The organism is Paenibacillus sp. RU5M, assembly GCF_900221055.1.
Lineage (GTDB): Bacteria > Bacillota > Bacilli > Paenibacillales > Paenibacillaceae > Paenibacillus > Paenibacillus marchantiae.
Window position 1 is genome coordinate 346,029 of record NZ_OBQM01000005.1, and the last position, 57,671, is coordinate 403,699.

At 48.4% G+C, this 57,671-nt stretch carries 54 protein-coding genes (2 of these 54 cut by a window edge); 20 read left to right on the top strand and 34 right to left on the bottom strand.

All coding sequences use genetic code 11. The features are described 5' to 3' along the window. The 4 genes from CRO25_RS17645 to CRO25_RS17660 all read left to right on the top strand — a co-directional run. Positions 1 to 11: the 3' portion of an amino acid ABC transporter ATP-binding protein gene (locus tag CRO25_RS17645; protein ID WP_079695864.1), read on the top strand. Its footprint begins 742 nt before the window's first position; 11 of the gene's 753 nt are visible here — the last part of the coding sequence; its start codon lies off the left edge, out of view; its stop codon occupies positions 9 to 11. 32 nt (positions 12 to 43) lie between these two features. Then, positions 44 to 877, top strand: coding sequence for an ABC transporter substrate-binding protein (locus tag CRO25_RS17650; protein WP_063566271.1), 834 nt, complete (start codon positions 44 to 46; stop codon positions 875 to 877). 103 nt (positions 878 to 980) lie between these two features. Then, complete coding sequence (locus tag CRO25_RS17655; RefSeq protein WP_064642730.1) at positions 981 to 1,703, top strand: amino acid ABC transporter permease; 723 nt, start codon at positions 981 to 983, stop codon at positions 1,701 to 1,703. A gap of 53 nt (positions 1,704 to 1,756) precedes the next feature. After that, positions 1,757 to 2,407: an amino acid ABC transporter permease gene (locus CRO25_RS17660; RefSeq protein WP_079695865.1), complete on the top strand. Its 651-nt coding sequence runs from the start codon at positions 1,757 to 1,759 to the stop codon at positions 2,405 to 2,407. Between the two features lie 113 nt (positions 2,408 to 2,520). Here CRO25_RS17660 and CRO25_RS17665 read toward each other — a convergent pair whose 3' ends face one another. From CRO25_RS17665 to CRO25_RS17720, 12 genes are all read right to left on the bottom strand, one after another. Further along, positions 2,521 to 3,864 (bottom strand): FAD-dependent oxidoreductase, encoded by a 1,344-nt coding sequence (locus tag CRO25_RS17665; protein ID WP_079695866.1) that lies wholly within the window; start codon positions 3,862 to 3,864, stop codon positions 2,521 to 2,523. Positions 3,865 to 3,912: 48 nt separating this feature from the next. After that, positions 3,913 to 4,767 (bottom strand): carbohydrate ABC transporter permease, encoded by an 855-nt coding sequence (locus CRO25_RS17670; RefSeq protein WP_079695867.1) that lies wholly within the window; start codon positions 4,765 to 4,767, stop codon positions 3,913 to 3,915. Beyond that, positions 4,751 to 5,665, bottom strand: a complete 915-nt coding sequence (locus tag CRO25_RS17675; protein WP_079695868.1) for a carbohydrate ABC transporter permease — start codon at positions 5,663 to 5,665, stop codon at positions 4,751 to 4,753. Before CRO25_RS17675 ends, CRO25_RS17670 begins: the two co-directional genes overlap by 17 nt. Before the next feature lie 34 nt (positions 5,666 to 5,699). Continuing rightward, positions 5,700 to 6,401, bottom strand: a complete 702-nt coding sequence (locus tag CRO25_RS17680) for a hypothetical protein (RefSeq protein ID WP_097115789.1) — start codon at positions 6,399 to 6,401, stop codon at positions 5,700 to 5,702. 30 nt (positions 6,402 to 6,431) lie between these two features. Beyond that, positions 6,432 to 7,727, bottom strand: coding sequence for a sugar ABC transporter substrate-binding protein (locus tag CRO25_RS17685; protein WP_079695870.1), 1,296 nt, complete (start codon positions 7,725 to 7,727; stop codon positions 6,432 to 6,434). Between the two features lie 103 nt (positions 7,728 to 7,830). Further along, positions 7,831 to 8,598 carry a response regulator gene (locus CRO25_RS17690; RefSeq protein WP_063566278.1) on the bottom strand — a complete coding sequence of 256 codons (768 nt, stop codon included), beginning with the start codon at positions 8,596 to 8,598 and terminating at the stop codon, positions 7,831 to 7,833. A 5-nt stretch (positions 8,599 to 8,603) separates the two neighbouring features. After that, positions 8,604 to 10,427 carry a sensor histidine kinase gene (locus CRO25_RS17695; protein ID WP_079695871.1) on the bottom strand — a complete coding sequence of 608 codons (1,824 nt, stop codon included), beginning with the start codon at positions 10,425 to 10,427 and terminating at the stop codon, positions 8,604 to 8,606. A 227-nt stretch (positions 10,428 to 10,654) separates the two neighbouring features. Then, a complete protein-coding gene (locus tag CRO25_RS17700; protein ID WP_064642743.1) occupies positions 10,655 to 10,843 on the bottom strand; it encodes an aspartyl-phosphate phosphatase Spo0E family protein in 189 nt (62 codons plus the stop codon). A 247-nt stretch (positions 10,844 to 11,090) separates the two neighbouring features. Then, entirely contained in the window at positions 11,091 to 11,600 is a 510-nt protein-coding gene (locus CRO25_RS17705; RefSeq protein ID WP_079695873.1) for a DUF1453 family protein, read from the bottom strand. 137 nt (positions 11,601 to 11,737) lie between these two features. After that, positions 11,738 to 11,899 carry an aspartyl-phosphate phosphatase Spo0E family protein gene (locus CRO25_RS17710; protein ID WP_101749462.1) on the bottom strand — a complete coding sequence of 54 codons (162 nt, stop codon included), beginning with the start codon at positions 11,897 to 11,899 and terminating at the stop codon, positions 11,738 to 11,740. Positions 11,900 to 12,030: 131 nt separating this feature from the next. Then, the gene (locus CRO25_RS17715; protein ID WP_079695875.1) at positions 12,031 to 13,416 is read right to left on the bottom strand and encodes a hypothetical protein; all 1,386 of its coding nucleotides are present in this window, start codon (positions 13,414 to 13,416) and stop codon (positions 12,031 to 12,033) included. A 272-nt stretch (positions 13,417 to 13,688) separates the two neighbouring features. Continuing rightward, on the bottom strand, positions 13,689 to 15,083 hold the full coding sequence (locus tag CRO25_RS17720) for a hypothetical protein (RefSeq protein WP_079695876.1): 1,395 nt from the start codon (positions 15,081 to 15,083) through the stop codon (positions 13,689 to 13,691). Positions 15,084 to 15,351: 268 nt separating this feature from the next. Here CRO25_RS17720 and CRO25_RS17725 point away from each other — a divergent pair, with 268 nt between their 5' ends. After that, entirely contained in the window at positions 15,352 to 16,476 is a 1,125-nt protein-coding gene (locus CRO25_RS17725; protein WP_079695877.1) for an LLM class flavin-dependent oxidoreductase, read from the top strand. Positions 16,477 to 16,574: 98 nt separating this feature from the next. Here the strand turns inward: CRO25_RS17725 and CRO25_RS17730 are convergent, their stop codons facing one another. Next, positions 16,575 to 17,156, bottom strand: a complete 582-nt coding sequence (locus CRO25_RS17730) for a TetR/AcrR family transcriptional regulator (protein WP_079695878.1) — start codon at positions 17,154 to 17,156, stop codon at positions 16,575 to 16,577. A gap of 264 nt (positions 17,157 to 17,420) precedes the next feature. Between CRO25_RS17730 and CRO25_RS17735 the strand changes: the two genes are divergently transcribed. After that, positions 17,421 to 18,620, top strand: a complete 1,200-nt coding sequence (locus tag CRO25_RS17735; protein WP_372828885.1) for an MFS transporter — start codon at positions 17,421 to 17,423, stop codon at positions 18,618 to 18,620. A 75-nt stretch (positions 18,621 to 18,695) separates the two neighbouring features. Here the strand turns inward: CRO25_RS17735 and CRO25_RS17740 are convergent, their stop codons facing one another. Next, entirely contained in the window at positions 18,696 to 19,748 is a 1,053-nt protein-coding gene (locus tag CRO25_RS17740; RefSeq protein ID WP_079695880.1) for an alkene reductase, read from the bottom strand. A 184-nt stretch (positions 19,749 to 19,932) separates the two neighbouring features. On the opposite strand from CRO25_RS17740, the gene CRO25_RS17745 reads away from it, so the two are divergent. After that, a complete protein-coding gene (locus CRO25_RS17745) occupies positions 19,933 to 20,796 on the top strand; it encodes a LysR family transcriptional regulator (protein WP_072734972.1) in 864 nt (287 codons plus the stop codon). 207 nt (positions 20,797 to 21,003) lie between these two features. Here CRO25_RS17745 and CRO25_RS17750 read toward each other — a convergent pair whose 3' ends face one another. The 3 genes from CRO25_RS17750 to CRO25_RS17760 all read right to left on the bottom strand — a co-directional run bounded on the left by CRO25_RS17750 (position 21,004) and on the right by CRO25_RS17760 (position 24,590). Beyond that, positions 21,004 to 22,110: a Glu/Leu/Phe/Val dehydrogenase gene (locus CRO25_RS17750; RefSeq protein WP_079695881.1), complete on the bottom strand. Its 1,107-nt coding sequence runs from the start codon at positions 22,108 to 22,110 to the stop codon at positions 21,004 to 21,006. A gap of 196 nt (positions 22,111 to 22,306) precedes the next feature. Beyond that, positions 22,307 to 22,936, bottom strand: coding sequence for a sporulation-specific diadenylate cyclase CdaS (gene cdaS / locus CRO25_RS17755; RefSeq protein ID WP_063566290.1), 630 nt, complete (start codon positions 22,934 to 22,936; stop codon positions 22,307 to 22,309). Between the two features lie 145 nt (positions 22,937 to 23,081). Beyond that, entirely contained in the window at positions 23,082 to 24,590 is a 1,509-nt protein-coding gene (locus CRO25_RS17760) for a DUF6359 domain-containing protein (RefSeq protein WP_372828887.1), read from the bottom strand. A gap of 223 nt (positions 24,591 to 24,813) precedes the next feature. Between CRO25_RS17760 and CRO25_RS17765 the strand changes: the two genes are divergently transcribed. From CRO25_RS17765 to CRO25_RS17770, 3 genes are all read left to right on the top strand, one after another. Continuing rightward, a complete protein-coding gene (locus tag CRO25_RS17765) occupies positions 24,814 to 25,104 on the top strand; it encodes a hypothetical protein (protein WP_079695882.1) in 291 nt (96 codons plus the stop codon). A 153-nt stretch (positions 25,105 to 25,257) separates the two neighbouring features. Beyond that, positions 25,258 to 25,413, top strand: a complete 156-nt coding sequence (locus CRO25_RS33440; RefSeq protein WP_162842450.1) for a hypothetical protein — start codon at positions 25,258 to 25,260, stop codon at positions 25,411 to 25,413. A gap of 278 nt (positions 25,414 to 25,691) precedes the next feature. Continuing rightward, entirely contained in the window at positions 25,692 to 26,222 is a 531-nt protein-coding gene (locus CRO25_RS17770; RefSeq protein WP_079695883.1) for a GNAT family N-acetyltransferase, read from the top strand. 131 nt (positions 26,223 to 26,353) lie between these two features. On the opposite strand, the gene CRO25_RS17775 is transcribed toward CRO25_RS17770, so the two are convergent. Continuing rightward, on the bottom strand, positions 26,354 to 27,424 hold the full coding sequence (locus tag CRO25_RS17775; RefSeq protein WP_079695884.1) for a serine hydrolase: 1,071 nt from the start codon (positions 27,422 to 27,424) through the stop codon (positions 26,354 to 26,356). A 283-nt stretch (positions 27,425 to 27,707) separates the two neighbouring features. Beyond that, the gene (locus tag CRO25_RS17780) at positions 27,708 to 28,484 is read right to left on the bottom strand and encodes a Crp/Fnr family transcriptional regulator (RefSeq protein WP_256863673.1); all 777 of its coding nucleotides are present in this window, start codon (positions 28,482 to 28,484) and stop codon (positions 27,708 to 27,710) included. Positions 28,485 to 28,867: 383 nt separating this feature from the next. Here CRO25_RS17780 and CRO25_RS17785 point away from each other — a divergent pair, with 383 nt between their 5' ends. From CRO25_RS17785 to CRO25_RS17810, 6 genes are all read left to right on the top strand, one after another. Further along, complete coding sequence (locus tag CRO25_RS17785; RefSeq protein ID WP_079695885.1) at positions 28,868 to 29,299, top strand: GAF domain-containing protein; 432 nt, start codon at positions 28,868 to 28,870, stop codon at positions 29,297 to 29,299. Between the two features lie 160 nt (positions 29,300 to 29,459). Continuing rightward, positions 29,460 to 30,110: a response regulator transcription factor gene (locus CRO25_RS17790; RefSeq protein WP_053780067.1), complete on the top strand. Its 651-nt coding sequence runs from the start codon at positions 29,460 to 29,462 to the stop codon at positions 30,108 to 30,110. Further along, positions 30,103 to 31,215, top strand: coding sequence for a PAS domain S-box protein (locus tag CRO25_RS17795; protein ID WP_079695886.1), 1,113 nt, complete (start codon positions 30,103 to 30,105; stop codon positions 31,213 to 31,215). The genes CRO25_RS17790 and CRO25_RS17795 overlap by 8 nt, the downstream gene beginning before the upstream one ends. A gap of 282 nt (positions 31,216 to 31,497) precedes the next feature. Next, on the top strand, positions 31,498 to 31,992 hold the full coding sequence (locus CRO25_RS17800) for an Lrp/AsnC family transcriptional regulator (protein WP_079695887.1): 495 nt from the start codon (positions 31,498 to 31,500) through the stop codon (positions 31,990 to 31,992). Between the two features lie 12 nt (positions 31,993 to 32,004). Further along, positions 32,005 to 32,592 carry a chromate transporter gene (locus CRO25_RS17805; protein ID WP_079695888.1) on the top strand — a complete coding sequence of 196 codons (588 nt, stop codon included), beginning with the start codon at positions 32,005 to 32,007 and terminating at the stop codon, positions 32,590 to 32,592. A gap of 3 nt (positions 32,593 to 32,595) precedes the next feature. Next, complete coding sequence (locus CRO25_RS17810) at positions 32,596 to 33,141, top strand: chromate transporter (protein ID WP_053780063.1); 546 nt, start codon at positions 32,596 to 32,598, stop codon at positions 33,139 to 33,141. A 203-nt stretch (positions 33,142 to 33,344) separates the two neighbouring features. Here the strand turns inward: CRO25_RS17810 and CRO25_RS17815 are convergent, their stop codons facing one another. Then, entirely contained in the window at positions 33,345 to 35,717 is a 2,373-nt protein-coding gene (locus CRO25_RS17815; RefSeq protein WP_079695889.1) for an Ig-like domain-containing protein, read from the bottom strand. 210 nt (positions 35,718 to 35,927) lie between these two features. On the opposite strand from CRO25_RS17815, the gene CRO25_RS17820 reads away from it, so the two are divergent. Further along, positions 35,928 to 36,548: a class I SAM-dependent methyltransferase gene (locus CRO25_RS17820; protein WP_079695890.1), complete on the top strand. Its 621-nt coding sequence runs from the start codon at positions 35,928 to 35,930 to the stop codon at positions 36,546 to 36,548. A 155-nt stretch (positions 36,549 to 36,703) separates the two neighbouring features. Here CRO25_RS17820 and CRO25_RS17825 read toward each other — a convergent pair whose 3' ends face one another. From CRO25_RS17825 to CRO25_RS17855, 7 genes are all read right to left on the bottom strand, one after another. Next, positions 36,704 to 37,840 (bottom strand): glycoside hydrolase family 88 protein, encoded by a 1,137-nt coding sequence (locus tag CRO25_RS17825; protein ID WP_079695891.1) that lies wholly within the window; start codon positions 37,838 to 37,840, stop codon positions 36,704 to 36,706. Positions 37,841 to 37,859: 19 nt separating this feature from the next. Continuing rightward, positions 37,860 to 39,803 carry a glycosyl hydrolase gene (locus CRO25_RS17830; protein WP_079695892.1) on the bottom strand — a complete coding sequence of 648 codons (1,944 nt, stop codon included), beginning with the start codon at positions 39,801 to 39,803 and terminating at the stop codon, positions 37,860 to 37,862. 19 nt (positions 39,804 to 39,822) lie between these two features. Continuing rightward, the gene (locus CRO25_RS17835) at positions 39,823 to 41,841 is read right to left on the bottom strand and encodes a heparinase II/III family protein (RefSeq protein WP_079695893.1); all 2,019 of its coding nucleotides are present in this window, start codon (positions 41,839 to 41,841) and stop codon (positions 39,823 to 39,825) included. A 212-nt stretch (positions 41,842 to 42,053) separates the two neighbouring features. Further along, positions 42,054 to 42,710 (bottom strand): SGNH/GDSL hydrolase family protein, encoded by a 657-nt coding sequence (locus tag CRO25_RS17840; protein WP_076290760.1) that lies wholly within the window; start codon positions 42,708 to 42,710, stop codon positions 42,054 to 42,056. A gap of 142 nt (positions 42,711 to 42,852) precedes the next feature. Then, positions 42,853 to 43,185 carry an AzlD domain-containing protein gene (locus tag CRO25_RS17845; protein ID WP_079695894.1) on the bottom strand — a complete coding sequence of 111 codons (333 nt, stop codon included), beginning with the start codon at positions 43,183 to 43,185 and terminating at the stop codon, positions 42,853 to 42,855. Continuing rightward, the gene (locus CRO25_RS17850) at positions 43,176 to 43,850 is read right to left on the bottom strand and encodes an AzlC family ABC transporter permease (protein ID WP_076290761.1); all 675 of its coding nucleotides are present in this window, start codon (positions 43,848 to 43,850) and stop codon (positions 43,176 to 43,178) included. The genes CRO25_RS17845 and CRO25_RS17850 overlap by 10 nt, the downstream gene beginning before the upstream one ends. A gap of 284 nt (positions 43,851 to 44,134) precedes the next feature. After that, positions 44,135 to 46,108, bottom strand: a complete 1,974-nt coding sequence (locus tag CRO25_RS17855; RefSeq protein WP_079695895.1) for a methyl-accepting chemotaxis protein — start codon at positions 46,106 to 46,108, stop codon at positions 44,135 to 44,137. 308 nt (positions 46,109 to 46,416) lie between these two features. Between CRO25_RS17855 and CRO25_RS17860 the strand changes: the two genes are divergently transcribed. Then, entirely contained in the window at positions 46,417 to 47,772 is a 1,356-nt protein-coding gene (locus CRO25_RS17860) for a serine hydrolase (RefSeq protein WP_179132206.1), read from the top strand. Positions 47,773 to 47,891: 119 nt separating this feature from the next. Here the strand turns inward: CRO25_RS17860 and nagZ are convergent, their stop codons facing one another. The 7 genes from nagZ to CRO25_RS17895 form a co-directional block, all read right to left on the bottom strand. After that, the gene (gene nagZ, locus CRO25_RS17865) at positions 47,892 to 49,583 is read right to left on the bottom strand and encodes a beta-N-acetylhexosaminidase (RefSeq protein WP_079695897.1); all 1,692 of its coding nucleotides are present in this window, start codon (positions 49,581 to 49,583) and stop codon (positions 47,892 to 47,894) included. Between the two features lie 69 nt (positions 49,584 to 49,652). Continuing rightward, positions 49,653 to 50,927, bottom strand: coding sequence for a DUF1343 domain-containing protein (locus CRO25_RS17870; RefSeq protein ID WP_256863674.1), 1,275 nt, complete (start codon positions 50,925 to 50,927; stop codon positions 49,653 to 49,655). Continuing rightward, on the bottom strand, positions 50,927 to 51,637 hold the full coding sequence (locus tag CRO25_RS17875; RefSeq protein WP_079695898.1) for a hypothetical protein: 711 nt from the start codon (positions 51,635 to 51,637) through the stop codon (positions 50,927 to 50,929). The genes CRO25_RS17870 and CRO25_RS17875 overlap by 1 nt, the downstream gene beginning before the upstream one ends. Before the next feature lie 30 nt (positions 51,638 to 51,667). Beyond that, positions 51,668 to 52,777 (bottom strand): ABC transporter ATP-binding protein, encoded by a 1,110-nt coding sequence (locus CRO25_RS17880; RefSeq protein WP_079695899.1) that lies wholly within the window; start codon positions 52,775 to 52,777, stop codon positions 51,668 to 51,670. Between the two features lie 271 nt (positions 52,778 to 53,048). After that, the gene (locus CRO25_RS17885; RefSeq protein WP_062322342.1) at positions 53,049 to 53,882 is read right to left on the bottom strand and encodes a carbohydrate ABC transporter permease; all 834 of its coding nucleotides are present in this window, start codon (positions 53,880 to 53,882) and stop codon (positions 53,049 to 53,051) included. Positions 53,883 to 53,946: 64 nt separating this feature from the next. Further along, complete coding sequence (locus CRO25_RS17890; protein WP_063568019.1) at positions 53,947 to 54,870, bottom strand: carbohydrate ABC transporter permease; 924 nt, start codon at positions 54,868 to 54,870, stop codon at positions 53,947 to 53,949. A gap of 55 nt (positions 54,871 to 54,925) precedes the next feature. Then, positions 54,926 to 56,278, bottom strand: coding sequence for an ABC transporter substrate-binding protein (locus tag CRO25_RS17895; RefSeq protein ID WP_079695900.1), 1,353 nt, complete (start codon positions 56,276 to 56,278; stop codon positions 54,926 to 54,928). Positions 56,279 to 56,639: 361 nt separating this feature from the next. Here CRO25_RS17895 and CRO25_RS17900 point away from each other — a divergent pair, with 361 nt between their 5' ends. Beyond that, the gene (locus CRO25_RS17900; protein ID WP_079695901.1) at positions 56,640 to 57,602 is read left to right on the top strand and encodes an N-acetylglucosamine kinase; all 963 of its coding nucleotides are present in this window, start codon (positions 56,640 to 56,642) and stop codon (positions 57,600 to 57,602) included. A 22-nt stretch (positions 57,603 to 57,624) separates the two neighbouring features. Then, on the top strand, positions 57,625 to 57,671 hold the beginning of the coding sequence (murQ, locus tag CRO25_RS17905; protein ID WP_079695902.1) for an N-acetylmuramic acid 6-phosphate etherase. 859 nt of this gene lie beyond the right edge of the window; only the first 47 of its 906 coding nucleotides appear in the window; it begins with the start codon at positions 57,625 to 57,627; the stop codon falls past the right edge of the window.

Sequence of the window (57,671 nt, forward strand, 5' to 3'; positions counted from 1 at the left end):
TTCACCACTGAGAATAATCCATTTTGAAAGGGGTCTTTACCAAATGAAAAATGTATTAAAGTGGCCGTCGTTTATGCTTGTCTTGATTCTATCCCTTGTCTTGTCCGGTTGTAGCACTGGAGAGGAAAGTAGCAACAGCGGTGGTTCTGGTGGGAGTACCGAAGCCAAAGGCACGATTGAACAGATTAAAGAGCGTGGTAAGCTCATTGCCGGCGTGAAATACGACACCAAATTGTTCGGTTTGAAGGACCCCGCAAGTGGCGAAGTCGAAGGATTCGATATTGATATCGCCAAAGCACTCGCCAAACAGATTCTTGGAGACGAAACGAAGGTAGAACTGAAGGAAGTAACGTCCAAAACGCGCATTCCGATGCTGCAAAACGGCGACATTGATCTCATCATCGCAACGATGACGATTACGGATGAACGCAAGGAACAAGTGGATTTCAGCGATGTCTATTTTGAAGCTGGGCAATCCCTGCTTGTGAAAAACGACAGCGCAATTACAGGTCTCGAAAGTCTCAGCGGTGTGAAGGTACTTGCCGTCAAAGGCTCGACTTCTGCGCAAAACATTCGCGAAAAAGCCCCGGACGCCGAGGTGCTGGAATTCGATAACTATCAGGATGCCTTCACAGCCCTCAAAGCGGGTAAAGGCGAAGCTCTGACGACCGATAACATCATCCTGATCGGCATGCAGCAGACGGATAACAACTACAAGCTGGTTGGTGGCAATTTCACAAGCGAACCTTACGGCATAGCAATTCGTAAAGGCGACACAGCCTTCGTCGAAGAAGTAAACAGCCTGCTCAAAAACCTGAAGGACAGCGGTGAATATGATACGTTGCACGAGAAATGGCTGGGCAGCAAGCCAGAGTAACCCCGATTAATGATGGTTAAGCGGCGAATTCGCCTGTGATATGCAATGCGTGAGCAGGACGCAATCGCCGCTTCTACATCTGGAGAACGGAGGCTTCGCCTACATGGGCAAATTGGACTTCAGCGTACTGATCAAACATTCGGATCGATTTCTGGAAGGGTTCCTCAACACCATTCAGGTGAGCATCATGGCCTTGATTGGCAGCTTTATTCTGGGTGCAATCATGGCTATTTTTCGGATATCCCCCATCAAACCACTCAACTGGATTGGCACGGCTTTTGTAGAGTTTATCCGTAACATCCCGCTGCTGCTCGTCGTGTTTTTCTTCTATCTCGGATTGCCGGCACTCGGCATTTCACTGGATGGATTCATCTCGGGTACACTCGGTCTGACCATCTATACGGCTGCTTTCATTGCCGAAGCGATTCGAGCGGGTATTCAGACGGTCCCTCGCGGGCAGTTAGAGGCTGCGAGATCTTCCGGTCTGTCCTACGTACAGGCCATGAATCTGATCATTTTGCCACAAGCGATCAAGATTGTATTGCCGTCCCTTGGCAACCAGTTTATCAATCTGGTCAAAAACTCATCCATCCTAGCGGTCGTGGCTGGCATGGATCTGATGTATTTTGCCGATCTGATCAACTCGGATACGTTCCTGCCGCTCAGCGTCTACACCATTGTTGCGCTGTTCTACCTGGTGTTGACCTTACCGCTCAGCTTCCTGGTTCACTATATGGAGCGCCGTTTCGGACAAAGTGATGCGGATGCCAGCCGTGCCAAAGGCAAACCAAAAAAGAACAAACCAACGGGTCAGGTCACCATGTAAAACAGACATCCTTTCTAAATCTTGTCCTACTCACAGAAGGAGGCCGATGATCTATGGACTTTAGCGGGGCCTACGCCTGGCCCAACCTTCGTTTCCTGCTGCACGGATTCCTGATAACCCTGCAAGTGGCAGGGTTATCGATTGTATTCAGCTTTGTACTCGGTACGGTGCTTGGTACCGTTCGATACACCCGAATTCCGGTCCTGTCACAGATTGTGGCCGTCATCGCGGATACGATCCGCAATCTGCCGCTGCTGCTGATCATTTTCTTCATTCATATCGTACTTCCCCAGCTCGGGATCAAAATGTCCGTCTTCTGGTCCACGGTTGTTGGACTAAGTCTGTTTGAAGGCGCCATGATCGCAGAGATTGTCCGCAGCGGACTCAAATCGATCGAACGCGGTCAGGTGGAAGCCGCCCGTTCCTCCGGCCTAAGCTATATGCAGACACTTGGCGGCATCATCATGCCTCAAGCTTTGCGGCGCATGTCGCCACCGATGGTGAGTCAGTTCATCTCCTTACTGAAGGATACTTCACTGGCGATCATCATCTCCCTGCCGGAATTGATGCACAATGTGCAGATCCTCGGGGGTCAAAGCTTCGATTACGTCATCCCTGCCCTGCTGCTCGCAGCCGTATTGTACTTCGTCATCAACTACACGTTGTCCATTGTGGCACGGCGGCTTGAAGCACGAATGACTTGATGATCGGTTGACCGATGCTTCCATTACAACCCAAAGACTCCAGCTCCACTTCAATAGTGGTTTTGGAGTCTTCTTTGGATTTCATGATAGTCTGCTCGCACAGGAATCATTCCTCAAATCGCTGCTCCCTTACGGCGTAGTTCCTTTTGCAGCACCGCTACCGGCAGCTCCAACGGATCTAGCTTCATCTGAACAGCTAAAGCTGCTGCTGTTCCCGCCGCCTGCCCCGTAGCCATGCAGCTTGGAGTCAGCCTTGTCGTTGCATGGGCCTCATGTGTGGTAGAGATGCAGCGTCCCGCCACCAGCAGATTGTGAATATTGCGGGAAATCAGAGAGCGGTACGGAATATCGTATGCTCCGTCTCCTTCTATAAAAGCCGCTACGACGCCTTGACCGGAGGGATCATGAATATCAATCGGATAGCCACTTCTGGCGATTACATCGTCAAACTTTCGCCCTGCAACCACATCGTCCTTGGTCAATGCATAGTGTCCGATGATTCGCCTGGATTCACGGATACCGATCTGCGGTGCTACCGCTGAGATCGAAGCCCGCTCGAATCCAGGCACGTCACGCTGCAGAAACTCAGCGATCATCAGCACCTGTTTCCTGCCTTCCTGTTCAGCAGAGGTCAGATCCTCTGCATCTGTAGCATCCAACCCCTGCACCCGGGTGCAGTTAATCAATACTTCATCTTCGGCCGGTCCGGTAAAAAACAATACCTGATCACGATTAATCGGTACACCTGCTTTTTTCCATTGGGAATAGAAGCCGCTCACCCCGGTTAACGGAATACTGTCCAGTTCGGAGAAAGGGGTTTTGGCATAGAAATCCTCCGGGTGCTCCTGCATGTATTGCTTCACTCGTCCAAGGTCCACACCACGCATTCGGAATTTCATGGTCATCGGCTGTGACTGGTGATCGCCATCTCGCCCCTTTGCAACAGAAGCGCCCGCAAGATACGCCGCATCCGCATCACCGCTGGCATCCACGAGTACGTTCGCTTGGAGCTCCATTCGACCAGACTTGTTCGTCAGGCGTACCGCTTCTACCCGATCATCCACCATAACTACTTCATCCACGAAGCTGTGCAATAACAACCGGACACCCGCCTCCTGCAGCATCTCCGCCGCAACCACTTGATAGATCGCAGGATGGTAGGGCGTAACGGTATGCACAAATCCAACCGTATCCCGAAGATGCCCCGGAGAGCCGCCGCGCGCCTGCAGTCGGTCAACGATTTCCTGGGCGATACCCCGAATCACCTGTTCACCACTCTCCGTATGGAAGGTCATCCAAGGGTAGACCATGGCGGCAGTCGACATTCCACCAACGAACCCGTACCGCTCCACCAGCACTGTTCGAACACCTTGTCGTCCAGCAGCAATGGCTGCTGCTATTCCCGCCGGACCTCCTCCCACAACAACCACATCCACTTCTTCCTTTTTCAACCTCATCCTTATCCGTTCACTCAAGTTATCACTCCTTCTTTTCTATTGCATGGGCTACTCTTTCAGTCCTGTCATGGCAACTCCCTCAATGAAGCGCCGTTGTGCCAGAAAAAAGACAATCAGCAGCGGCAGGGTCGCCATGACCGTGGCACTCATCAGATATTGCCAGGCTGTACCCACTTCATCCGTGAACAAGGATAACCCAAGCGGCAGCGTCATCAGTTCTCGCGAGTTAATGAAAATCAACGGATCGAAAAACTCATTCCAGATTGTCACAAAAGTAAAGATCATCAGGGTAGCCATACCAGGCTTGGCAATCGGGAGCATAATACGAGCATAGATCCGGAAGCGGTTGCAGCCGTCAATCATCGCCGCTTCTTCCAGCTCGGTGGGTACCGTAATGAAGAACTGCCGCATCACAAAGATTCCAAACACGCCGCCCGCCCCAAAGATCGGGAGTAAAATCAGCGGAAGATGTGTATCAATCCACCCCAGCTGCCGCATGAACAGAAACATGGGAATAGCCGTCACCTCATGGGGAATCATCATCGCACTCAGCAGGATGAGAAATACCACATTACGTCCCTTGAACGGAATTTTGGCAAATGCGTATCCGGCGAGAGATGCAAAGAACACCGTACCCAGCACAACCACAGCAGCAATATATACACTGTTAAAATAAAAACGATGAAACGGAATCAATCGAAAGACATCGATGTAGTTCTGAAATCGGAAGGTATCCGGTATCCACTGTGGTGGATAGGTGAATATGCTCTGGGGCTCCTTGAATGACGTCGATATCATCCAGATAAATGGAACTATCATAATCAGCGAGATCAGTGTCAGCAACAAATACGTCCCAAGGGCACTCCATGTCTTACGAACCGAAGGATTAGGCATCGCCTTCATTGAACACCCACCTCTTTCGAAGCTGCCATTGCAGCAGCGTCAGAATTAGCACGATAAAAAACAGCACATAGGCAAGCGAAGAGGCGTAGCCGAACTGAAATAATTTGAATGCTTTTTCCCAAATGTAATAGACCAATACCTTCGTGCTGTTGCTCGGCCCTCCCTGTGTCATGACGTAGATCTGTCCAAACACCTTGAGCGAGCCAATCACGGTCATGACCATGGTTAGAAACACCGTTGGCGTAATCATGGGCAGCGTGACGTGAAAGAAAGTCCCCCTTCTACCCGCGCCGTCCAGTGTTGCCGCTTCGTAAAGTGAACGCGGCACCTGCTGAATGGCTGCAATGAACAGCACCATATTCAGCCCCACATTTTTCAGTACACTCGTCACAATAACCGCAGGCATCGCCAGATCCTGATTGTAGAGCCAGGCCGGACCCTTGATGCCTATCATTAACAGAAGCTGATTGATCAGTCCCGACTCTGTCGCATACATCAGCTTCCACACGATGGACCATACAATTAGCGAGGTCATGACCGGAACGAAGATGGCTGTTCGAAAAATTCCGATACCGCGCAAACTTCTGGATAGCAGCAACGCGAGCAGTAGAGCGAGCACAATGTTAAGAGGCACAAGCCCCGCAGTGAAATAGACTGTATTGGCAAGCACCTTCCAGAACATGGCGTCTGTCATCACATTCCGGTAATTCTCCAGTCCAATAAAATGATGATCCCCCAGCAGCGGCCAGTCGGTCAGGCTCATGTAAAGCGCCAAACCCATTGGAAACAGCAGCAGCAGGGTGAACCCGAGCACCATCGGTGATACAAACAGCCATCCCGCGATCTGGGCCTCTCTGGCGAGCGGACCTCTTCCTGTACGCTTGCGTGAATGGGTCACAGTCAGGCCCTCCCCTTTATCAAATTTCTTCCCTCTAGTCTGGACGGTTCAGATTGTCCACCGCATTACGAAAGGCGTTAACAGCCCTTCGCAGCTGCTCCTCCGCTCTGCCTGTTACGACCGCTCCAAGCATGATCGCCTTGACTCCGGTATTGTGCAGCACCCGAACATCCTCCGGCACCAGCTTACGCTGAGAAGGAACCAATACCGGAATTTGCGCCTGCAAGACCAGACGGCGATACTTGAGCACGTCCGCAAAGCTTAGCGGTGTACCATATTCATTCCCAGGCACAATGGATGCCTCCAGGGCGGTGAAGCCGTAATGAGCCGCTGACGTTACGATTGAAGGTTCATATTCGTCGTTGATCGCAAACGTAGGGTCCAACCCCAGGTCATCCAGCATGAAGGACGGCAAGTGATGTGCATAGATGGAATAGAAGTCAAAACCCAGCCCGGAGAGGCGCTCCACGTCCTCCCTCCGTGCTCCATCTATACTACCGGATGGTACGACCCCAAGTGGGCCGCCAAACTCGTTACGGATCGCCTGAAAAACTTCGGCATAGTTGTCCAGTGGACCAAAATGATTCCCGCTGGCGCGATGACCGACATTATAATGCACCTTCAGTGCATCAGCGCCCTCTTCAATTGCTGCCCGGGCCAAAGATAGATCGTTCTCGGGTAAGCTGACCACAAGTGACAGGGATTTCCGATCAAGCAATTCCTTAAATTTGCCCATCATGTTCACCTCCTGTTTCTATAAGATTATTTATTGTTGCAGCACGCTTTGGACCTCTTCCTGCATTTGCTTCAGATTATCCTCGGGTGTCGCTGAACGGGCGAACAGTCGGTCAAATCCCTGCAACACCGCATTGTCGATATCCTGCCAACGGATATGACCTGGAATCAAGCGCGCTTTTGGCATTTCATTAATCACCGCCTGCACAATATGCTCCTTGCTCGGATTATTCGGCTGATTAATGAACGCATCGGAGTTCAGCACAGAGGTACGCGGAGGCACAAAATAGGTGGCCGTCGCCTGAATGCCCTGCTCGCTGGCAAAATACTTCAACAGCTTCTTGGTTTCCTCCGGATGTTTGCTGTCATTGAACATGGCATATCCAGCCTGCCCCAGCATCGGTACGCTGCCCTGTGAACCGGAAGGCATGGGAGCGATACTCCACTCAAAATCCGTAATCTCTCTGGCTTTGGAAACATAGCTGTAGTTATCGAAGAACATGCCCACATTGCCAGCATCGAAACTGACCTGCTCGCCTGCTTTTGGATGCGATTCATCGGTAAACATCATGCGCTCCAGCAGTTCAAAGGTCTGTACGCCATAAGCATCGTTCCAGGTGAATTTCGTCATGCCTTCGTCGAACGGACCGCTGCCATTGGACCAGGAATACGAGGAGAGCACAGCCCAGGTCTTCCAGTCGCGAAAAAAGTTAGCGCCATAGATCCGGTTGGTCGCCTCCTTGCTGGTGATCGCCTTAGCGGACTTCTCGAACTGTTCCCATGTCCATTGCCCTTGGCTGGCAAGTGTATTCGGGTCGGTCAGGCCTGCTTTGTCGAACAGCGTTTTATTGTAGAACATGACCACCGGAGGTGTAGAAAAAGGAAGCCCCAGCAGCTGATCTCCATCACGGAACAAATCCAATGTGCTTGGTATATAATCATCCAGCTTGAACTGTGCATCGTCCTTGAACTCGGATACATCGGCCAGGATGTGATTGGATTTGAATTGTGGCACCATCCGCTCCGATATCCATGCGATATCCGGGAGAGAGCCGCCAGCGGCAAGCACCGAAATTTTTTGCTGATATTCCGCGAAAGGTACGGATTCCATCGTCACCTTAATGCCTGGATTTTCCTGCGTGAAGCCATCGATCAGCTTGTTGTATACATCCATATGTGCCTGATTGCCCCACATCATGAATTTCAGCTCAACCTCTCCATTCTCCCCGGCTGTTTGCCCAGGATCACTTCCGGAATTGGAGCTTGTGCACCCGATTGAAGCAACCATCATGAGTAAGAGTAGCAATATCAGTCCTGCTTTTTTCATGAAAATCCCCCTTATGGACTTAGTGGTATACATGTGCAACCAAAGTATAACGAAGGTATCGGCCGCTCATAAATCACGTCAATTACAGAAATGGTATGGTTTTTCAAGAACTACTGAATCGGTCACGATATTCCCCTGCTGTCGATCCCACCTGCTGCTTGAATACCAGCATGAAGTGCTTAGGACTCTGATGCCCGGATAACCTTGCAACATCATAGATTTTGAGCCCTGTGTTAACCAGCAGCCACTTGGCCCGTTCCATACGAGCCTCAGCGATGTATTCGGAGTAATTGGTTCCTGTTGCGTTCTTGAACAGTTGGCTTAGATAGGTGGGGTTCAGATGAACCAGAGCTGCTATGGTCTGAAGTCGCAGATCCCCATCGGGATGCTGCTTGATGTGCTCCTTCACATCTCGGATAATCTTCCGCGTATCTCCGCCGGAGTGCTCTGCTTTCCCAGATGGCTCAGTGACTGGAAGGGTTGAAATACCATACCTGCGATCCAGCAGCAATTGAATTTTTTGGATGCATAATGCCAGTTCATGTCGTTCAATCGGCTTCAGCAGATAGTTCAATACCCCGTATTCCATCGCCCTGCGTGCATATTCAAACTCTCCGTACCCGCTAATGATGATCATCAGCAGTTCAGGGTACATATCTCTTGCTTTGGATACGAGTGTCAGCCCGTCCATTTCACGCATGCGAATATCCGTGATCAACACATCCGGTACTTCACATCTCAGAAAATCCAGTGCCTCGGCTCCGCTCGAAGCTTCACCTGTTACCTCGAACTGAGGAGCCGCCTGTACAATCAGCTCTCTCAGTCCCTGACGGATGACCGTCTCATCCTCCACAAGCAATACTTTATACATGCGCTTCATTCCCCTTTCGGTTGAAGTTGAATGGATATCGTCACCGCCAGGCCCTGCCCGGGACTGCCATCGACGCTCAGGCCGCTGCCTTCTCCATACATGAGGCGGAGCCTTTGAGAGATATTGTTAAGTCCCAGCCTGTCCCCGGCATGACAACGCAATGCCTCATTGGAAGGCTGCCGAGCAATGGATTCATTTAATTCATCAATCTCCGCCTGAGCCATGCCTTTGCCATTGTCACGCACAATAATCAGCAGCTCATCATCGAATTTCAATGCAGATACCCAGATCACCCCGCCATCCGCCTGCCCTTCAATGCCATGGTAGACAGCGTTCTCCACCAGCGGTTGCAATACCAGCTTAGGAATCAGACACTCTGTAATGGCTTCATCGATGTCATAGATTACCTCCAGCTTGCCGTCATAACGTACCTGTTGAATGCGTACATAGGATTGTACAAAAGCCAGTTCTTCCTGAAGCGGAACCCTCCGGTCCACCTTATCAATCGTATAACGGAGCAGCTTGCCAAGTGCCGTCACCATATCAGACACCTCAGCGTGCTTCTGGCGGACCGCCATCATGTTGATGGACTCCAATGTGTTGTATATAAAATGGGGATTAATCTGGCTTTGCAATGCTGACAACTCCGCCTCTCGCTCTTGAATGCCCAACAGAAATACCTCGTTGAATAGTCGATTGATCTCTTCCATCATTCGGTTAAAACCCCGGCTAATCTGTCCGAACTCATCATTGCTAAAGTGCGCTACGCGCTGGCTAAAGTCTCCCTGCTCCACCCGAATCATATTGTGTTTCAATCGAATTAGCGGCCTCGTTATACGGTAAGATAAGAGCACCGCGAGAACTGCTACGGCCGCCATACACAACACAGCGAATCCAAACGTAAACGTGAGCATCTCGCCCGACTCCTTCTGAATAACGACAATAGGCGTAAGGCTGATCACCGAAAGTCCTGAATAGCTGGAATGGTTTTGCACGTAGAGATAGGGCTTCCCATCAAGGACAACCTTCTGGTTGCCTGCATAGCCTTGAAGCTGGCCATGCGTTAACAGTTGGTCGTAAGCGGATAGACCTCCAGCTGAGGTCCGCTCGAACAAAAGACGCTGCTTGCTGTCGACAATCATCAGGCTCGCATTTTGCTCAAAATTCAGATTGGACAAGAGTTGGCCGAAAGCTTCCAGCCGGATGTCGATCAGAATATACCCCAGTCGCTGGAGTGTACCCGGATCACGTATCTCACGGGCAACCGATATATACGGCTCTTCATGACTGCCCGTGTAATAGCTGGGTTCGTGCGGAGGAAGCAGACGCCATTCCCCTTCCGAGCCGTTAAGCTCTGCAAACCAGTCATCCTGCCTGCTGTCCCATACCGGATTCACTGACAGCGAATCCAGATTGGAGAACAAAATGCCGCTGTTGCTGATTAGATGGATGCCACGAATTTCAGGTCGGTCATACGCCTGACCGGATGTGTAGAGCTTCATTTTCAGATAATCATCGGACCGCGCCCATGTACCCGATCCCATCGGAGCATTGTATTTGCCCAGAATGCCGAGCACCATCTGATCATAGAGCGGCAAGAGCGACAAACGTTCGAAGTCCTTGAGCAGCCGATTCAGATTAGTATTAATCTGGCGAACAATATCAATGGTGAACTGCTCCGTCTTGCGATCAATCGTCTGCGAGAAATGCAGGTAATTCACCACTCCCTGCAAGCTCAGTGGCAGCAAGGTCAGCCCCAGGAACAACAGGAGCAGCTTGGTTCGCAGATTTATATTTCTCCCGAAATAACTCTGTACCTTGTCCATCATTTCCGTTCATCCCTCCCCCTCCGATCATTGTATGATCCCCCTTCACAGATCAATCTGGATATAACTGGGGTTCATCATATCCAGTTTTAAGGATCGTTGGCTATCCTGCCAACCATGGGATTGGTACGGAATTTCAAGATTGAAGCGCAGCTTTCCGGGAAACACAAAAAAGCCGACTGTATCGCTACAGTCGACTACTCTTCTATTGCATCAAAAAACCGACTGCATTATGCAATCGGTTGTCTTTTCATAAAGTGTTTTTTATATTTGAAGCGATTATATTCATTAATTAACTCGTCCAATACCATCGATTGTTGAAGGACTTTGTAGTCTTGCATGCCATGATATTCCGCCAAACGACTTAACTCATGCCTGTTCTGTTCGATTTGGTCTCTAATCTGCTTCGGTTCTCTCACAGCATGCACCCCCTCTTTTTAAAACATTTTAGGATACATTGCCAAAAAATTCATATTTTATTCCTTTGCAAAATAAAATGTTTGTTTACAGAGGAATACTTTCATAACACTACATTTTGCATTAATCCGCGAAAATCGTCACATCTACAGCATATAGATATATTCCACTCACAATAAACTACATATCGTACTCATGAGAAAATGGAGTCCCTTTACGCAAAGACTAAAGACAGAAACACATTATAAATTATGTTCCATTCGTATGCTGTACTTTGCTCGCTCTGGAGCGGATTAGAATCCCTGACACACGCACCAAAACCATAGCAGCGGTCATTAATATAAATGCAGGACCGATATTCTGAAGATCCAATTGATGCTCAATTGCATAGTGATATGCTTGCTGCGGATGATGCGTAATCCATTCCACCGGAATGATGCGTAGCAGGAATGCCACCGCCCAGACGACCACACTACCTATCCCCACTCGGGTATACCACTTACCTGCCGTCGCATCGAATTCCATACGCGTTATTCCCAGCACAATCATTCCGAACAATGCCCCTACAATCACGGCCACCAACAAAAACAGCACATTATTGCCTGTAAAAGTCATGTCTTTAAGGAATTTGGCTGCATAATAACCCATAATAACGAAAGGCAGCAATAAACGATAATAACGTACTGGCTTTCGTCCAATTGAAGTGAATACTAAAACCGCAAACATGATGATCATCTGAACCCACATGCTCGTCGTCATACGTTGTTCCCCCTGTAATTTGCTTGATTTGATGCTTTAAGCATAGCAGGGAGAACACCGCTCTAGCGTCCACAATTGGGTTGATAAGTAGGTCCACCTATAGGTGGATTTATTGAGGAGGGTAGGAGCTTTGATAACTAGTATTTCTCTATTAGTCGAATATATTTATTAATCAGTTCATCCAGCACCATAGACTGCTTGAGAACTTTATCATCATGCATGCCATGTTTCTCCACCAACCGACGCAAATGTTGCCGATTCTGCTCGATTTGATCTTTGATCTGCTTGATTTCTCTCACAGCATGCACCCCTTTTTCAACCTATTTTAGGGTACATTTATCTAAAAATTCATAATGGAATGCTTTGCAAAATTTTTGTATTAGATCTTTTAGTAGAGGTCGTTATATTGAGCAAGATTAGATCTCAGTAGTTATACACTTTTAATTCTAATTCCAAAATTTTGTGAGCTCTGGCCTTCTATTAACCTATTGTATTGTTCTTCCTGTTGGTTCGTTACATGCCTTCTGAATTTACCATATAAATCAATAGATTTAATAGACATTAGGTCATCGTTACTTGATGATGAGAGTTCCAGGCTCGTGAGTAACGTGTCAATCCCCGTTGCGTATCTTTGTTGGTTGAGCCTGTACTTCGCTAACTCATAATAAAAACATATATATCTATAATTCAACATTTGCATATTGTACGTCCCTTTTAAATGTATATCCGTGTTGAATTGTTTAATATAAGGATCGAATCTATCCAATGCAGAATCAATATCCAGTGAGTGCCGGTTAGCTGCTTGCACAATATTCACGAATGCTATTAAAATCTCATGTGGATTAGCATCAAGGTAATTCAGATAAGGTTCAATAACCTCATGGTTCCCATTCATCAAATGGTATAAATACCGATTTCCCTCCGCCCATCCTTTGAAACGTTCTATTAATTCTTGCTCTTCTTCTGTTGGATTAGAGATTTCAATAACAGTCACGTAAACATCTGTATATTCCAGAGCTTTTTCATATTGCTTACGCGCTTCACAGACACTTGCCTTCAATAAATTCGCATATGCTTTATACGTAAATATGGGGTAAAAGGCGGTTCTTTTTCTATTTTTCCGTCTTCGAGATTGAAGTTCAAGTTGAAAATCAACTTTTCGTTCCAGTTCCTCTGCCAGATCATAAACCTTATCCCAGAGATGTATTGTACTATAAACATTCGCCAAGTCTTTAATAGCATCCAGTTGTATTTCTTCATCCAATTTCTCAATATAAGGTTCCAATTGGGCTGCTGCAGCCAGATTATCGAATTTACTCATTGTTTTATGAAGCAAAAAAATACGGTACTGGCATAACGCCAACCGTTCCGAGTGCTGATATTTCTCACCTGCGGCTACGCATTCATATAAAATAAGCGCCGCTTCCTTCATTTCTTTGGAATACAGATTCTCTGCCATTTCAAACAATTCTGAAATATACGATCGATCATCTGTAACCTGATAAACCACTTTTTTAATACAGCCTAGCTTGTTAAGTTCAGCGCAGCGATACAGGAACGGTTCCAAACGCCTCCAATGAGGTGCAGCTTCGACAAAACATTCCACACTGTACATTTCGTAGAAGTATCCCTTCTCCAGCCCCATACCAGAAGTGATTTGATCCAACTGATTCATAGCCAGAGGTCTGCTGCCCTTGAGGATGGCACTTAATGTACCAACGTTAACACCCGTGATATCTGAAAATTGTTGTAGTTTATATCCTCGTTCTCTTATGTGATTCTCTATATATGTGCGTATCGTAGGTGCAAGTTTCAATTCTCCCACCCCCATCAACCAAACTAACTTAAGGATTCATCACTTCTTAATATATGTAATTTTAATCCTGAATTTTACAATGGTCAATCTGCGCAAAATAAAAAGCGGTTTACCCCCGCTTCCGGAAATAAACCGCTGTTGAAATCTCAGAGTAAATATTATATAACATTGCAGCCAAATAAGATTATAAATTTCCAGTACCATGTGTTAACGGGGTATATTTCTGATCTAAATTAATTGGATTTATATGGAATGAAAAAACAAAAATTACACTACACAAAAATATAGCCATGACTTTTTTTATTTTCATAATAATTATATACCTCCTCCATTAGATATCGGTACGTTATCTCTACTTCTTTAGATGCAAAAGACCTATATCTCTCAAAGAGAGCAACACATTGTATGATATCAGTATGATTATTAATTTTAATAGCTGAACTCAAACAAGTAACAAGGTGTAGCATCCCATCCGAATAACGATTTTGGTTAAAATGATATATTGCGAACTCAATTAGAAATTTACTGTGTAAATCATCCTTAATTTGCTCATTATACCCTTCTCTTAAAGCCCTATCACTCAAAATTGTATTAATTTTACTATCAAACTTCAAAAGGACATGATCTATGTTCATATCATAAGTGTTTGCTGCTTCTACAATTTTCACGAGAGCAGTAAGTAATTCTTCCTCATTTTGTTCAATCCAAGCCACATAAGCTGGGAGTACTTCTTTCTTTCCCATCATCAGGCTGTACAAATAGGTGTTCGCTTCAATCCAACCAATAAACATATTGATATATATCTGATCTTCCTCACTAGGATCTGCAATATTAACTATATCAGCATATTTTTGTGTATAGCCGAGTGCTTCAGTATATTTCCCACTCCACTCACTTGCATTTGCCTTGAGGAGATTCGAGTAAGCCCTATATACGAATAATGGATATGCAGTTACCCTGTTTACTTTATCGACTTTTTTCTTAGTAAAAGATTGTATTAATTCAGCTTTACGCCCCAATTCATCTGCTAGGGCGAACAGCTTGTCCCAATAACGTAGGGCTGAGTATGTATTCGCCAGGTCCTTGATCGCATCCAGCTGCCGCTCTTCATCCAGCCTATTAATATATGGCTCAAAATGAACTGCCGCCCTGAGATTTTCATGCTGATCCTGACCCAGAGATAGTGTGAAAATACGGTACTGACACAATGCGAGACGTTCAGAGTGTTGGTACTTCTCACACTCCGCGACACATTCATATAACATGCGGGCCGCTTTCTTTTGTCCGCGTTCAAGCATGCCTTCTGCCATTTCAAACAATTCGGAGATATAGGAGCGGTCATCCGTCACTTGCTGGATTATCCGCTGAATACACTCGAGCTTGTCCAACTCGGCGCAACGTTGCAGAAAAGGCTCCAGTCTTCTCCAGTGCGGTGCAGATTCCACAAAACACTCAGCGCCATAAATTTCGTAGAAATGACCTTCCTCCAGCTTCATGCCTTGGGTAATCAGATCCAGTTGAGCCATGGCGATTGGCCGCGTTCCTTTGATGATTGCACTTAACGTTCCAGCGTTCACACCCGATATATCGGCAAAGTATTGCAGGGTATAGCCCTGTTTCCTGATGTAGTCCTCAATAAAGGAGCGTATCGTAGTTGTAGGTTCCATGTCTCCCACCTCCACAATGAAAATCCATAAATTTGAATTTATATGATATGCACAATTTTAATCCTAAATTTTACAGCGGTCAATAAAAATCGTGGCAATTTCCTGCCCATTTGTCTAGGTTTGAGCGGCTTTAATCCGCCTTATAGAAAAAATCCATTAGAAGAATGCATGGCAACATGGTAAAGTTAGTTTTAGCTTGAATATCCTACTATTTCCATAGGATTAGACAACCCAGTGCTTTTCCAATCCAATCCAAGGGGATGGTTAGATGAAATTTGCCTTATTTAGTCTCATGATGAATCTTCCAAATGCCGTAACTGGTGAATCACTAACAACACAACAGAAGTTTCACAACATTTTGGAACAAGCCAAGCTGGCCGAACGGCTGGGGTTCGATGCATATGGGATCGGTGAGCGGCATGGCACACCTTTTCTGTCTTCCTCACCTCCCGTTGTGCTGACCGCCGTCGCTGCTGCGACTTCACGTATCCGGTTGCTAACAACGGTCACTGTTCTCAGTATACTTGATCCGGTACGGGTTGCCGAGGATTATGCCACGCTGGATCAATTATCGGGTGGACGGCTGGAGATGATCATCGGGAAAGGCAATGATCCTCGGCACTATCCCCTGTTTGGCATTAGCGAAGAGGAACAATGGGATTCACTCGGTGAGCGCTACGAACTGCTGAAACGATTGTGGACTGAAGAGAATGTAACCTGGCAGGGAACGTACCGCCCTCCCCTTCATGAGGTTACCACTCAGCCGAGACCACTCCAGCAATCCATTCCGATCTGGCATGGCAGCGCATCGAGCACCCGCTCCACCGAGCTTGCAGCGAAGTATGGCGAACCGATATTTAGCTCGAATTCCTTCCACCCGCAGGCAAAATATAAAGCGTTAATTGACCATTACCGGGAGCGTCTCGATTATTATGGTCATGATGCGAACCGAGCGGTGGTCGGCTCCGGGGCAGGCAGCCTGTACCTCGCGAATACACGCGAAGAGGCGATCCGTCGTTATACGCCTTATTATGAGGCCTTTCATGCTACAGCCGCTGCGCAGCACAACCAGTCACCCTTTAAGGACCTGGAGGATAACATTGCCCATGGCCCTGTACTGATTGGTAGTCCAGAGCAGGTCATTGAGAAGATCCTCAATTACCATGCTGCATATGGACATCAGGTACTGAGCATCAGCGTGGATGGACTCAGCCATGCGGAGCAGCTGGAGCAGGTAGAACGCTTCGCCCAGGATATAGCACCCGTGTTACGACGCGAAATCCCCAGTTTCATATGGAACGAGCCCCCGATCTTGAATCAGCCTCTTCCCTCTTCCACTTCGCCTTCTCCCGATTCATGGCCCCCAGCCATCTCACCGATCTTCCAGGTGTAGTTCTCAATTCTCCACACATTCCCCGTTCATCCACAAGTCTTTATGTATCCAGGGTGATTCTTGCGAATCGCCCTATCCTTCCCCCAAGATGTCTTTCTCTATGATCCAGATTTAATGCCTTCAAATAAGGAAATCAACGAACGCTGCACGAATTCAGTATCGATCGCTTCGCCAGTCACCAGCATGCGATAGAACATCGCTCCATAGACGAGGTCTATGCACAGTCCGATGTCACAATCCTTTTTCAACTCTCCCCGTTCTACACCTTTTTCGAAAATTCCCCACGCTTCGCGCCGACGAGGCTGAATGTATCTGGTTCGGTATTCTTCTGCAAGCCCTGGATCAGACTGTCCCTCTCCGACAATCTGTGTGATCACTTTTCCTTCCCGGCTGCTCAAAAAAACAACCAGATTGCTCGCATGAATGCGCACATCCTCAAATACCGATCCTGTATCCGGTACAGGTAATCTTGCCGTTGCCGCAGACATGTACCCATCCATAATGACAGCACCTTTGTTGGGCCACCATTTATATATCGTTGCTTTGCTCACCTTAGCACGTTCAGCAATTTTTTCGATCGTAATCGCTCCGAAGCCGTGTTCCAGTAATAATTCATAGGAAGCTGCAAGAATCGCATTCTGGGTTTCCACATTGCGGGGACGCCCTCTTTTGGCTGTCATCATAAACCCTCCTTGGTGTAACCAATGCATCTGTAATTCATAAAAACTATACGTTCATTATACTAAAACACCGATACATTAAACAATTTCGTTCTTACTTTACTTCGACATGAAAAATGTCCCACGCCTATTTACAATACTAAACGTTTAGTTTATTATATGCTTACGATTAGTAAACGCACCGTTTAGTAATTAACAATTTCAATACAAGTTCACTTTAATAAAAAATAATTTGAGAACATGTGGAGGGTGATACTCATGGATATGCAAACTGATGTGAAATCAAATTCAGTTCCCAGTTGGTTGATTTTACTTTTGGCTGCGGCGTGCGGACTGATTGCGGCAAACCTGTATTATGCTCAGACGGTTATAGGACCAATCAGCGTGACAACAGGGCTTTCCTCTGCTGCTGCGGGATTGATTGTGACGTTAACACAGATCGGGTATGTTATTGGCCTGCTGTTTATCGTTCCGCTCAGTGACATTCTGGAGAATAAGCGACTGGTAACTTTTTTCCTCATCATTCTAGTCGTTGCATTGATTGCCGCTGCCTTCTCTTCCCATGCCGTATTATTTCTGACTGCTTCCCTCGTCATCGGGATCAGTTCAGTCGTTGCGCAAATTCTGGTTCCCTACGCCACCTACCTCACTTCTGAGGAGCAACGCGGACGGGTTGTCGGCAATGTGATGAGTGGTCTGCTGCTGGGCATTATGCTGGCTCGGCCAGTCGCCAGTTTTATTACAAGCCTGCTCGGCTGGCAAGCGGTCTTTGTCTTCTCGGCAATCATTATCGGATTGCTTACATTGCTCCTGTCACGTGCACTTCCTGCACGTCAGCCACAACCAGCGATGAAGTACGGACAATTAATTCTGTCATTGGGCTCCCTGCTCAAAACATTCCCCATGCTCCGCCGCCGAGCTCTCTATCAGGCCAGTCTGTTTGGCGCCTTCAGCTTGTTCTGGACTACAGTTCCCTTGCAGCTCGCCAACGAATATGGCATGTCTCAGCAGGGAATTGCCTGGTTTGCACTGGCTGGTGTTGGGGGTGCCATTGCGGCACCTATTGCCGGAAGATGGGCGGATAAAGGTTTAACCCGCATCTTAACCGGACTCGCCATGGTCATCGCGGTTGCATCCTTTGGGCTTGCCTATCTGTTCCAGGGTCACTCTACCGCTACCCTTATTTTGCTTGTGGTCGTTGCCATCACACTGGATATGGCAGTCTCGGGTAATCTGGTGCTGGGACAACGCATCATTTATTCGTTGAGCGAAGCAAGAGGACGCGTAAACGGGATATTTATGTCGATCTTTTTTGTAGGGGGCGCAATTGGATCATCTCTTGGCAGCTGGTCCTACGCACATGGAGGTTGGAGTCTCACCACACTGATTGGTCTGTTGATGCCTCTACTGGCACTCGTATACTACTTAACGGAAAAGAAAGTTACCGTCGTCAGTAACCCGTAACCATCCTTCCATATGTAAACAAAACAAAGGGCAGAGTGATCTTGAGGATCAGCTTCTGCCCTTTTCTTGCTACATTCACACCAACACAGTCAGATGTGCGTTGGCATCGTACTCGACCAACTGCTGCCCCGAACGCAATTTTTGCACCAGATCGGGATTGGCGATAAACGGTCTGCCGAACGCTGCCAAATCAATGCTCCGATCTTGCACTGCCTGCTCTGCGGTTGTTGCCTCAAGTTCCCCTACGCCAATGATGATTCCATCCCACTGCTGGCGAATCGCTTCATGGAAATTGTGCTCCCCATCCCAGACTGTGGTGTATCGATCTGTTGAAGGATGCAAGATTGTAATACCTGTCTCACGGAACAGATTCAGATAGGCGTTTAGCACTCCAGCCTTGTCTGACCAGACATAGGAAGGGTCATCATCTTTTTTCTCGGAAAATCGTATCGATATGCGATCCACGCTGATTTCTTTTTGGACTGCAATAATGATCTCCTTCAGAAAACGCAATCGTCCCTGGATATCGCCTCCGTATTCGTCTGTTCTGTGGTTCGTCTTCTCATTAATGAACTGGTCGATCAGATAACCATGCGCTGCATGCAGCTCAATTCCGTCGAATCCAGCCAGTACCGCATTGCGGGCAGCCGTTTGAAATTGTTGAATGGTTGCCCGGATATCTTGCACACTCATGGCTTGAGGTATCTGATATGGCTTATGCAATTTATGGACTCTTCCTTGAGCCGGAATCTCTGAAGGTGCCAGCGGCGGGGTACCAATCAGATCGGAGTGAGACAGTCTGCCCACATGCCACAGCTGAGCGATGATGTTCCCTCCGTGTTTATGGACGGCATTCGTTACCTTTTTCCATGAAGCGGTCTGTTCAGCCGTATATAATCCGGGGATGCCATAGGTTCCTTTGCCTGCCAGCGAGGGATTGATACCCTCTGTAATGATCAACCCTACGCCATCCCTGGCACGTCGCTCGTAATACGCCACCATCTCTTCCGTCGCAGTCCCATCCTGATCATTGGCAAACCCTCGGGTAAGAGGTGCCATCACTAATCTGTTTCTCAAATGCCATTCGTTGATCGTCACCGGACTCAGTAATGTAGACATATTTCTCATCACAACTCCTTCTCCATTGTCAGCGTTTTGCATGATTCCATTGCTCTGTAAAAGCTGTTGATAACGATATTGTAAGCCGGCATATATATATCGTAAAATGATTGAAATATATAGTTGTATCTCTCATAGAGATACCTAACACTTCACATTACTTCATTTCATTACAACTCAGGAGGCCAGAGCCATGGAACTCTCGGATATCGATATTATTCTCGCGGTGGCAAGGTCCGGCAAAATCTCACAGGCCGCCAAAGAATTGAATTATGCACAATCCAACGTCACCACACGCATCAAAAAACTGGAACAGGAATATCAGGTTCAGTTGTTTAACCGTTTTCCCAAAGGGGTGGTGCTGACTTCCAAAGGAGAACAATTTATCCAGTATGCGACACGCATCCGTGACCTGTTAAACGATCTGGAGCAGGATATGACTGATCCCGGTGAGCCTTCAGGCACGTTAAAAATCGGGATTGTGGAGACGGCAGCATCCAGCCGGTTCATGGAGATTCTCAATGAATACCAAGTGACCTATCCCGAGGTCTCCATCTCGCTTGTGAATGCCACTTCACCCAAAGTGCTGCGCAAGAAAATACAGGAATACGAGATTGATGGTGCCTTTATTAGTGGTGCGTGTGTAAAAGAGGGTCTGAAAGTGGAATATGAAATGCAGGACACGGTGCATATCATCTCCAAAAGGATGGACGTTCCACCCGAAAGCCTGTGTCAGGTTTCGTGGGTCGTTTTCCCAAAAGGCTGCCCATACCGTGAAATTACGGAGGAATATTTGCAGGAAGAAGGTTTGTCTGCTCGCAATATGATTGAAGTCAGCACGATGGATAACCTGCTTAGCTGTGTGGAGTCGGGGATTGCTTTTACCATTATGCCTTGCAGCGTTATTCACAAGAAACCGGATGAGTTCTCTGTATTTGATCTGGCCGAACGATTCACACATACCACAACGACCTTTGTCCGGGGTGAAGATCGATACGTCAGCAGCGCGCTGGATCGATTTGTGAAGCTGCTGAATCAGAAGTGCATTACGTTTTGAAATAACATTGCGTTGCTCTCGGGTTATAAGAATTTTTAATGTTAGCCGAGCCATACGATAAACGCCTTACAAGAAAATCTTTAAACTCAAAAAGAAGGCAGGCATCCATTGCACTCCACCTCCTCTCTAACAAATGGGGTGCAGTTCACCATGGGGATGCCTGCCTTTAGCTGTTTTACATTTTATTGTAATGTGAATCCTTTGAATTTACCCGCGCAGTCTGCGGGAACTCAGCGCGTGATGACCATTTTGCAGAAACGTGCTGCGTGTATTTTTCATCAGTTCAATGCGGCGTTCAGCCAGGCGATCCGCAGCAATATACGTTGCGATGCCTTCGGTCCGTGACGTGTCGAAGATTTTCTCCAGATTATTGTAGATCTCTCCAACCTTGCTCCACGCACGATCTGCATTATAGCCGTTCAGCTCATCCGCAATATTAATTACGCCACCTGCATTGATCACGTAGTCTGGTGCGTATACGATCCCCATTTCATGCAGCTTGTCACCATGACGCGGCTCCAGCAGCTGGTTGTTGGCACAGCCTGCCACAACCTTGGCCTTAAGCTGCTTCAACGTATCATCATTAATTGTACCGCCCAATGCACATGGAGCATAAATATCACATTCCACTCCAGTAATGTCGGCAGGGTCCACCGCTTTTGCACCGAATTGATCCACAGCCTGCTTCACGGAATCCTTATGGATATCGGTAACGATCAGCTGCGCACCTTCTTCGTACAAATATTTGCACAGACGCATCGCCACGTTGCCCACACCTTGTACAGCCACGGTTTTGCCTTCCAGCAGATCCGTGCCGAATGCTTGCTTCGCTGCGGCCTTTATGCCCCGATATACACCCCAGGCTGTTGCCGGGGAAGGATTACCGGAGGAGCCGTAGCTTGGCGATATACCTGTGACATAGTCGGTTTCCTGATAGATCAGATTCATATCTTCTTCTGTCGTTCCCACATCCTCTGCGGTGACATAACGTCCGTTCAGTCCCTGAATGTATCGGCCAAAAGCCCGGAACATCGCTTCATTTTTGTCACGGCGCGGATCCCCGATAATTACGGCTTTACCTCCGCCCAGATTCAGTCCGGATACAGCATGTTTATATGTCATTCCCCGCGCAAGGCGCAAGGCATCTTCAATGGCAGCTTCCTCCGAAGCATAGGTCCACATCCGTGTGCCTCCCAGCGCAGGACCGAGTGTTGTATCGTGAATAGCAATAATTGCTTTTAAACCAGAGGCTCTATCCTGGCACAGTACCAGTTCCTCATAATCGTGATGTTCCATTCTATCAAACCAGCTCATGTGTTAACCGTCTCCTCCAACCATTTTTGCGATCAATTCGCCTTCTTCAGTTCGTCTTCCATCCTCTATTGTACCCATGATGATCAAGTTTGTGCAAAACCACATCACGATGTAACAAAAAGACCTTTCTCTCTTCGCAGGGAAAAAGGTTCATTTACTCCAGCATGGAATCGGTAAAAAATCTAGCGACCAGTAATCATGGCAGGGTTTCAACCACGTTGATGGGATGCAGATCCCCTCCCACGGCGAATGAAGCTTGACCTGTCTCTTCCGAGACAACCAGCACAACCGCATCCGTCAGCTCACTTAATCCGAGAGCAGCCCTATGCCGTGTGCCAATTTTCCGTTCATGTGCAATGGCCTGTGACAAAGGTAATACATTGCCCGCGGATACAATCTGATTGCCCCGAATCAGCACCGCCCCATCATGCAGAGGTGCACCCGGTATAAACAGCGACTCCAGCAACGCATGCGTGACTCTGGCATCGACTGCAACCCCTGAGTGGATAATTGGTTCAAGCGGAACTTCCCGTTCAATTACAATGAGCGCACCATATCTGCGATCCGACAAATGCTGTACACTGGCAGTCAGTTCGGCAAATTTCTCCGTGAAGGGAGACAGATAACAATCCAGATAAAAGGAAGACGCCAGCACCTCGATCTGCTTGATCTCGGCCCGAATCTCCGCAAATTGGCCCAGCAGACACACACTGTCATGGTCAAAGGTGGATAACGTCTTGTTCATTCGATCTGCCACACGATGGAGGTCCCCTTTGAGTTTCTGCCTCATGGTCGAGCTGTCGCAGTCTGCTTGCCGATTCATCATGGTCTTCCTCCTCACCTTGGCATCTCACTCATCATTCATAATTACCCATACGTTTCCCTCTGCTCCGGGCATTTATGCAAAATAAAGCCTGTCCGCAATTGTGGCGAACAGGCCGATTTTCCGTATATTTTTCTTGCTGCTTATCTTACTGCGCTTTGCCGTACGATCCTGCCTTAAACGTTGTAGGATCGTACCATTTGTAGCCTGCAGCCGGTGTAGCCCATGGTTCGGTTTGCGGCTCGGTGGAAGAAGCCGGAGCTTCAATAGCAAGCAGACTTGTCGGCGTATCCAATGTCAGTCCAGCGACCTGGGACAGACTTGTGTAACTTTCTTTCACTGCAAGCCATTTCACGGTATTCACGAGGAATACACCGTCATTCACTTCTTTAAAGCCATCATACGTTGTTTTGGCAGCGCCTGTTTCTTCACGTAGATATCTGGGAGTGGCATCCTCAACAGGTGAGGAGTCGCCGATAAATGCTGCTTTTCCTGCCCCGATCTTGGCGATCGCTGCGTAGGCTCCTTCAGCTCGTCCGCCGCCATTGTATACGCCCTGATCTACCGCGTTGCCCCATTTGGAAACCCCACTAGGTACATACACCAGACCTTTGGCTTTGTTCGGGTCAATAATGGCAAGTGTGGAACCAGCATGCATGGCCACTGCGTTCACGCCGGTTGTAATGCCGAACGACTGTGAAGGTGCGACGATATCCGTTGCATTAACATCTCCCAATGCATTGTAGCGGAAACGAATACCGAAGTTGGATGCCAACCAGTCCGAACTGGTCACGCCTTGCATAGCTGGAGATTCAGCTTCTGCTGACGACATGCCTTTGGCCGGATTCAAGAATGCACCACGGCGATAGCCGTTGAATACTTCGGAGGAATCCCAGCGGTTTTTGTTCCGGTCTGCGTTATAGTGGTCGGCAATGAAGAAGACACTGCCACCATTCTGTACATATTGCAGCAGTGCAGCCTGCTCTGTCGCTTTGAAAGGCACGTTCGCTTCGCCGATAACGAAGACATCATAATCTTTCAATTTATTAAAGGTGATGGCTTGCTCACCGAAGGTATACGGGATGCTGCGATCCAGCTGATCCACGGTAAAGCCCGCGTTTCGCAAACCATTCGCAAAGTCCGAAAATGCCCCATCAATAACCCAGTCCGCAGCCCCGGCTGTCTGAGCATGCGTGTTATCGAATAATACTTTCTTCCCTGTACCATCCGGCAGCGTTGTGCCTGGATCAGGATCAGGATTGGTTGTTCCAGGGGAGAGTGCGATTGAGGTAGGATTCTTAACTCCGGCATAACTGTTATATGCGCCAAGTGTTCCGGTTACGATAACCTTCTGCCCCACAAGATTCGGGTTGGTAGCCAGTCCATATTGCGAGCGGTACGACGCTGGAATCTGCACGTCGAGCAGTTTCGCGTTAGTCTTCTCTGTCGCTGAATCTGCAATCAGGAAGTTAAAATCATTGGCGTAAGGAGATGTAAACTTGGCTGTAAGCGAACCGGTGGCATGTCCAACAATATATCCTTCCACCGTTGCCGTTGCTCCGCCACTCTGGGCAGCGATGGCCTGCGATACCGTAATAGGTGCTGCAGCGGCCTGTACCGGACCTTGTGAACCAGGTTGAAGCAATGCCGTCGCCATCATGATGAAGATCAGGAATGCCCCGATCCAATGCTGCCATATCGCTTTCTTCATACTTGCCTTCTCCTCCTCGTAATTACCTGATAATGGGTTATCCACCTTTAATTTAATCGTTCATATGCTGAATTCCTCTTTCTTTTTGTAAAATGTTTGAAAAAACTTTTGGAAATTCCACCAATTGCCCATACTGGTTAACAAAAGTATCCCAAAGGAGACCTGTATGATGAAGTTTCTTTTTCTTCTGCTCCTGCTGATTGTTCCACTTATTATGGTTTTTGTTGCGCTCCGCTCACGGATGATGACCCGCATTTTCCATGTACTTGCACTGCTCTGCTTCTATAGTGCGGCGACTGTCATTGCCGGAGATGTGTACGCTACGAATGCCCATATGACGACGTTCACCACAGAAATTCACCATTTCCTGTTGAATGGATGGTTTCTTTATCCGTCTGCATACCTGGGTGTGTACGTTCCCTATGTGCTGTGGATGAGCCTTTTTTCGAAAAAAAGTTGAGTACATTCGAGCCTTGGCATTGCATTTTGACATCGTTCATTGCATAATGATAATATAACTGTGATAATGATTATCATTCTTGAGCCTGTCTCAAGTCTTCTGCCTACTTTACATGACTTAACGATTTTATAGATAAAGGGGAACGAACATCGAATGAATACAACTCTGCAAAAGGCTGATCTGCAGCTTGACGATTATTTGGATCTTCTGAACCTGGCAACCAACCTGGGTGACACGAAATGGCAAAAGGAAATTATCCGCAAGCTGGCTTATACTTATCCCGCAGTTGAATGTAAACAACCACAATAGCATGCCTTATACTTACATAGCTCGTAACCCATTCTTTACATGAATCGGTTATTGGGCTATTTTTGTTTTACTATATAATTGAACTAAACATTTACACGAGAAACGGAGAGGACAGAAAAAACCTGAAGAAGCGGAGCGTTCGCCTTTATCCCCGGATTTTCTCCTTTTAAAAAGGGAATCAAAAAAATCTGGGGATAACAGCGATCGGAAGGTTGTTCTGTCATCGAAGTGGCAAGTGTAAATATTCTTTAGTTCACTTTATATAGGAGGGAATAGCTATGCAATTGGAGACCGAACGACTCATCATCCGGGATATTCTGGAGACAGACTGGGAAAGTATACATAGCTACACATCCATGACAGAAGTTACTCAGCATACGGCATGGGGACCTAATACGGAAGAAGATACGCGAGATTATGTGGAATTTGTGCTAAATTCACAGCAAACACAACCACGAGAGGGCTTCGAACTGGCGATATGCTTGAAAAAGGAGGGCATCCTGATCGGCGGTGTTGGCCTCCACATCGAAAAGACGAACGCTGAGATCGGTTATGTGCTCAATCCCGTTTATCAGGGAAAAGGGTATGCTGCCGAAGCAGCCCGAGCCATGCTTGGCTTTGGCTTCAATACACTTGGCGTACACCGTATATATGCAAAATGCCGCCCGAACAACAAGGCTTCGGAGAAGGTTATGCAGAAGATTGGTATGCAGCGTGAAGGTCTGATGCGAGAGCATTGGTTCTACAAAGGGGAATATCATGATTCGTATCTATATTCGATTCTTGCAAAGGAATATGCAGGTGAGTGAATACCCTGGATATGATACGGAGGGCGTTAACGCGTCCTCTTTTGTATCCTATATTAGTTATCTTGGATGGAGTCATTAACCATAAGAAAACCACCTAATGATTAGGTGGCTCATACTGCTATCGTTTCCCGTTACTTTAATGACATTTCTCTCTGCATCATTTCTTCCAATATTTTTATACCTGTAAAGTCTATCATTGTTCCTTGAGAAGGCTCTTTTTTAGTGATCCATTTTATGAGTTGAGCAACACAATAATCCATAAGAGAATTTGAGAAAAAAGAATAATTGGATAGCAATACAACTCCTACACGGAGTTCCTTATTGAAAGCTAGATAACTATTAAAACCAGCTGAACCCCCGTTATGCCAGAGGATAACTTTATCTAGAAGATTATCCTCACCCCAGCCAAAATAACGGTTTGAATTTCCGATCGATATAGGGAGATGACTTTTTTGTAGTGTAGAGGCTATCGGATGATCATCATTTAGATTAGCTTGGACAAATAAACTCAAATCGCTAACAGATGACTTAATTCCCCCAGCTCCTACATGTATAGAAAGATCCCAATGAGGGACTCTTTTCCCAGATGAAGCATGTCCATTCAAAAACCTGCTATTCTGCTCTTCATCAAGCATAACGGCTGTCTCATTCATCTTTAAGGGACTCGTTATATATTTTTTTAACAGTTCGTCATACGTACTTCCTGACACCTTACATAGTATGTATCCCAGTAAACCTACACCGATATTGGAATATGCAAACGAACCTATGCTATCCGTGTAATCAGAATTAGATAAAAAAGCAGTTAAATCTTGCTCGGTATACATTGAATAAGGATTCGATCTTTTTTTAGCCAAATTGTGGTTGGTTGCCAATGTGGGTAATCCAGAGGTATGAGTAGCCAGGCTTCTCAAGGTAATCTTATTCAAATAATCGTTTTCTACGTTTTGCACGAACTTACCAACACTGTCATCCGAGGAAAGCAATTTTTCTTTTTCCATTTCTAATAAAATTATGGATGTAAAAACTTTGGTTATGGAGCCGATCTCAAACAACTTATGCTCAGGAGGGATCACACTTTTCTTTTTATTATTATCAAATGAATAGTATTCAACATCTCCTTCCCTAACAATCCCGATAACAAGCTGTAAATGTTTCTTATCTTTTGTGTAATCTGAAACAAAACTTTGTAAATCCAGCATGGTAGAATTTACTCCTTTTTTATGATTCTTTTATTACTTGAATGTTGAAATTACGTTGATCAACCTATTTTGAGCAAACCAAACTATGTATTCGTTTCCAATTCTTGATTTCCTGCCAGGATAACTGAACCCTCTAAACTTTTCGATTCAATACCACTGCTTCAAGCCGCTCATATCAAGCCAAAAAAGCTGATCCCGAGTACATCGGACATCAGCTTTTTTGAATTCTCCGTAACGACCCCAATCGCCATGGAAGGAAACAACCCTATTCAACTTGATTTCATTACAATCGGCACAGCTCTACCGGGCAGCTTGGAAATGTCGGACATCCGCACATGCAGCGCAAGGCTGCCAGATCACGAATCATCAGCTTTCCATCCATGGTGTCCAGCGTCCCCTGTTCTTTCCAGGCTCCCAACATGCGCGTTACACTCTCCCGCGTGGCACCAATCATTTCCGATAATTCGGTATGATTCAGCTTCATGTCGAGCACGATGCCATCCGGCGTAATTTTGCCATACGAGTTGCTGGCACGAATGAGCGTCGATGCGAGTGCACCTGCCTTGCCATAGAGCAAGAGGTCACGGAAACGCGACTGGGTGATACGCTGGGCGAGCGCCATCCATTGCAGGAATTTCAAGGCAAGGTCACCGTGTTTGCTGAGCACACTTTCCAAGTCGCTGAGCGAGATGATCCCCAGCTCCCCTTTGCCAGCCATCTCTGCACTGTAGCTATGAGTCAATCCGCCAATGCCGCCAAACTCTCCAATCAGATCCCCGGTTTGTTGAATCGATAAAATAATTTCTTTCCCATCCTCAGTTGACTTGGTCAGCTTCACTCTTCCCGAGCGAATGTAGTACAGGTATCCGGCTTCATCGCCTTCCAGAAAGAGACTGTACCCCGACTTTACCCGTTTTGGCTGCATCTTCGTCTCGATCAAGCCCCATTGTTCAGCTGTCACGAACGAAAGGATTCCACCTGTCTCCCGTGTCATCTTGCTCGCCTCCGTCTGTTCTTGTTGTGTCGCCTGGGTTGTTCTTTCTTTAAATACCGTACCCATTACCATCGTCCCCCTCGGTGTTTCCTTATGTATCCATCATACCGCGAATATAGCGTGGGGGTTATCGGGGGATTACCTGAACCTCACGGGGAAACTCCCTGAATTTTCTGTGAGATAAATCACACTTACGAGGTACATTTACGACTCCGTAATCGAAAAAAGCCTTGCTGTTCCTGGCCTGAATGCCTGTCCATACACAGGATCAGCAAATTGCAGAACGGAAATAGGGGTTTTCCCTGAATTACAACACGGAAGAAAGGGGCTACAATAAAAGTAGCAGCGAAATACCCTTATTTTAAGATTTCCCTGACCACAGGTTAACGATATTGATATTGATTACACCGTAACGTACGGTATGATTCCAAAAAAGGAAGTGTCCTCTCATGCATGATGAACTGCCATCTGGCATTCAGGAGATGATCGACGGCCTGCGCCTGAGTACCTCCAGCGATTTTTGCGGACTGGCCTGTCTGTCAGGCACGATGCTGCGCTGGAAGTATACATCCGGCGCCAGTAACGAACGTGTGAAACGCATGGAGATGCGTCCCGGACAAGATCTGGTTGGCACAGCGCTTCGAACTGGACGCACCGCTCTATCTGATTCACAATCCACCGAGGAGCATACACCCGGTCGTTGCCCGTTAATGCTTGCGGAGCGGTTGGTATGTGCCATAGCCGTGCCCGTGTTCCAGCAAGGGAGTGTTCCTGGCGCCGTGCTGCTCCTTGGCAGCAGATTACCTTGCACGTTCTCACCGGAGATGGTCCGTGAGACCGAACAGATCGCTATACAGCTGCAGCAAAAAGTGTACGGATAAAGGCAGCTGTCTGGAATACGCTAAGAAGTCTTGTTATTTCCTTATAGGAAGTAACACGGACTTACAGAGAATCGAAGCCATTCAGAGATTAACCTCTGAATGGCTTTCTTTTTTGGTATGATAAAGAAAGAACTGTGGAACCGGACAGGAGGAAAATGTTGTGATTCAATTATTAGTTGTCGACGATCATGTCGTTGTACGCTCCGGGCTGATCGCCCTGCTCGATGGAAAGAATGATATACATATTGTTGGAGACGCGGCCGATGGGGATGAAGCTATTGCCAAGGCACAAGAACTGAAGCCGGATGTGGTCTTAATGGATTTCAGCATGCCGCCAGGTAAAGACGGTCTGACCGCTACCGCTGAATTGAAGAAATTGATGCCGGATGTCTCCATATTGATCCTCACCATGCATGACGATGAAGAATATCTGTTCCGCGCCATCCACGCGGGAGCATCCGGATATATTCTCAAAAGCGCGCCGCATGAAGAATTGCTCGCCGCTATTCGTTCCGTAGCAGAGGGTAGCGCCTATCTGTACCCAAGTGCGACCAAGCGGCTGATGAGTGAATACCTGGACAAAGCAAAGCAGGAAAACGCCGGACCGTATGACACGTTATCCGAGCGGGAGAAAGAGATATTGTCCTGGATTGCCAAGGGTTACGCCAACAAGGAAATCGCTGAACATCTGGTGATCAGTGTCAAAACGGTCGAATCCCACAAAAGCAATCTGATGGAGAAGCTCGGCCTTCGAACCAGACCGGAACTGGTGAAATTTGCGATGAAAAAGGGGTTGCTGAACTTTGAGTAGCACACGCAAAAACAGACTTAGCGGATTTGCCGACCAGCCTGTGCGTCAGTTATTAGAGGAAATCGACAGTCACATTACAGATACTGAATTCCGCAGCAGACTGAAAGGTTCCCTGCATCAGCTCAGTGATCTGAAGTTTGCCCTGGATGAGTCGTCCATTGTAGCCCTCACGGACCGCAAAGGAAAGATCCAGTATGTAAACGATAAGTTCTGCGAAATTTCACAATATAATCGGGAAGAATTGATCGGCCAGGATCATCGGATCATTAATTCGGGTTATCACGGCAAGAATTTTATGAAAAACCTGTGGGATACCATCTCTTCCGGACGAGTGTGGAACGGAGAGATCCGTAACCGTGCCAGAGATGGCAGCCATTATTGGGTGAATACAACGATTGTGCCTTTTCTCGATAACGATGGTGAGCCCTATCAGTATTTGGCCGTTCGTAGTGAGGTAACGAAGCTGAAGCAGGTCGAAGCCGAGTTACAGACGATGATGACCCAGGTCATGAACATTCAGGAAGAGGAGCGGCGTCGCATCTCCCGCGAGCTGCATGACGGCATTGGACAGAGTCTCTTCTCCCTCGTCATTCAGATGGATCGTCTGCTGGCTGATCAGCCCCAATCCGGCGTAGAAGCACTGCGGAAACAAGTTACGGGCATTATGGAGGATGTACGCGGCATGGCATGGGAACTGAGACCCTCCGTGCTGGATGACCTTGGTGTTGTTCCGGCCATTCGCACGTATATCGAGAACTATACCCGGCACTACGGGATTGAAGTGGAACTGGAATGTAATCTGCGAAAACGACTGGATATGAACCGGGAGATCGCCATGTACCGCATTATCCAGGAGGCGTTAACCAATGTAGCCAAGTACGCCGATGTGTCAGAAGCACATGTGACGGTGGAAGATTCGGAAGAGGCAACCGTTGTGAGAATCGAGGACCAAGGCGCAGGATTCAACAGTACGACGGCTGGTAACGGCGTTGGTCTGTTCAGCATGGAGGAGCGAGCCCGTGGAGCCGGAGGTACACTCGTAGTATATTCGGAGCCTGGGGAAGGAACTGTCGTTACCCTTTGTCTGCCCAAAACTGTTCATTAAGTCGCTTCAATCTGTACTTTATATAGAAGACTGTTTACGGATGTGCTCTGTGACAGTCTCTTTTTCGATCCATGCTTGCCTCCTGCTCGTGCCCCTATTCATCATCTCGGATTGGTAAAAATGACAAAATGAAAGCTTTGAATCGGATAAATTCAACATTTACAATAATTATATTGACTCCAATTACGATTCGTCATTAAAATATGAATGCTACATACAAATTGTACGCAGATCCTATCATAATTTTTTTTATTCTATATAGTTAAAAAAGGATGGTCAATCATGCCAGAGAAACGCTCCTCCAAAGGGGGAGAAATCCCGCAAATGCACAATCTGGATGCAATCGATCGTAAAATCATTGCCGCCCTTCACCAAAATAGCCGGATATCCTACACCGATCTGGGTGCACAGATCGGTTTGTCCCGTGTGGCCGTTCAGGCCCGCATTAATGCTTTATCCGAAAAGGGAATCATTGAACGCTTCACTGTGGTTCTCAATCCGGGCAAAGTTGGACTCCAGGTCTCTGCCTTTTTCAATGTCGATGTAGAACCGCTATTTCTGGATGAAGTGGCCGCGAAACTGGACGAAGAACCCGCAGTAACCAGCCTCTATCATATGACAGGCCCGAGTACCCTGCACATGCATGGTATTTTTGCAGATATGGAAGAGATGGAGCAGTTCCTGCTGGAGAAGCTCTACAAGATGCCGGGCATCGTCAAGGTAGAGTCACAGCTGTTGTTAAAACGATATAAAAGCCGAATGGGCATGAGACTCTAGGAGGAAATCAGCATGCGTTGGAAAGATTACAACGGTCTCGTCATTGGGATGGTACGAACCGGAATTTTGGGATATGGCGGCGGCCCCTCGGTTATTCCGCTAATCCGTTATGAAGCCGTTACCCGCTATAAGTGGGTCAGCGATGATGAGTTTGGCGAGATTTTGGCCATTGCGAATGCCCTGCCTGGTCCTATTGCCACCAAGATGGCCGCGTATCTCGGGTATAAAACCAAAGGCGTGCTGGGCGCTATTGTGTCCGTTTTGGCCCACATTTTGCCAACGAGCATCGCCATCATTGCGCTGCTTGGTTCCATGTACGCGCTGCGCGAATCGAAAATCGTAGCAGGCATGGTGGCCGCTGTTCGCCCGGTTATTTTTGTCATGCTCGGCATGATGGCATACGAATTCGCCAAGAAAGCGTGGAAGGGACTCGGTACAACCTTTGCCGTCCTGTTCGGTGTCCTTGCATTTGTATTGCTGCAGCTGCTGGATATTCACCCCGGTATTGTGATTGCCGTCTTCCTCGGATATGGCGTCTTCCATCTGGATGTGGTCCAGCGCTTCAAATCCAAAGGCAATTCCGACAAGGGGGTGTCCTAAGCGATGCTTCAGACATGGTGGGAATTGTTTTGGGGATTTTTTGTAGCCAATATCTTGGGTTACGGGGGCGGCCCCGCCTCCATTCCGTTAATGCAGGAAGAAGTGGTCAACCACTACAAGTGGATGACCACCGAGCAATTCGGTGATGTACTCGCCATCGGTAATGCACTTCCCGGTCCAATCGCGACCAAAATTGCCGCCTTTGTCGGTTATCAGGTGGCTGGCTGGTTTGGCGCATTCATCGCCAGTTTTGCCACCGTTGTGCCTTCGGCTGTCGCGCTAATTCTGCTGCTTCGTTTACTGAACAAGCATCGCACTTCACCTAAGGTGAAAGGGATGACGTTGCTCGTACAACCGGTTATTGCTGTACTTATGATCTTACTTACATGGGAATTCGGTCAGGTATCCACCAATTCCATCGGCATTTGGCAGACACTGATCATTGCAGGGATCTCGCTTTGGGTCATGACCAAGACCAAGCTGCATCCAGCCATCCTCATCGTCATTGCTTTTGCATACGGTGCGCTGGTTCTGTCTCATACGATGTAATTCATTGATTATTTAGATTCGGGGAACGTCTTGGAACAATGTGTTTTTATATCCAGTATGGATATATGCACAAGTGCCGGGGCGTTTCTTTTTTGTATTGTTAGTTCTTTTGTGTTTTTCCCATTAAAAAAACGGTGATGCCAGCATTTAAGCTGTCATCACCGTACATAAAATTGCTTGTTTTACCTTCGTACTTAAAGATATTATTTCGCTTCAACGACTACAGTTACTTTGGTTTTCACACCTGCATAAGTTACAGTAATGGTTGCCTTACCCTTGCCATTGGCCTGGATTATTCCATCCTTCACCGATGCTGTCGCTATACGGGAAGATTTCCACAGTGCCGGCTTGGATACGTTCGCTTCGCTGCCATCGGCATACGTTGCTGTAGCAACCAGGGTTGCCTTGTCACCAGGCTTCATGGTCAGGGTTACTTTATCGGTTTGCAAATATTTCAGTGTATCTACATCGACTGCAATGGTTACTGTTTTGCTGCCGTACTTCGCTGTAATTTTTGCTTTACCTGAACCTGTCGCTTTTACTTTACCTTTGGTTACCTGAGCTACTTTGTAGCTGTTGGTTTTCCATTCCGCTTTGTCCGTGACATCACGCTCACTGCCATCGCTCAGATATGCGGTAACCGTAAGATCTGCGGAATCACCGGTTTTCAGGGAAAGAGCCGGTTCGGATGCTTCAATGCGTGAGATAACGTCCACTTCAACCTGAATGGTCACTTTGTTGGAACCATATTCAGCCGTGATATTGGCTTTACCGCTGCTGTTGGCAGTGATAACCCCTTTTTTCACATCGGCTACGCGGGAATTGCTTGATTTCCATGTTGCATCGGATGACACGTCCTTGGTCAAGCCATCTTCATCCGTTGCTGTGAGTACGATTTGCTGTGTTTCCTTGGAGGACAACACCAAAAAGTTCACATCTGCCTCCAGCCCACTAGCCATGCCTACTTCAACAGGCAAAGTTAACGTTTTACCTTCAATTTTGGCTGTGATGGTTACTTTACCTGTTGCAATACCCGTCACGACACCTTTACTGTCCACTTCAGCGAGTTTATCACTGCTGCTGCTCCAATCCGCATCTTCGGATACGTCTTTGGATGTATCACCGTATACGGCCAATACTTTCACAGATAATGTACCCCCAACGGCTACAGAACCTTTTTTCTTGTCCATTTCATACTTGTCCGGAACGTCTACATTCACTGTGAATTTAACGGTTTTGCCGCCGTATGTCGCAGTAATCGTTGCTGTACCCGATTTATAGGCGATCAGCTCACCGCCAGACACATATACAACATCCGGATTACTGGATGTCCAAGTTGCCTTGGAAGTTACGTTTTCTGTACTTGCATCAATATATTCTGCATTGGCTACCAGTTTCTTGGTTTTGTTATCACCTGTAACGCTCATAGCCAGTTTATCTTCGACACCCGCAATATCCAGATATCTTGCTGTATCAACGTCAACCGTGATTTCCACTGTTTTGCCGCTATACGTTGCTTTGATTGTCGTAGAACCCGCGCCAATGGCTGTAACTTGTCCTTTGAATACCGTCGCTACCTTCTCGTTGCTGGATGTCCATGTCGCTTGATCCGTTACATTCACATCAGCGCTGTTCGGGTAAGAAGCAGTCAATACTACATTTGCCGTTTTATTGGACTCGCTCAGACGGAAGAAAATACTCTGTTTCTCCACACTCAGTTTGCTTGTCAGATCAACATCCACATCTACCGATACGGATTTCGTTCCGTATTTGGCTGTGATCTTAGCAGAACCTGCCGAGTATCCTGTAATTTCACCTTTTAATACATCTGCTACTTTTTCATTACTTGACGTCCACTCTGCCAGATCCGTTACATCTTTGGTTGTGCCATCTGGATAGGTGGCTGTCAATTTAACACTCTCGCTTTTGTTCAACAGCAGATTGACCTGCTTCTTGTCCACATCCACACGTTTAACAACCTCAACGTTAACATCCACAGTCACACTTTGACTGCCGACTTTACCTGTGATGACAGCTGTACCGGCGCTTTGTCCAGTAACTTTACCATTCACAACCGTTGCCACTTTCTCGTCATCGGATGACCACTCCGCAACTTTGGATGCTTCTGCATTCGTCGTATTATCACTGTAGGTTGCCGTCAAAATAATGTCTTTGCTATCTCCTGTGCGCAAGTCCAGCGACTGCACGTTTTTGGAAAGGGCTTTGACCTTTTTGGTTACATTCACCTGAACCGTTTGACTCTGAGTCAGATATGACGTTGTAATGGTCGCCGTACCTTCCTTTTTGGCAGTAATGGCACCATTATATACAGTCGCTATCGAAGTATCACTGCTACTCCAGGAAGAACTGATCGTTACGTTAGCCGATGTATTATCGGTATATACTCCTGTCACCGTAACCGAACTGGAATCACCCACTTCGAGCGACAGCTCATTTTTGGAAACTACAATTTTGGACAGTTCTTTATCTGCCGCAGCGGCCAAGCCTACGTTGGAAATACTCAGCACCAATACCAGCATCATCACCATGTACTTGGTCAATCTTGGCTTTAACATCATTTCCCCCCGATTCTTTTCATTTTGTTCCTTAGTTTAATGTCGGCAAGTTCTTTCCAGATGTTTAGACTTTCAGGGAATTTTCAGGGGATTTAGTAGAAATCCATTCATCCGATCTATCGATTTCCAAATGGTTCATACCTGCAAATATTACGCATAACCTATGTATAGTGACTATTTTGAATTCATTTATATGATCGGGGGAGAAACATGAGTCAGCCTTTTGACTACAAAGGATATTGGGAACAAACGTATAGCTCAGGCGAGACATCCGGAAGGGGTTCGTATGGCGTACTGGCTGAATTCAAGGCAGAGGTCGTAAATGGACTGATTCAGCGTGAGGGTATTTCCAGCGTCATTGAATTTGGATGCGGGGATGGCAATCAACTGCAATATATGAACTATAATACGTATCTAGGTGTCGATGTAGCCGGCTCGTCGGTGCGTCTATGCGCCTCCAAGTTTGCTAACGATACCTCCAAGAGTTTCATGTTATATACACCAGGTCTGTGGATTAACCGCGGTTTCCTTCAAGCTGATCTCACCGTCTGTCTGGATGTGCTCTATCATATTACGGATGAAACGGATTTTCGTAATACTCTCTACGACATTCTGCACTCTTCGTCAGCGTGGGTTGTGTTGTACACTCGTTTGAAAGAAAACGGTAATCCAGGAGTTAGCACCATTCAGGACCGAAATATTTTTGACTATCTGTTCGACTATCCCGAATTCAAAGTACATGAAATTATTCCTCAGCGATATCCCGACCAGTCCTCGGCCGACTTTGTCATCTTAAGACGCACACCCGGCATCGAAAATAAATCGGTCTGAGACCAAGGGTGTGCTCCGCCTCCAAGACAGGAATACCCTTTCCCACTAGGAGGCAGGCACACTCGAACGGCTGTATGGTGGGTCGCCTACTCATGCAACTCACGCATACTCGCCGCTTGAAGTGTGACATTCCTGATTCCCTGATTCTCGTTTCTCTAAAATAAACCCGGGCGGCCACGCAGCTTCGCCAGCGCCTCCATATAGAAATAATCGCCGTATATAATCGGCACATTCAAGCCACGACCCTCTGGATAATGCACCGTGCCCTGCATAATTAGACCTTCTTCCGCTGCCGTCTCACCGGAGCTGTAGTTCTCATGCAGCCCGCGGAGGATACGCTCTGCCGCGGCTGCATATTCCTCGCCGCGCGGCGACAGCTTCGCCAGCTCCAACAGGCCGCTTGCGGCAATCGCCGAAGCGGACGAGTCCCACGCCACCTGATGCTCGGCAGGTGCGCGGAAATCCCACACCGGCACGATCTCTTCGCCAAGCATGGCGAGGAAGAAATCGGCCGCCCGCTCCGCTGTCTCCAGATAGCGGGCTTCGCCCGTATACCGGAAAGACAGCGCAAACCCGTGCAACGCCCAGGCGGTACCCCGCGCCCAGGCCGAACCTGGTGCATGGCCCTGCCCGCCATGCTCCTGCAGCTTCTGCCCCGTGAGTGGATCGAACTCCACCACATGGCAGATGGACCCGTCAGCGCGGACGAATTCGCGCGCCACGGTGTCCGCATGCGCTTCCGCCAGGCAGCGGAAGCGCGGGTCGCCGCTCTGCTCGGAAGCCCAGTAGAGCAGCGGCAGGTTCATCATGCTGTCAATGATGGCTACGCCGCGCGTATCCATGGTTGACGAGCTGAAGTTCCAGGCGCGGATGAATTCACCGCGCACGTTAAATCGGGCAGCGAGCAGATTGGCGGCGAGCATACCTCGCCGCCGTCCATCTGCGCTGCCGGTCTGGCGGTAGTTGGCTACGCCACTAAGCAGCCAGATGAACCCGAGATCGTGATCCACCGATTCGGGATCACGCAGACAACCTTCCAATTGCCGCTCACAACTTTCGGCAATGCGGGATAACGGAGCGAAAGCTTCGTTTTCCGGCGACTCGCCATAGACAAGCCATAACAGCCCCGGCCAGAAGCCGGCGGTCCACCATTCGGGATCATTCCGGTCATATATGCCCTGCGGGGCGGTGTGCGGAAATGTATCCTTGATGCGCTTCGCGTTGCGAATCGTTTTAGCCGCTCCTTGCCGCCAAGCTTCCTCCAGCCAGTTCACGGATGTTGATGTATTCATAAACCTATCCCTCCTCTAATCAATGCACTACACCCAATCTGATCGTAAACGTTATACTTCGCCCACCGCTCACTTCCATCCGTGCTTCCTTCAGCAGCCCATTGCGGGATGCCACTGGCTGTTGTTTGAGCTGAATGATGGCTCCTTCATCCAACACAGTGGATTCCACATAAGCTCCCCGGTATTCGCTGCGCATAGTCTGCTTGGAATGAGTGATGACAGCCTGCTCGCGTCCATCACTGAACATCAATGGAATGAGTGCCCCGACAGCCTCAAGCTCACCGTCGAATTCATATGTCACAGTAAGCAAATCCGCCTGCTGTACATAACGGGTGCTCAGTGAATCGAGCCCGATTAGTGGGCCGAGCCATGATACTGTAAATGCATTGGCCTGTTCCTGATGCTTCCCGTCATCTCCCTCTGGGGAGGCTGAATCATCTCGGACCTCTCGATCTACCGTTTCAAGCAAAATCGAACCTCCGCCATCGGCAGGATTAATCCCGGCATCCCGGTCATAATCAGCACCTGACGGAATGCCCTCGGCAAGACTGTGCCAATTCCCATCTGCCGTCTTCCAGACAGGACAATAGCTCAGCGGACTAACTTCCCCTTCCGCAAACTCTGTGAATCCAGATTGCACATGTCCAGCAGCGGATGGACCGATCAGCCCTGACAATCCCGCCTGTTGTATGCGCACGAGACCGGGAACCGTGTATGGATCATTCATAGCTGTATGCAGAATCATTTGTTGACCTGGTACCGAGGCAATGATCGTTTCAAACCATCCATCGGTCTGCAACACCCGGTTGCCTAACTCGGAAGGAAGGTATATTTCCGTTACATCTTCACCAGGATCGCTAAGGCAGGAATGGGCCAGCGCTGCTGCCGTCCACAGATTATAACCCGTATGATTCGTATAGATTTCGTAGCCATGACGCGCCTCAGGGGGATACTCGTTGCGAACTATTTTCAGACGCCCATCATCCATCTTCCAACGCTCCACCGCTTCGAAACACCAATTGGCCGCACGAGCGAACGCCCCAGCCATCACCCGATCTCCAGCCTGTAAGGCCTGTGTTGCATGGGCAGAACATACGTAGGCTGCTGCCGCTTCATTCCATTGATGTTGGGAGCTGCGTCCACGCGGAGGAATCTCCCCCAGCGGTGACAGTGTAAGCAGCGTACTGAATGCACCATGACGTAATTGTTCCTTCAACTCACCAGCGCAGGCCCCGTCATATCCCGCTTCAAGCATGACATCCAGATGATAGCGGGTTGCAATATCATAGGAAAATGGACAATTGGGTCGATCCAGCGGCCCGTCCTGATATAGTCCAAGCGCCGTAAATCGTGGCAGATGATACAGATTCAGATAACGGTCCATCCAATCCGTACCCTCACTGGCGAGATGTTCCCTCAAGCGCAGATATTCTCCCGAGATCATGATGGCGTTCCAGTTAATCATGCGATTGGGATTGTTCATTTTGCTCATTGTAAAAACATAATCTTGTTCTGGCTGTATCTTCTTAAGAGCCTCTGCCCAGACCTTTGCTTGCTCAGGCATATGCGGCTTCAACAGGATGTAAGCTCTCATCATCAAAACGGGGAAAAAGTCCGGGTGATGATCCGGTGCACAACCCTTCACAACAACATCGATGCTGTGTGACAGGGCCGATGCGGCCGAAGCAAGCAGGTCCATATGTCCCGCTTGAACAAGAACCGATGCAGCCATTGCATACGCTGGTGTGGAATAATATCGTTCGGCCTCCGAAAACGGATCAATAATGGCGCCGCTACTGGCCTGGTAAGGTGTATAAGCCCGAACAACACTCTCCACAAGGGCCAATTTGCGAGTCTGATTCCAACCATCTGACGGGGCAGGCCCCGCCTCTTCCGCCAGTGTACGATAATTTTCGAGAGCATCTCTCCATGGATACGTTGATGCGGCTGTATACTTACTCACGTGTGCTCACCTCCATCTTTCACTTTGGTTCAATCGTGAATTTCAGCTCACACATCGTCTCCAGCAGATCGGTTTCATCACTTCCCGCACTGGAGTTATCCGACTGCTCTCGCCATTCAAGTGATGTCCGATAGAATGTAACTGGCACATTGTCATGATCCACCGTATTAATGATCTCTATATCAGCCTGCCATTGGTTTGCATCATACGTCATACATACCGTTGCTCGTTCGCCATGCCATTGAATCTGCCCCTCATGTACCTTCTCAGGTACCTTTCTGCTCATAAACCGCTCCGTCACACTCGGCCGTTGCAGTTCTCCCACCGAATATAACGTGCCTGACGAAGACGCCGCTCTGTTTTTCCATTGAAATCGATCCTTCAGACGCAGTTCTGCCACGCTCCCGACATCATTAGCAGGACCGCTCCAACGCAACTGGCGTGTATAACAAGCAAGCGAAGTTACTTCAGGATAAGCTGCTGTCAGTTCCAAGCAGGCATCCAGTGTACGGTCATCGTCCGAAACCGTCGCCTCAAGAATCTGTGCTTGCGCCTCGCGCCCTGAGCTCTGCTCCTTCCCCTCAATGCTGGGCACACTATGCCCGGACGAACTAATGTGGAACAACTGCTCTCTGCCCGGAGCAAAATAGGCTTGTGTATACAGCCCTGCTCCCGGATCACAAAGAATGTTTTCGCCACCACAATGGATCATAAATTGCCCCAGATCATTATGGTTATGGGGTTCATCGTTATGCCCGGCCTTGACGGAAAAAGCAACAGCGAGAGGTTTATCTCCGGTAAGTTCAGCGCTTGGAGAATCAAGTGCTCCCTTCGCAATCATCCAGCCCAAATCTTCCAAAATGATCACTCGTTCCGCCGGAACAGCCCCCTTTTCTTGCAGGTACATTGCCGGACTGCTCCACATCACGTTGCGCAGCAGGTGAGCCCAACGATGACAGGGATCATCGGTAAACAAAGGAATATGAAACGGCAGATCGATCTGTATACCGAAACGAGATGCCAGAAGTGAGAGCAAACCCGAAGGAATTACTTGCTGCTCCGCACTATCCGAATAATTCACGAAGGTTCCCCCCGACAGATGAACCCGCAGTGGGAAGGCTGCGATCGCCGCTATCTTTGAACCATTCAGCAGATCCAACTCACCTTTACTGTATTCGCGTAGCATGTCGGCATAATAGACGAAATAGCCGACCCCATACACCCAGTAACCAATGCCTTCTGCACAGCCACCATCCATGCCATATCCACGCAGAAATGCCTGCATGGATCGAATCGCCTGACCAACCGATTCCGTCAGAATCGCTTCTTCCTCCAGCAGTAATAGTCCAGCCATGCCACAGCATCCGCTGCACACAGCAGACCAGTTATGCTCTGCATCTTGCCAGTGATAGGTACGTTGTTCCCGATAGAGCGGTGTGAAGATGCGCCGCTCGGCCTCAGCCCTAATCCGCTGGATGATACGTGCGTCCAATCGATCCGCGTGAATCGTCACGATTTCGGCCAGCATATGTACCGTCTCCGCGGCAAACAGATCAATATTACCGTTGACCTGTTCCACTCCCCCCGAACCCAAATGTGCAGGCAAACACCATGTATACTCACCACATACATCCCACAACATATCTTCCAATGTCTCTATCCATCTCGGCGCATTCGAATCCACTGCAAGCAGCGCTATTGCCGCCAGACGTCCCCTGCGTTCAAAGTACGCATCCTCATACAACTTTCGTTCCCCTATATCCCCAAACTTCCGATAAAGACCGAATGACAGCGAAGGCAAGCTTTCGTTCAGAGCACGTTCCCCATAGCTGCTCAGATCTGTGTAAAAAGAAGCTAGCTCTGGTTGCAATAATGCCTTTCCAATGGCATTGATAGAGCAGATTGAGGGTGCTGCTGAAGCAAGCAGAAGCTGCTGACTCCTATTTCTGTCTCGCACCATCCGATGTACTGCCTGCTGAATGACCGTAGAATCCGGGATGCAGATGGAGCTGACTTTACTTTGATTGGTGTTTTCCATTGAATTCACCCTAATCTATATGGAATACGAAACCTTCATTATATGTAACCGATTTCATTTTACCGGATAATGCTGTACATTTGAAGAGTTATACGTTATATCCAACCAAATTAACCACACAATTCCTGCCCCAAATATAAAAAAACGAAGAACCCCCCGGGTTCCTCGTTCCATTCAGCTTTGCAGCGCAGATTTGATATATCCAATGTCTATTAACCAATCGCAAGTGGAGAATTCTGTACAACAGACAGCCACTGACGTGCAATCAGCTCATGACCCGCTGCAGTTGGATGCACACCATCCCATAACCAGTAGGCAGCGTCAGCTTGTTCGAGAGCATCGTTGAACGTTTGCTGCAAAGGTACCCAGACGGCCCCGAACTCACTTGCGAGTTCACGGACCAGATTTTGATACTGCCCGATACGCTCCTGCCATGTGTCCCAAAGCTCCACTGTAGCTCCCGTTTTAAGAATGAACGGCTCCATTAAAATCAGACCGGTATTCGGCATTACTTCCCGTGTTTCCTCCAGCAAATGACGATATGCACGTCCAAGACGATCCGTCACTCCACTAGGTTCGCCATTCATGGTACGCCATGCATCATTAACACCAATTAGAATACTAATCAGATCCGGCTTCAAACTAAAAGTATCCTCGTTCCAGCGTGCATACAGATCGGAAGCGCGGTCCCCGCTAATTCCTCTGTTGTAGAACGTTGGCTGCTTGGCTGCCAGTTCCACACCCAGTTTGCTTGAGATCAGATACGCATAGCCATGCCCGAGAAAATGATTCGGATCATCATTGCGCGATCTTCCCCCATCTGTAATGGAGTCTCCCTGAAAAAGTATAACGGATGAATGTGTACTCATAATCAAAACCGTTCCTTCCTGTATGCAAAATGAAAACCTCAACCCTTCAGTCTCCATTTTATCCCTTTCGGGCGCCACTGGAAATAGCGTTTTCAGAGCGCTATTTTCCAACTGCCTCTCAAGCTTTTGGATCTTTTGCCGCTTATCCTCCCATCAAGTACCGCAAAATCATCATCGCAACAATACCGACAAGTACGGTTCCGAGCAGACTTCGTGTCCAGATGGCTACAGCAATCGTAGGCAGTGCTGCCCACAAGGCTGGATTATGTATAATCGGCACCAACTGGTTGTCCGCCATAAACAGTTCCTGACCGATCAGTGCCGCCATGACCGCCACGGGGACATATTCAAGCCAGCGTAACAACCACATCGGAATCTGTATTTTACTGAACAGCATGAGCGGCAATACGCGCGGGATGAACGTTAACAAAGCCGAGCCCATAATAATCCAGAATACATCCCATCTTACTTCCATCGTTCCATCACTACTCCCATCGTTGCCGCAATGACCGCAGCTACAATGACACTCATGCTGCCAAGCGAAGCCATGCTGGCGAAGATTACACAGATCACGGCGATAATCGCCACATTGATGTGTAATTTTTTATTTTTGCGCTGCATCAGTTGAAGCACTACCAGACCAATAAACATTGCAGGCAGGGCAAAATCAAGCCCAAGCCGCTCGGGATTGGTTATCCAGCGTCCAAAGTAGGCCCCCGCCATATTCGCTACAAACCAGTTCAGATATGCTGTAATGTTCAGACCGTGCATCCAGCGCTCACTCAACGTTTTCCGGCCAATCGCTCGCGTCATCGCCACGCCGAAGGACTCGTCAGTAAGCAGCGAGCCGATCCACATATTTTTAAGCGGCGTCAGATGACGAAAGTACGGTGATACGGCTGCACTCAACAGCAGATGGCGAAGATTCACGAAGAATATGGTGAAAATGATGGCGGTCGCCGAACCACTCGAGGCAAGCATACCAGCGGCAATAAACTGGGCCGATCCAGCGTATACAATCAGACTAAGCAGAGCCGTTTCCGCCAAACTTAGGCCTGCCGTCATTTCAATGACCCCCGCTGCAAAACCAATACTTAAATATCCAAGCAGTGTTGGGATACAGTCCTTAACCCCCTGCATAAATGTAGCATCATCCAGCACCTCTTCGGTATTTGCGGGCCCGGATGTCAGTGGTATGGATTTATCCAAATCCGGTTCATCCCCTCTCCATGTCATCCACATCATGTAGATTACTTTTAATTTAGAAATATACCACAGGATGAGACATTCAGGGAGAGACAGATTCACTTTTACAGAACAGATCCGTTCCGAGCGTTCATAAACCATTGATTAACGATGATCACCAACGAGAAAGAGACTGAAGGGTTTCACCCCCACAGTCTACTTCGAGAAATGCTATTGAACTATAACTTAAATTTCTCGATCAGGCTTTGCAGATCTTCAGCCATACGGGACAATGCCGCAGAAGAAGCTGCAACCTCTTCCATCGTAGCGAGCTGCTCCTGCGCAGCAGCTGAACCATCTTCGGTTCCTGAGGCAATCTGATTGGATAATTCAATGGTGTCATTCACTTCCTTGGACACATAACTCATGCCTCCATCAATCTGACGGGAAGCTACCGACACTTCTCCAGCTTGTGCAGCAACCAACTGCACGGCACTACGAATATTTTTGAAGGCCTCTCCCGCCTCCGTGATCAGTTGTGTACCTTTAATCATACCTTCTCCTGTAAGGGCAAAGGTAGACTGTACCGCATTCGTTTTCTCTTGCATCTCGCGCATAAGTTCATTAATACGTTCAGCAGCACTGCCCGAATTGTTGGCTAGCGATTTTACTTCATTGGCAACGACAGCAAAGCCTCGCCCTTGTTCACCTGCTCTTGAAGCTTCAATCGATGCATTCAAGGCCAGGATATTGGTCTGTTTGGCGATGTTGGTGATCTCGGCCACAATCTCAACAATCTCTTCATTTTTCGCTCGAAGATCCTGAATGACCGCAGCCATGGCCTCACTCTCATCATTCACCTTCTGAATATGAGCAACTGCCTCTTCCACCGTTACCATACCCGCTTCGGACTTGGTAGATGCTTCAACAGCTATGCGAGCGGTGTTTTCGGCACTTGATGAGATCTCTTTGACCCCTATAGACATTTCACCCACGAGTTGCCCCGTTGCGGCGAGACTGGCGTTTTGTCTGTTCGTTCCTGACGCTGCATCCTGCATCAGTTCAGCAACCTGTTCCGTTGCTCTGGATGTCTGTTCAGAACTTGCCATCAGTTCCTCAGAGGATGCCGCTAGCTGGCTCGATGTATCATGTACTTCTCCTAGAACGTTACGCAGCGAAGAGGTCATAGTATCGAAGCTTGCCCCGAGTTGTCCAAACTCGTCACGGCGCATCAAGCCTACCCGAACCGTCAGATCACCCGCGCTTACTTTGGATGCTGCCTGCGTTAACTGCAACAATGGACGGTGAATGCTGCGAATAATGAACACGAGCAGAATAATACCAATAATCAATGAAGCCCCTACCAATGTGTAGGCACGAATCAAAATCGGTCTTACCGCGTCTGCTGCTTCGGATGGCACAATCTCACCAACAATTTTCCAGCCCGTCGAAGGATTCGTATAGAATACAGCCTGCAACTCTTGTCCATCATACGTGTACTTTACAGTTCCTTGGTCTTTCGTATACATCTCATTAATATAGCTCTCATTGGACTGCACACCGGATTCAATATTGTAATGGAACAGAAACTTCCCGCCGTTATCCAGCATATACAGTTTTCCTTCTTCACCAATATGTATCTTATCAACAGATTCTTTTAAGTGATTGAGACTTACATTGGCTCCAAATACCCCTTTCCCATCGGCCAGCTTGGCAGCTGCGGTGACAACCCATTCTCCTGTGGTTACCGACTGGAACGTATCTGAGATAATTGGTTCATCTGATGACATCGCCATCGTGTACCAGCTGCGTTCCCGTGGATCGTAGATTTGTTGTCCGGGGTCAGGGGATTTCATCCAGCTGCCATCTTCAGCGCCGGCGGTTACTACGCCTAGTTCTTTATGAGTCTTGGACATACGGTCCATTTGTTTTTGTAGAGCTGGTGATTTATTGATAATATCTGTTGAATTAATACCAGCTGCGAACTGCGCTGCGTTATCCTTCTCCATATCCAACATCTGACTAATCTGCAGACTGAGCATTTCCGTTTTGGCCTGAGCGGAATGAATAATTTCGGCGTTGACTTGATCTGCTGCTTTCAAATAAGACAACCATCCCACGCTAATGCTCGGCACAATCAGGAACAGGAGCAACGAAGCGATCAGACGTTTCTTAACCGTTAATGTAAACCAATTGCGAATCCTTTTCTTCATTTAAATATCCCCCATCATCATCTTCACCCTTTTTTATCGGACAAACGCAGTAAAAATATTATGTATGGATACTAAAATGAATCGAAATTATATTATTTTTGTTAGGATAGACGAAAATGATGCTCATTCCCCGTTTTGACCCCCTCTTCGAGATCGTTTACAATATCTCATAAGCTGGTTATCCATGAAACGACTGGAAGGAGAGGATTCGAATCTTACGCAAGTCACATGTGCAACAACCTGTTACCAGATTATATTCATCTATGTTCCGTATTCTGTTAGCCCTCATCCTTTGTGCAGGCCCTATTATGGGACAAGCCAGTTTCACGGCATCCGCGGCACAAGAGACGCAAACAGTTCACATTGAAGTGAATGGTCAAGAGCAATCATGGAAAAATGCCCCCCTAATATACAAAGGTACAACGTATGTTCCATTGCGAGATGTTGTTACCTCTGTAAATGGCACCTTGAAGTGGGAGGCTCGTACCAAAACGGCTACGATTACCGTTGGTCGAGACAAGCTCGTTCACCAGGCTGGCAGTGACTTCATTCAAGTTAATCACGTTCGCCTGTCCTCCGGTGTGCAATCCCGCACCATTAACGGCAACCTGATGTTACCTGTCCGAGCCCTTGCCAATGCTCTCAAGGCAGATATTAAAGTGCAACGTACAGCCTCAGGGCAGATGAGTGTTAGTATCCAGACGGACAAAGTAAGCCTATTAAATAGTCAAGTCGCCAGTGTAGACAGCTATTTGCGCGATATCAATTTCCCAGGCATGGCTCTGATTGCTCGCAATGGCGAAGTCCTTCTTCGCCAAGGCTACGGACTAGCAGATGAACAGACGCTGAATCGGCCGGATCAGAAGACCCGAATTGCCTCTCTGAGCAAATCCTTCACCGCAGCCTCCATTCTCAGCTTGGCGGAAAAAGGGAAGCTCGATGTGCAAGATCCAATATCCAAGTACATCTCCGGTATACCAAAGGGAGATCAGATCACGCTCCATATGCTGTTATCCCAGACCTCAGGTATCCCATCCGCCTTTGGCCGGGGTGAAGGCACTTCATTGGAAGAAACGGTAGAGGAAATCCGGCACAAAACATTGAAGTTCGAACCGGGTAGTGCCTATTTGTACAGTAACAGTGGTTATGTTCTGCTGGCCTATGTTATTGAACAGGTATCTGGCATGAGTTATGCCGATTATGTACAACAAACCATTCTGAAGCCGCTCGGCATGAAGAACTCCGGAGAAGCTTCACGCAAGGTCCATACGACTAGCGGATTCGTTTCGGAGAATAAGCAGTGGGTACCTGCTCCTTATTATGTCTCACAATCAGGTTCAGGGACGATCTACTCCACTGTGGACGATTTGCTGAAGTGGGATCGGGCACTGTACACGGACAAAATTCTGAGCCAGGATACGATTGAACAGATGTATGAACCATATTCGGATAAAAATTATGGCTACGCCTGGATTCTCAAAGAAAACGATCAGCATCGTACCGTCTTCCATAACGGTAGCGGCGGCGGTTTCTCCACAGCCTTCTCACGCAATTTAACAGATGATATTACAATAATCCTGCTTGGTAATCATGCTGGCATGGATATGACTTCGCTTATGGATGAAGTCGAGGCTAAGACAGCTAAGGCACTGAATCAGCAATAATTTTTGCAATTATTCATTAGATAGCAGAAGGGACGGTCCATTACAGGATCGTCCCTTCTGCTATATTGGTCTTCATTTTCCAGATCATACTTTCGCTTCGTTCGTCATTTAACGCCTGTCTACTTTATAGATACAGGGAGCTTCCCGGCAAAAGGAATATGCCCCGCCAGCGCCCGAGCCGCGCTAACCATGGCAAGCGGCCTGCTCTCGTACGCTGCCACGTAGACCTGCACCTCCGGGATCGCAAGCAGATCATAGGGACTGCGGAGCGCCACAACAGCCAGCGGCTTGCCTAATTGCTGCAGCCAGCCGATTAACCTGCACTGCGGATCACCAGAGGCACTTCCTGCATTATAAGTCCCCACTATAATCTGGCGAATGTCATCTTCTTCCGCAGCTTGGAGCAGACGAGCAGAGCGAATGGCAACTTCCTCTGGCGTGACTGTTATATCGACTACATCCAGACCGCAGTGCGACAAAGCCGAGCCTAGGGTAACCGCCTGCGTCAGCTGTTCGTCGGCAATCGTTGTCACAGATGTAGCAACCGTTATGACCAGTGTACGTTCCGACTTCAAAGGCAGCATGTTCAGTTGGTCACGCACCAGCGTGATGCTGTTCTCACTGATTCGTCGCGCCACCTCGTGGTGTAACGGTTGGTTGCGCTCTTGGCGTATGGAAGAAGCTGGATCAGTTGATACCTCAGCGAAGAGTGAAGTCGACACCGCAACGTTCACTTCATCATTACCTGTGCCTGTGCCCGTTCCCTTCTCCAGCAGGCCTCGTTTGGCCTTGTACTTCAGCAACCGGGTTACAGATTCATCAATGCGCGCCTCGCTGATTCGCCCGCTCTGCACGGCTGCCAGCAGCGCTTCAAATGCCCCTGCCTGAAGATGAGCCGTGTGGCTGATCAACACCAGATCTGCGCCGGCCTCTACTGCCATCACAGCTGCATCGACAGTGCCATAGTTGGCGGCAATCGCGTCCATCTCCATACAATCCGTTACAATCATGCCGTCATAACCCAGTTCCTGACGAAGCAATCCACTTAACACGGCTCGTGATAGTGTCACAGGCAGACGCTCCGGTTCCAGAGCCGGAAAATAAATATGTGCCGACATCATCGCATCAACACCTGCCGCTATGGCAGCCCGGAACGGAATCAGTTCCACACGCTCTACCCGACCCCGATCATGGGGGATGACCGGGAGATCCAGATGCGAATCGGTATCCGTATCCCCGTGTCCCGGGAAATGTTTGGCTGTCGCTGAAATGCCAGCATCTTGTACTCCCGCAATGCTCCTGACCCCATACGCTGCCACGGACTGCGGGGATTCCCCAAATGAACGCACACCGATTACCGGATTGGCTGCGTTGTTGTTTACATCCAGGACCGGAGCAAAGTTCATGTTAATTCCCATGGATTTCAGCTCCACCCCACTGATATAGGCTGCCTGGTATGCATCCTGGGTGGAACCTGCTGCGGCAATCGCCATCTGTCCCGGCATCAGGGCGATTCCTTCTGTAATCCGGGCCACCATGCCGCCCTCCTGATCAATGGATATCCAGAGCGGCACATTACCGCTATCGACAGCAATACGTTGCAGCCCCGACGATAGCCGCTCTACCTGCTCCGGCGACTCGACGTTGCGTGCAAAATAGATTACGCCGCCAATGGGATACTTTCGCAGAAAAGCATCCACATCACCGGCAGCCTCGGTGCCATGAAATCCACAAAGCAGCATTTGTCCAATTTTCTCACGCAGGGTCATCTGTTTCAGCTTCAACGCGTATATCTCTTTTGGCTCACTCATTCCATGCCTCCTCCCCATGACAAACATCATCCGCACATTACGCAACATTCTATTGATGAATTTCATTCTTTATGGGTATAGCAAAAACGGCTTCCGCCGTTCCTTCCATTCCTCTGCCTCTGCATTCCACGCTTCCATCAAGCGTACTAATTCTTCACGGTCATGAATGATATCCCTGACTTTCCTGCCTCCGGTCAACAGATCAATAAAATAACGGGAACCCGGCTGTGGTGGCTCCAACCAGCGAAATTGCCCCGGATAGAGCGATGCCAGTTCATGCAAAAGCACCAGACCTGTATCTACCGCCCGGAATGCACTGCTGTCTGTCACGAAAATTCTCACACCTCCGCACAGCTCACCTGCATGCTTGGAGAAGGTTGGCGACATGTACACCGGATGCACATGCACACCCTCCAGTCTGTGTTCCCGAAAGCGTTCCGCCAGTCGTTCACCCTCAATCCAGGGTGCCCCAATCCACTCAAATGGGCGGGTCGTGCCCCTGCCCTCTGATACATTGGTGCCTTCGAACAGGCAAGTACCCGCATACACCCGCACACTGTCCAGCGTGGGCATATTGGGAGAGGGGAGCATCCAGGGAAGCTCACAATCCGTAAACTCCATGGAGCGCTGCCATCCTTCCATTGCAATGACATCCAATTCGCAGGGTACGTCCATCTCACTGTTCACCAACAGAGCCAATTCACCGACCGTCAGTCCGGTGCAGACAGGAACACGCCAAGCGCCAACGAGTGATTCATACCCCGCGCTCAGCAGGCCGCCTTCCACCGCGTCTCCGCCCAGCGGATTGGGGCGGTCCAGCACCAGCAGACGTTTGTCTGCTTCGGCACAGGCCTCCATCATGTAGAACAAAGTGGATGCATACGTGTAATAACGAACGCCCACATCCTGGATATCAAACAGCACCGTATCCACCTCAGCCAGCATCGCAGATGTAGGCTTCTTGTGTTCCCCATAAAGGCTGAACACAGGGATGCCCAGACGTGGGTGCACCGTATCCCCGAATCGGACACCAGCCTGAAGCTCACCATCCAGACCGTGCTCACACGCATAAAGCGCAGTAAGCTGGGCATCTGCCAACCCGGCACACACATCCACCGTAGAGACAAAATCAGCCGTAATTCCCGTGGGGTTTGTCATCAGGCCAATACGCGCATTCGTTAACCATGGGTGGGATAACCCGCTGGACAAAAGATCTGCTCCAGTGCTTACCCTGGCTCTCCGCTTGAATCCATCCCGCCTGATGCCATCCCTTAGCCTTGGTTCCTTGCATACGTCACTATCATTGCATCCGTCCATCGTTCCCTTTACGTTCGTAGTGCCCATCACACATTCCCCGGGCTGATCCACCCCGTATGTTGGTGGTCATTGCCGCCAGATGTGACAGGTTCCTCTTCAGGTTCAAGCACATTAAGGGCGACCTTATGCTGATAGATGGCAAACATGCCCGCGAACAACGCTCCGAAGCCAACAACCGTCAGCATTAGCAAAGCCGTCAGACACAGCGCCTGAAAACAGGCTCCCATCGTGTACCCCGGATGACGGAAGAATAGCTTCACACTTTCCCCCATCGCCTGAATGATGCCCATGTTTTTTTGCAAAACAAGCTGCCAGGTATAGAATTGCGACATCAGCGCCATGAGGACGAAGAACGTTTGGAACATGCTCACCGCTGTGCCTGTAATCCCGCCCTGTCCGCCGTAATACCACCAGGTTGACCAGAGAATGAAGCCAAGCACGGCGAAAAGCACACCTACTGCCCCTCCCGGGATGAATCCCTTCATCGTTCCTTTCCAGATATCCTTAAGCCCATTGCGGCGTTCCTTGCGTTCCAGCCTGTGATGCACGGCATAACTGACACCGAACAGGATTGGCATATAAATCACGGCCAAAAGCAGCACCGCGATTGGCAGCGGAGCAAACATCAGAATGGGTACCAGCACGATGGAGCTGACAACACTGTACAGGGCCACCGGAATAATATCCCGATAGATTTCCGCCCCCGACTTGACCAACACTTCACTCAGCTTACGCATCCCCACACTCCCTTTCTTGCAGCTCGTTTCTTATTCCCGTCCAATCGCCAGTTCCGTCTCTGGGTCAAAAAAGTGTGCCTTACGCAGGTCTAGTACAAAATTTTTGTCCATCCCTACATAAGCATGTGTTTCCGGGTGAACCTTGGCCGTAACGGTACGGGCACCCAAATGGAAATACACTAGATTCTCGGAGCCCAGATGCTCTACAACCTGAACCCGCGCCTGCAGCGTATGATCTGTTGGGATATTCGGAGCGACATCGTCACCAAAAATATGCTCTGGACGCAGACCCATAATCACCGGCTTGCCTTGATAGCTCTGAAGACGAGCCAGTACATCTTCTGGCAAGGTGAATGATGCTCCGTCCACAACAACCTGCGTGCCTTCAATCCGGGCATCAATGAAATTCATTGCCGGGGAACCGATAAATCCGGCAACAAACATATTACGCGGACTCGCATACAATTCTTTAGGTGAAGCCACCTGCTGGATATCTCCATGATTCATGACCACGATTCGCTCCCCAAGTGTCATGGCCTCCACCTGGTCATGCGTGACGTATACAATTGTGGCACCGAGCCGCTTATGCAGTTCGCCCAATTCCACCCGCATCTGTACCCGCAGCTTCGCATCCAGATTGGAGAGCGGCTCATCGAACAGAAACACCTGCGGATCACGGACGATCGCACGACCTACCGCCACACGCTGGCGCTGACCACCGGACAGCTCGCGCGGTTTGCGCTCCAGCATCGCCTCCAGCCCCAGAATGGCGGCCGCATTCTGTACCTGTTCATCAATATAGGATTTTGGTTTCTTGAGATTTTTCAGACCAAAGGACAGATTTTCACGTATCGTCATATGCGGATAAAGTGCATAATCCTGAAATACCATCGCGATATCGCGATCCTTCGGATGCAGGTCGTTCACGACCCGTTCCCCGATGACAATATCGCCACTCGTCTGTTTTTCCAGTCCCGCAATCATCCGCAGTGATGTCGTCTTGCCACAGCCCGAAGGACCCACAAAAACCACGAATTCCTTATCCTCTATAACAAAGTCCGAGCCGGCCACAGCCGTGAACGTTCCTTTATGATCGTCTTTGAATTCTTTGCGCACTTGGCGAAACTCCACGCGTGCCATAGGTAGATCCCCCTTTACGTTGTCGCTTGTCCTGAACTATATAAGTTCAACTAACGAATATTTACACTGGCACTCCGATGACAGAACAACCTTCCGATCGCTGTTATCCCCAGATTTCTTTGATTCCTTTATAAGAAGGGGAAATCCGGTGATAGCGTATGCTTCCGATGTAGCTTTCTTTTAGAAAGCTTTAGGCGAACGCCTTCGCTTCTTCAGGTTATTTCTGTCCTCTCCGTTATGGTGTAAATGTTTAGTTGAACATATATAGGAGTTAACCTTTTACTGCACCGATCGTAATGCCCTGTAGGAAATAACGTTGCAGTGAGAAAAACAGAATGATCATCGGCAGCGCACCAATTGTTGCCCCTGCCATCATTGCGCCGAAATCCGTTGATTCGGCAAATACGAACGAAGCCAGCCCCACCTGAACGGTGCGCATCTCGTTGGAGTTAGTGATCAGGAATGGCCAGAAAAATTCATTCCACGAAGCTACAAACGTGAAAATCGCCAGCACCGCGATCCCTGGCTTCGCCATCGGCAGAATCACTTTCCAGAAGATGCCGAACTCACTGCATGCATCAATACGTGCCGCATGAATCAGTGATGTGGGCAGCGTTGACATGAACTGTTTCATCAAGAAAATGTTGCCCACACTGACCGCAGCAGGCAGAATAATGGCCGTATACGTATCTCCCAGGTCAAACACGTTGACCATCAGAATATACAAGGGAATCAGCGTCACCTGTGCCGGAATCATCATCGTGCCCAGCAAGGTCCAGAATACCGCCTGACTTCCCGGAAATTTCAGTTTGGCGAACGCATATCCCGCCAGGGAGGCGAAGAACACATTCGTCACGGTTAGAATGACCGAGATGAGCAGCGAGTTGTACAGCCATCGCCAGGCATCAGTTTTGGCAAAAAAGCGCTCATATGGTGATAACGACAGCTGCTCCGGGATCATCTGCGGTTTGAAGGAAGCCGACATCGCACTATCCTGCACCGAACCGACTAGCATCCAGTACATCGGAATGACCGTCACCAGTGCCCAAACCACCAGCAGAATGGATGCAACGACAAGCAGTGTCTTTTTCTGTGTTGATTTCATGGATTTCATTCACCCCCGGATGCTTAATGCAACATGCTCTAATAGTACGTGTTTTGAACTACCTCTAATACTCAATATCGCTGGAGAAATATTTGAACTGGATGACGGAGATGACAATAATGATAATCGCCAGAACGAACGACTGTGCAGAAGCCAATCCGAACTCATAGAACTTGAATGCCGTCTCATAGATCAGATAAGCGATCGTTGTTGTCGCAAAGTTCGGTCCACCCTGTGTCATCAGATATACCGATATGAACACCTGGAAAGACGTGATCACACCTGTCACGAGCAGATACAGCGTCGTTGGTTTGAGGAGCGGCCATGTAATCTTGCTGAACTGGGTCCAGCCGCTGGCATGATCAATATCCGCCGCTTCGTACAGCGATTTCGGAATACCGCCCATGGCTGCCAGATACAGAATAATGCCCGCTCCGTGCGATCCGAGCCAGTTCATCAGAATGAGTGAAAAGAGTGCCGTTCCCGATTGGCCCAGCCAGATCACCGGATCAAGGCCTAACAGGCCGAGGAAGCGGTTCAGCAGTCCAGAATCTGTCGGGTCAAAGATCGCCAGCCATACGATGGAGATGGTTACTCCGGATGCTACCGCAGGCAGGTACAATGTTGCTTTGAAGAACGTCTGCCACTTGCTTTTCATCTGGTAGATGAAGTAGGACAGTACAAATGTAATGAGAATATTGACCGGTACCGTACCTACAGTAAAGATGAGTGTATTTTTAATCGACTTCCAGAACGTCTCATCTTTCACCAGTCGCTCGTAGTTATCCAACCCAACCCACGTCGAGTTCATAATGTTGTATTTCTGGAAGCTCATCACGAGAGCCGTCAGAACGGGATACAGTGTGAAAATGAGAAACAGCAGGACAGGCGCCAAAATAAACAAATACGCCCACCCGTAGTCTCGCCAAAACCGGGCAACCCGGGAAGTCCGGGGCACAGACGGTTTTGGCGCAAGGGCGGTCTGCATGGCGAATCCTCCTCTCCTAATCAGTGTAGTTTTGCGTTATGTTGTATGGTCCGAGTTATTGTCCAAACATCTGCTGGCCTTTGTTCTTGAAGTCTTCTGCGATCTGCTCCGGTGTCTTCTCACCCGAGAACAGCGCCTGAATGTTAGGCTTCACAACTTGTTCCTTGAATTGTTTTTGCTGTGATGCTTTGTCGATATCCAGTTCCAGTACAACCGGCATAGCGATATTCTCTGCCATGACTTTTGCAGCAGCTAGATTATCCGGTTGACCAAGTTCTTTTCCTTTAAACAGATCCACCTGGGATTGTCTTACGAATGGAAGCGCCAGTTCATTGGCCGAGTTCCCTGCTTTGGCACCACTGAGTGCCTCCATAACCAGGAACGTATTTTTAGCATGCTGTTCACCTTTGTCCTTCTTCTGTTTGAAGGCTACATACCCTTCGCCACCCATCGTTGTTGCCGCAGGTTGATCATCATTATGCGGTACAGGCAGCAGGACAAAATCAATTTTCTCCCCTTGTACCTTGCCGTCATCAATATCCTTGTTGCGGTTCTGAATCATCACATCATAATAAGGAATCGCTTTGGAGATGATCGCCGTTTCACCCGCGTAGAACATATCCGTCCGTTTTGCTGGAGCAAGAGCAGCCGTTTCTTTCGGCATATAACCTTGATCCATCAGATTTTTGATAAAAGAGAGAGTATCCAGAATGCGGCCATCATTCCATTGGAATGTGCCAGCTTTATCGAGAACGTCAATCATACCGTTGTTTCGGGACAACATTTCAATGAAATCAAGCGAGGTTCCGTCGGTAACCAGTGCATATTGTTTAGCCCCACCATCCAGCGTTTTGGTCAGCTTGGCTGCGGCAGCGTTGAATTCGGACCAGGTCCAGCCATTTTGCTGAATGGATTTCCAGTCAATACCCGCTTCCTCGAGAATGCGTTTGTTGCCACCCCATGCCCATTGGAATTGATACAACGGCAGTCCGTACTGTTTCCCTTGGATCTGACCTAATTCAAGCGTACCTGGCAGATAGTCATCCTTGATCTCAGGTGTCAGGTAGCTGTCCAGCTCAAGTGCCAATCCCGTATTCACATATGTGCCGTCTACACTATGAAAGTAAAGATCCGGCGGGTTGCCCGCGTTCAGAGCGACATCGAATTTTTTGGGCCCTTCCGCCCAGGAGAGCATTTCCGTCTTCACGGTAATGTTCGGGTGTTCTTTATTGAAATCAACGATCAGATCCTTCAGTTCATCTTCATATGTCCCATGTACTGGATAAGTCCATACGGTCACCGTATCTTCTGCATTGGGATCATCTGAAGCAGCGCCCCCGCTATTCCCGCAGGCAGTAACCCAGACCATCATCAACAACATTGCCCATACCAGACCCTTCTTTTTCATCCCTTCATCTCCTTCGCGTGTCGTCTCCCGATAATTGCATTGCCTAACCATGCTACCCCTTTTGAAATCATCCATCCTTAAACGACTTAACAGATTATTGAGCGTGGCAGTAAGGAAAATGCACCTCCCTTATGGATTAGACCTGAACGTACGCAGGATTAATCTCTTAAATGCAATATTAACGTCAACTTAGTTAACATTAACAGTATTAATTCCTTCCAAAATTGTAGATTGAGTTCATTATATGAGCTATGAAATAAAAATTCAACATTATTTTTTATTATAAAATTTAATTTTACTTTTTCATTTTATGCCTCTATACTATGTAAAAAGAAAACTCAAGCAATCGAGGTGAGCCACTTTGCGAGTATATGTAGGCGTAGATGGAGGCGGTACCAATACTGATGCAGCAATCATTTCTGAGTTTGGCGAAATTCTCGCCCGGCTCAGCGGCGGTCCCACAAATCCTCACAGCGTACCACTGGAACAGGCCCTTTCCGAACTGCAACGAGTGCTGGAACAGCTATTTAATCTAAAAATTGATTTATCGACAAATTGTGAAGGTATATGCCTCGGCATGTCAGGTGTAGATACGATCCAAGAACGGCAACTTATAGCCGACGCAGTTAATAACTATATGAAGATTCGGAATCGACAGGGATCAAAAGGGTGTCCAGTCTGGGTTGTATCCGAAGGAGAGATTGCTCTGATGGCCTCTCTCGGACATACTCACGGTGTATTGTGCATCTCTGGAACAGGGTCCATCGTGTACGGTTTTACGCTGGAAGGAGAGCGATACCGTGCAGGAGGCTGGGGTCATCTGCTCGGAGATGAGGGGAGCGGCTATCGTATTGGGCAGCGTGCACTCCAAGTGGTAATGCAGAGCTATGACGGTGTTCTTCCTCCAACCCGTTTAACCCCGCTTCTTCTAAGGAAACTGAACCTTCGGGATATATCGGAGTTAAAGGCACGGGTGTACCAGACGGATTGGGGCAAAACCGAGACCGCATCCATCGCCCGTCTGGCTATAGAGGCTTCTGAATCCGGGGATGAGGCCGCCCGGGCACTGATCATCGATGAGGCCGCACAATTGGCGGATACCGCCAAGGCGCTGATTGCCCGTCATCCCGAATTTGCATCCACTCAGGTTGTCCTGTCTGGATCATTGTTTCGATACGCTGCACTTTTCCGAACTACATTTATCCAGAAGTTATCGGGATATTATGAAGAGTTGGACTTTGTATATCGTGAAGATGCCCCTGCTCCAGCGATTGGTGCAGCACAACTGGCAAGAAGACGCTGTTCCTTGAATGAATCATTTTAAAAGAGAGAAGGAGGCCATACGGATGAATCACATGCTGAACTCACTACTAACGGAACAACCCAATCCACT

What these genes read in the sequence shown, in the direction of transcription:
- CRO25_RS17650 (WP_063566271.1), top strand. Translation starts at nt 44, where the DNA reads ATGAAAAATGTATTAAAGTGGCCGTCGTTTATGCTTGTCTTGATTCTA.
- CRO25_RS17655 (WP_064642730.1), top strand. Translation starts at nt 981, where the DNA reads ATGGGCAAATTGGACTTCAGCGTACTGATCAAACATTCGGATCGATTT.
- CRO25_RS17660 (WP_079695865.1), top strand. Translation starts at nt 1,757, where the DNA reads ATGGACTTTAGCGGGGCCTACGCCTGGCCCAACCTTCGTTTCCTGCTG.
- CRO25_RS17665 (WP_079695866.1), bottom strand. Translation starts at nt 3,864, where the DNA reads ATGAGGTTGAAAAAGGAAGAAGTGGATGTGGTTGTTGTGGGAGGAGGT.
- CRO25_RS17670 (WP_079695867.1), bottom strand. Translation starts at nt 4,767, where the DNA reads ATGAAGGCGATGCCTAATCCTTCGGTTCGTAAGACATGGAGTGCCCTT.
- CRO25_RS17680 (WP_097115789.1), bottom strand. Translation starts at nt 6,401, where the DNA reads ATGGGCAAATTTAAGGAATTGCTTGATCGGAAATCCCTGTCACTTGTG.
- CRO25_RS17685 (WP_079695870.1), bottom strand. Translation starts at nt 7,727, where the DNA reads ATGAAAAAAGCAGGACTGATATTGCTACTCTTACTCATGATGGTTGCT.
- CRO25_RS17690 (WP_063566278.1), bottom strand. Translation starts at nt 8,598, where the DNA reads ATGTATAAAGTATTGCTTGTGGAGGATGAGACGGTCATCCGTCAGGGA.
- CRO25_RS17695 (WP_079695871.1), bottom strand. Translation starts at nt 10,427, where the DNA reads ATGATGGACAAGGTACAGAGTTATTTCGGGAGAAATATAAATCTGCGA.
- CRO25_RS17705 (WP_079695873.1), bottom strand. Translation starts at nt 11,600, where the DNA reads ATGACGACGAGCATGTGGGTTCAGATGATCATCATGTTTGCGGTTTTA.
- CRO25_RS17720 (WP_079695876.1), bottom strand. Translation starts at nt 15,083, where the DNA reads ATGGAACCTACAACTACGATACGCTCCTTTATTGAGGACTACATCAGG.
- CRO25_RS17725 (WP_079695877.1), top strand. Translation starts at nt 15,352, where the DNA reads ATGAAATTTGCCTTATTTAGTCTCATGATGAATCTTCCAAATGCCGTA.
- CRO25_RS17730 (WP_079695878.1), bottom strand. Translation starts at nt 17,156, where the DNA reads ATGACAGCCAAAAGAGGGCGTCCCCGCAATGTGGAAACCCAGAATGCG.
- CRO25_RS17735 (WP_372828885.1), top strand. Translation starts at nt 17,421, where the DNA reads ATGCAAACTGATGTGAAATCAAATTCAGTTCCCAGTTGGTTGATTTTA.
- CRO25_RS17740 (WP_079695880.1), bottom strand. Translation starts at nt 19,748, where the DNA reads ATGAGAAATATGTCTACATTACTGAGTCCGGTGACGATCAACGAATGG.
- CRO25_RS17745 (WP_072734972.1), top strand. Translation starts at nt 19,933, where the DNA reads ATGGAACTCTCGGATATCGATATTATTCTCGCGGTGGCAAGGTCCGGC.
- CRO25_RS17750 (WP_079695881.1), bottom strand. Translation starts at nt 22,110, where the DNA reads ATGAGCTGGTTTGATAGAATGGAACATCACGATTATGAGGAACTGGTA.
- cdaS (WP_063566290.1), bottom strand. Translation starts at nt 22,936, where the DNA reads ATGATGAATCGGCAAGCAGACTGCGACAGCTCGACCATGAGGCAGAAA.
- CRO25_RS17760 (WP_372828887.1), bottom strand. Translation starts at nt 24,590, where the DNA reads ATGGCGACGGCATTGCTTCAACCTGGTTCACAAGGTCCGGTACAGGCC.
- CRO25_RS17765 (WP_079695882.1), top strand. Translation starts at nt 24,814, where the DNA reads ATGAAGTTTCTTTTTCTTCTGCTCCTGCTGATTGTTCCACTTATTATG.
- CRO25_RS33440 (WP_162842450.1), top strand. Translation starts at nt 25,258, where the DNA reads ATGAATACAACTCTGCAAAAGGCTGATCTGCAGCTTGACGATTATTTG.
- CRO25_RS17770 (WP_079695883.1), top strand. Translation starts at nt 25,692, where the DNA reads ATGCAATTGGAGACCGAACGACTCATCATCCGGGATATTCTGGAGACA.
- CRO25_RS17775 (WP_079695884.1), bottom strand. Translation starts at nt 27,424, where the DNA reads ATGCTGGATTTACAAAGTTTTGTTTCAGATTACACAAAAGATAAGAAA.
- CRO25_RS17780 (WP_256863673.1), bottom strand. Translation starts at nt 28,484, where the DNA reads ATGGGTACGGTATTTAAAGAAAGAACAACCCAGGCGACACAACAAGAA.
- CRO25_RS17785 (WP_079695885.1), top strand. Translation starts at nt 28,868, where the DNA reads ATGCATGATGAACTGCCATCTGGCATTCAGGAGATGATCGACGGCCTG.
- CRO25_RS17800 (WP_079695887.1), top strand. Translation starts at nt 31,498, where the DNA reads ATGCCAGAGAAACGCTCCTCCAAAGGGGGAGAAATCCCGCAAATGCAC.
- CRO25_RS17805 (WP_079695888.1), top strand. Translation starts at nt 32,005, where the DNA reads ATGCGTTGGAAAGATTACAACGGTCTCGTCATTGGGATGGTACGAACC.
- CRO25_RS17810 (WP_053780063.1), top strand. Translation starts at nt 32,596, where the DNA reads ATGCTTCAGACATGGTGGGAATTGTTTTGGGGATTTTTTGTAGCCAAT.
- CRO25_RS17815 (WP_079695889.1), bottom strand. Translation starts at nt 35,717, where the DNA reads ATGTTAAAGCCAAGATTGACCAAGTACATGGTGATGATGCTGGTATTG.
- CRO25_RS17820 (WP_079695890.1), top strand. Translation starts at nt 35,928, where the DNA reads ATGAGTCAGCCTTTTGACTACAAAGGATATTGGGAACAAACGTATAGC.
- CRO25_RS17825 (WP_079695891.1), bottom strand. Translation starts at nt 37,840, where the DNA reads ATGAATACATCAACATCCGTGAACTGGCTGGAGGAAGCTTGGCGGCAA.
- CRO25_RS17835 (WP_079695893.1), bottom strand. Translation starts at nt 41,841, where the DNA reads ATGGAAAACACCAATCAAAGTAAAGTCAGCTCCATCTGCATCCCGGAT.
- CRO25_RS17840 (WP_076290760.1), bottom strand. Translation starts at nt 42,710, where the DNA reads ATGAGTACACATTCATCCGTTATACTTTTTCAGGGAGACTCCATTACA.
- CRO25_RS17845 (WP_079695894.1), bottom strand. Translation starts at nt 43,185, where the DNA reads ATGGAAGTAAGATGGGATGTATTCTGGATTATTATGGGCTCGGCTTTG.
- CRO25_RS17850 (WP_076290761.1), bottom strand. Translation starts at nt 43,850, where the DNA reads ATGCAGGGGGTTAAGGACTGTATCCCAACACTGCTTGGATATTTAAGT.
- CRO25_RS17855 (WP_079695895.1), bottom strand. Translation starts at nt 46,108, where the DNA reads ATGAAGAAAAGGATTCGCAATTGGTTTACATTAACGGTTAAGAAACGT.
- CRO25_RS17860 (WP_179132206.1), top strand. Translation starts at nt 46,417, where the DNA reads ATGGGACAAGCCAGTTTCACGGCATCCGCGGCACAAGAGACGCAAACA.
- nagZ (WP_079695897.1), bottom strand. Translation starts at nt 49,583, where the DNA reads ATGAGTGAGCCAAAAGAGATATACGCGTTGAAGCTGAAACAGATGACC.
- CRO25_RS17870 (WP_256863674.1), bottom strand. Translation starts at nt 50,927, where the DNA reads ATGGGCACTACGAACGTAAAGGGAACGATGGACGGATGCAATGATAGT.
- CRO25_RS17875 (WP_079695898.1), bottom strand. Translation starts at nt 51,637, where the DNA reads ATGCGTAAGCTGAGTGAAGTGTTGGTCAAGTCGGGGGCGGAAATCTAT.
- CRO25_RS17880 (WP_079695899.1), bottom strand. Translation starts at nt 52,777, where the DNA reads ATGGCACGCGTGGAGTTTCGCCAAGTGCGCAAAGAATTCAAAGACGAT.
- CRO25_RS17885 (WP_062322342.1), bottom strand. Translation starts at nt 53,882, where the DNA reads ATGAAATCAACACAGAAAAAGACACTGCTTGTCGTTGCATCCATTCTG.
- CRO25_RS17890 (WP_063568019.1), bottom strand. Translation starts at nt 54,870, where the DNA reads ATGCAGACCGCCCTTGCGCCAAAACCGTCTGTGCCCCGGACTTCCCGG.
- CRO25_RS17895 (WP_079695900.1), bottom strand. Translation starts at nt 56,278, where the DNA reads ATGAAAAAGAAGGGTCTGGTATGGGCAATGTTGTTGATGATGGTCTGG.